The 49,625-nt window shown below is 69.0% G+C and carries 40 protein-coding genes and 2 pseudogenes (1 of these 42 only partly in view); 15 read left to right on the forward strand and 27 right to left on the reverse strand.

Features of this window, described 5'->3' with window-relative positions; translation table 11 throughout:
• A protein-coding gene (locus QNO09_RS31325) for an alpha/beta fold hydrolase (RefSeq protein ID WP_283973622.1) crosses the window boundary here: on the forward strand, positions 1 to 460 show its 3' end. 1,397 nt of this gene lie to the left of the window's left edge; 460 of the gene's 1,857 nt are visible here — the last part of the coding sequence; its start codon lies beyond the left edge, outside the window; it ends in the stop codon at positions 458 to 460.
• A gap of 86 nt (positions 461 to 546) precedes the next feature.
• Here QNO09_RS31325 and QNO09_RS31330 read toward each other — a convergent pair whose 3' ends face one another.
• From QNO09_RS31330 to QNO09_RS39770, 7 genes and pseudogenes are all read right to left on the reverse strand, one after another.
• Entirely contained in the window at positions 547 to 948 is a 402-nt protein-coding gene (locus QNO09_RS31330) for a hypothetical protein (protein ID WP_283973623.1), read from the reverse strand.
• Positions 949 to 1,082: 134 nt separating this feature from the next.
• Positions 1,083 to 1,958 carry an urease accessory protein UreD gene (locus QNO09_RS31335; protein WP_283973624.1) on the reverse strand — a complete coding sequence of 292 codons (876 nt, stop codon included), beginning with the start codon at positions 1,956 to 1,958 and terminating at the stop codon, positions 1,083 to 1,085.
• The gene (ureG, locus tag QNO09_RS31340; RefSeq protein WP_283973625.1) at positions 1,955 to 2,644 is read right to left on the reverse strand and encodes an urease accessory protein UreG; all 690 of its coding nucleotides are present in this window, start codon (positions 2,642 to 2,644) and stop codon (positions 1,955 to 1,957) included. Before ureG ends, QNO09_RS31335 begins: the two co-directional genes overlap by 4 nt.
• 38 nt (positions 2,645 to 2,682) lie before the next feature.
• A complete protein-coding gene (locus QNO09_RS31345) occupies positions 2,683 to 3,357 on the reverse strand; it encodes an urease accessory protein UreF (RefSeq protein WP_283973626.1) in 675 nt (224 codons plus the stop codon).
• 103 nt (positions 3,358 to 3,460) lie between these two features.
• The gene (locus QNO09_RS31350; protein WP_283973627.1) at positions 3,461 to 5,458 is read right to left on the reverse strand and encodes an urease subunit alpha; all 1,998 of its coding nucleotides are present in this window, start codon (positions 5,456 to 5,458) and stop codon (positions 3,461 to 3,463) included.
• The gene (locus QNO09_RS39765) at positions 5,455 to 5,958 is read right to left on the reverse strand and encodes an urease subunit beta (RefSeq protein ID WP_349637001.1); all 504 of its coding nucleotides are present in this window, start codon (positions 5,956 to 5,958) and stop codon (positions 5,455 to 5,457) included. The genes QNO09_RS31350 and QNO09_RS39765 overlap by 4 nt, the downstream gene beginning before the upstream one ends.
• Positions 5,935 to 6,231 (reverse strand): annotated as a pseudogene (locus tag QNO09_RS39770) (urease subunit gamma); the annotation flags it as partial. The pseudogene QNO09_RS39770 and the gene QNO09_RS39765, both read right to left, overlap by 24 nt.
• A 565-nt stretch (positions 6,232 to 6,796) precedes the next feature.
• Between QNO09_RS39770 and QNO09_RS31360 the strand changes: the two are divergent.
• From QNO09_RS31360 to QNO09_RS31375, 4 genes are all read left to right on the forward strand, one after another.
• Complete coding sequence (locus QNO09_RS31360) at positions 6,797 to 7,387, forward strand: isochorismatase family protein (RefSeq protein WP_283973629.1); 591 nt, start codon at positions 6,797 to 6,799, stop codon at positions 7,385 to 7,387.
• A 233-nt stretch (positions 7,388 to 7,620) separates the two neighbouring features.
• Positions 7,621 to 9,078, forward strand: a complete 1,458-nt coding sequence (locus tag QNO09_RS31365; protein WP_283973630.1) for an NF041680 family putative transposase — start codon at positions 7,621 to 7,623, stop codon at positions 9,076 to 9,078.
• A gap of 574 nt (positions 9,079 to 9,652) precedes the next feature.
• Entirely contained in the window at positions 9,653 to 11,173 is a 1,521-nt protein-coding gene (locus tag QNO09_RS31370; RefSeq protein ID WP_283973631.1) for a potassium/proton antiporter, read from the forward strand.
• Positions 11,174 to 11,413: 240 nt separating this feature from the next.
• A complete protein-coding gene (locus QNO09_RS31375) occupies positions 11,414 to 11,566 on the forward strand; it encodes a hypothetical protein (RefSeq protein ID WP_283973632.1) in 153 nt (50 codons plus the stop codon).
• A 406-nt stretch (positions 11,567 to 11,972) separates the two neighbouring features.
• Here the strand turns inward: QNO09_RS31375 and QNO09_RS31380 are convergent, their stop codons facing one another.
• The 14 genes and pseudogenes from QNO09_RS31380 to QNO09_RS31445 all read right to left on the reverse strand — a co-directional run bounded on the left by QNO09_RS31380 (position 11,973) and on the right by QNO09_RS31445 (position 23,134).
• Entirely contained in the window at positions 11,973 to 12,875 is a 903-nt protein-coding gene (locus tag QNO09_RS31380; RefSeq protein WP_283973633.1) for a RibD family protein, read from the reverse strand.
• Complete coding sequence (folE, locus tag QNO09_RS31385) at positions 12,868 to 13,437, reverse strand: GTP cyclohydrolase I (protein ID WP_283973634.1); 570 nt, start codon at positions 13,435 to 13,437, stop codon at positions 12,868 to 12,870. Before folE ends, QNO09_RS31380 begins: the two co-directional genes overlap by 8 nt.
• Before the next feature lie 279 nt (positions 13,438 to 13,716).
• A complete protein-coding gene (locus QNO09_RS31390; protein ID WP_283973635.1) occupies positions 13,717 to 14,079 on the reverse strand; it encodes a DUF488 domain-containing protein in 363 nt (120 codons plus the stop codon).
• Positions 14,080 to 14,099: 20 nt separating this feature from the next.
• The gene (locus tag QNO09_RS31395) at positions 14,100 to 14,597 is read right to left on the reverse strand and encodes a VOC family protein (RefSeq protein ID WP_349636999.1); all 498 of its coding nucleotides are present in this window, start codon (positions 14,595 to 14,597) and stop codon (positions 14,100 to 14,102) included.
• Between the two features lie 133 nt (positions 14,598 to 14,730).
• Positions 14,731 to 15,213: a hypothetical protein gene (locus QNO09_RS31400; protein ID WP_283973637.1), complete on the reverse strand. Its 483-nt coding sequence runs from the start codon at positions 15,211 to 15,213 to the stop codon at positions 14,731 to 14,733.
• Positions 15,210 to 15,761: a glycoside hydrolase family 15 protein gene (locus QNO09_RS39775; protein ID WP_349637000.1), complete on the reverse strand. Its 552-nt coding sequence runs from the start codon at positions 15,759 to 15,761 to the stop codon at positions 15,210 to 15,212. Before QNO09_RS39775 ends, QNO09_RS31400 begins: the two co-directional genes overlap by 4 nt.
• A 100-nt stretch (positions 15,762 to 15,861) precedes the next feature.
• Entirely contained in the window at positions 15,862 to 16,341 is a 480-nt protein-coding gene (locus QNO09_RS31410; protein ID WP_283973639.1) for a universal stress protein, read from the reverse strand.
• Between the two features lie 58 nt (positions 16,342 to 16,399).
• A complete protein-coding gene (locus QNO09_RS31415) occupies positions 16,400 to 17,527 on the reverse strand; it encodes a PP2C family protein-serine/threonine phosphatase (protein ID WP_283973640.1) in 1,128 nt (375 codons plus the stop codon).
• 452 nt (positions 17,528 to 17,979) lie between these two features.
• Positions 17,980 to 19,207: pseudogene (locus QNO09_RS31420) on the reverse strand (NAD(P)/FAD-dependent oxidoreductase).
• Positions 19,208 to 19,430: 223 nt separating this feature from the next.
• Positions 19,431 to 20,546, reverse strand: coding sequence for a transaldolase (tal, locus tag QNO09_RS31425; RefSeq protein ID WP_283973641.1), 1,116 nt, complete (start codon positions 20,544 to 20,546; stop codon positions 19,431 to 19,433).
• Between the two features lie 39 nt (positions 20,547 to 20,585).
• Complete coding sequence (locus QNO09_RS31430) at positions 20,586 to 21,395, reverse strand: helix-turn-helix transcriptional regulator (protein ID WP_283973642.1); 810 nt, start codon at positions 21,393 to 21,395, stop codon at positions 20,586 to 20,588.
• A 186-nt stretch (positions 21,396 to 21,581) separates the two neighbouring features.
• The gene (locus QNO09_RS31435; RefSeq protein WP_283973643.1) at positions 21,582 to 22,370 is read right to left on the reverse strand and encodes a rod shape-determining protein; all 789 of its coding nucleotides are present in this window, start codon (positions 22,368 to 22,370) and stop codon (positions 21,582 to 21,584) included.
• A 4-nt stretch (positions 22,371 to 22,374) separates the two neighbouring features.
• Positions 22,375 to 22,746, reverse strand: a complete 372-nt coding sequence (locus tag QNO09_RS31440) for a TraR/DksA family transcriptional regulator (RefSeq protein ID WP_283973644.1) — start codon at positions 22,744 to 22,746, stop codon at positions 22,375 to 22,377.
• A gap of 61 nt (positions 22,747 to 22,807) precedes the next feature.
• Complete coding sequence (locus tag QNO09_RS31445; protein WP_283973645.1) at positions 22,808 to 23,134, reverse strand: TraR/DksA family transcriptional regulator; 327 nt, start codon at positions 23,132 to 23,134, stop codon at positions 22,808 to 22,810.
• Between the two features lie 361 nt (positions 23,135 to 23,495).
• Between QNO09_RS31445 and QNO09_RS31450 the strand changes: the two genes are divergently transcribed.
• The 4 genes from QNO09_RS31450 (at position 23,496) to QNO09_RS31465 (ending at position 28,670) form a co-directional block, all read left to right on the forward strand.
• Positions 23,496 to 24,482 (forward strand): HAMP domain-containing sensor histidine kinase, encoded by a 987-nt coding sequence (locus tag QNO09_RS31450; RefSeq protein ID WP_283973646.1) that lies wholly within the window; start codon positions 23,496 to 23,498, stop codon positions 24,480 to 24,482.
• On the forward strand, positions 24,475 to 25,134 hold the full coding sequence (locus tag QNO09_RS31455) for a response regulator (protein ID WP_283973647.1): 660 nt from the start codon (positions 24,475 to 24,477) through the stop codon (positions 25,132 to 25,134). Before QNO09_RS31450 ends, QNO09_RS31455 begins: the two co-directional genes overlap by 8 nt.
• A 586-nt stretch (positions 25,135 to 25,720) precedes the next feature.
• Positions 25,721 to 27,991, forward strand: coding sequence for a protein translocase subunit SecD (secD, locus tag QNO09_RS31460; RefSeq protein ID WP_283973661.1), 2,271 nt, complete (start codon positions 25,721 to 25,723; stop codon positions 27,989 to 27,991).
• 157 nt (positions 27,992 to 28,148) lie between these two features.
• Positions 28,149 to 28,670 (forward strand): DUF421 domain-containing protein, encoded by a 522-nt coding sequence (locus tag QNO09_RS31465; protein ID WP_283973648.1) that lies wholly within the window; start codon positions 28,149 to 28,151, stop codon positions 28,668 to 28,670.
• Between the two features lie 131 nt (positions 28,671 to 28,801).
• Here the strand turns inward: QNO09_RS31465 and gap are convergent, their stop codons facing one another.
• The gene (gene gap / locus QNO09_RS31470) at positions 28,802 to 29,809 is read right to left on the reverse strand and encodes a type I glyceraldehyde-3-phosphate dehydrogenase (protein ID WP_283973649.1); all 1,008 of its coding nucleotides are present in this window, start codon (positions 29,807 to 29,809) and stop codon (positions 28,802 to 28,804) included.
• A gap of 277 nt (positions 29,810 to 30,086) precedes the next feature.
• Between gap and QNO09_RS31475 the strand changes: the two genes are divergently transcribed.
• Complete coding sequence (locus QNO09_RS31475; protein WP_283973650.1) at positions 30,087 to 32,861, forward strand: aconitate hydratase; 2,775 nt, start codon at positions 30,087 to 30,089, stop codon at positions 32,859 to 32,861.
• 297 nt (positions 32,862 to 33,158) lie between these two features.
• Here QNO09_RS31475 and QNO09_RS31480 read toward each other — a convergent pair whose 3' ends face one another.
• From QNO09_RS31480 to QNO09_RS31495, 4 genes are all read right to left on the reverse strand, one after another.
• Positions 33,159 to 33,629, reverse strand: a complete 471-nt coding sequence (locus tag QNO09_RS31480; protein ID WP_283973651.1) for a universal stress protein — start codon at positions 33,627 to 33,629, stop codon at positions 33,159 to 33,161.
• A gap of 256 nt (positions 33,630 to 33,885) precedes the next feature.
• Complete coding sequence (locus QNO09_RS31485; RefSeq protein ID WP_283973652.1) at positions 33,886 to 36,054, reverse strand: cation-translocating P-type ATPase; 2,169 nt, start codon at positions 36,052 to 36,054, stop codon at positions 33,886 to 33,888.
• Positions 36,051 to 36,194 (reverse strand): P-type ATPase actuator domain-containing protein, encoded by a 144-nt coding sequence (locus tag QNO09_RS31490; RefSeq protein WP_283973653.1) that lies wholly within the window; start codon positions 36,192 to 36,194, stop codon positions 36,051 to 36,053. The genes QNO09_RS31485 and QNO09_RS31490 overlap by 4 nt, the downstream gene beginning before the upstream one ends.
• Positions 36,134 to 36,661, reverse strand: coding sequence for a cation-transporting P-type ATPase (locus QNO09_RS31495; protein ID WP_283973654.1), 528 nt, complete (start codon positions 36,659 to 36,661; stop codon positions 36,134 to 36,136). Before QNO09_RS31495 ends, QNO09_RS31490 begins: the two co-directional genes overlap by 61 nt.
• 314 nt (positions 36,662 to 36,975) lie before the next feature.
• On the opposite strand from QNO09_RS31495, the gene QNO09_RS31500 reads away from it, so the two are divergent.
• The 5 genes from QNO09_RS31500 (at position 36,976) to QNO09_RS31520 (ending at position 48,420) form a co-directional block, all read left to right on the forward strand.
• Complete coding sequence (locus QNO09_RS31500; RefSeq protein WP_283973662.1) at positions 36,976 to 37,806, forward strand: universal stress protein; 831 nt, start codon at positions 36,976 to 36,978, stop codon at positions 37,804 to 37,806.
• A gap of 649 nt (positions 37,807 to 38,455) precedes the next feature.
• Positions 38,456 to 40,951, forward strand: a complete 2,496-nt coding sequence (locus QNO09_RS31505; protein WP_283973655.1) for a DUF6603 domain-containing protein — start codon at positions 38,456 to 38,458, stop codon at positions 40,949 to 40,951.
• Between the two features lie 138 nt (positions 40,952 to 41,089).
• On the forward strand, positions 41,090 to 43,321 hold the full coding sequence (locus tag QNO09_RS31510) for a hypothetical protein (protein ID WP_283973656.1): 2,232 nt from the start codon (positions 41,090 to 41,092) through the stop codon (positions 43,319 to 43,321).
• 43 nt (positions 43,322 to 43,364) lie between these two features.
• Complete coding sequence (locus QNO09_RS31515; protein WP_283973657.1) at positions 43,365 to 46,805, forward strand: hypothetical protein; 3,441 nt, start codon at positions 43,365 to 43,367, stop codon at positions 46,803 to 46,805.
• Between the two features lie 85 nt (positions 46,806 to 46,890).
• Positions 46,891 to 48,420 carry a hypothetical protein gene (locus QNO09_RS31520; RefSeq protein ID WP_283973658.1) on the forward strand — a complete coding sequence of 510 codons (1,530 nt, stop codon included), beginning with the start codon at positions 46,891 to 46,893 and terminating at the stop codon, positions 48,418 to 48,420.
• 819 nt (positions 48,421 to 49,239) lie between these two features.
• Here QNO09_RS31520 and QNO09_RS31525 read toward each other — a convergent pair.
• Positions 49,240 to 49,443 carry a cold-shock protein gene (locus tag QNO09_RS31525; RefSeq protein WP_010982331.1) on the reverse strand — a complete coding sequence of 68 codons (204 nt, stop codon included), beginning with the start codon at positions 49,441 to 49,443 and terminating at the stop codon, positions 49,240 to 49,242.
• Between the last annotated feature and the right edge of the window lie 182 nt (positions 49,444 to 49,625).

Genomic DNA, 49,625 nt, shown 5'->3' on the forward strand with positions numbered 1-49,625 from the left:
GACGAGCGGCCAGGCCGAATGGAACGGCACCCCGAAGATCTACGTCACGGAGAAGTTCGACCGACAGAACCTCGCGGTCTGGACGAGCGATCCGATCCCGGCCGGCAGTCAGGGTGGCGTGGCCCGCCGGATCCGCGGCATCTGTGAGCTCACGCTGTCCGTGCGCAGCACGGCCCCCTCCACGACCCTGGTGGCCTACCTGTTCGACGTCGGCCCGGACAGCATGGCCCGCATCATCACCCACGAGCCCCTCACCCTCACCGGCCTGGCACCCGACCAGGACCGCAATGCCACCTGGAAGCTGCAGGCCGCCGGCTACGACCTGCCCCCGGACCACCGGCTGATGCTGGTCGTCACCAGCAGGGACGACCTCTACTCGTTCGCGAGCGTCGACGGCAGCACCACAACGATCACCTCCCCCCACGGCAGCGCCGCAAGCCTGGCGTTGCCCCTGGGCTGACCTGGTCCCCCGGGAAGGGGCGGCCCTCGCGCCCGCCCCCTTCCAGGCCCAGCACCCAGGGCACCGTCACGTAGTCTCCCGGGCGATTACCTCAGGGTGGCGCATGTCCATACCCGCCCAGGCTGCTGATCGGGCCCCGTACCGGTGGTCGGGGGAGTCGCCTCTGCCGCCACGTCCGTCCTCGGCCCCGCCACCGCATCGTTGTCGGTGACGTTCACCGCAGCTCGCTCCGACCAGGCCCGGGAAGTCATGTCCGGTTTGGGGTCGTTGGTGATCCTGTGGGTGGCGGTGTTGTAGCGGAGGTACCGGCTGCTGCGGAAGATGTACAGGTCCGTGCTGCTGCCGGGGATCGCCGGTTCCAGACCGTCCTCGCCATCGACGAACACCAGCATCAGCTCGGCGGGTGTCAGCAACCCCAACGCGCTCTCGCCCAACCGGCCGCCCCGGCCCGTCCACCGCACCTGCCCTGCGCGGGTGACCTCCCGCATGACCCGCAGCTCATGACCACTGCTTGCGGAACCGAAGTCGACCTGTTGCCTCCGTCTTTCTGGAGGAGAGCGAACTCTGTCCCGGCCGCGCTGAGCGGCCGAAGCGACCAACGGCTGGTGGGGGAGGGCGGTGATCATGCCCCGGACCAACCACGCTGCCTTCCGAGGGCATGCGCGTGCGCCTCGTCGAGGAGCTGGCGCAGTACGGAGGAGGTCGGTGCCACGGCTGTAGCGAGCAGAGCCGGCCCCTCGGCCAGCGGCGCGAGGAGGGCGCACCCGCCCTTGGAGTGCTCTCGGAGCAGGACGGGCTCCGGGCGGGCGTCCAGGCCGGGGCCGACGAGCAGAAGCTGGCCGACGGCGCGGTTGCCGTTCAGGACGGCCGGGCCGTCCCAGCCGGGTTCCGGGCTGCCGTAAGCCGTGTGCTGGTCGAGCAGCGTGCGTCCAGCACGGCGGACCAGAATCCGGCTGACGAGGTGTCCTGGTTCCTCGTCGGCCCTGCCCAGGAGCTGCTCTTCCCGCAGGACCAGCTGTGCGGTGGCGTCGAGTTCAACGGTGTAGCTCTGGCGCAGGTTGCTGCCCGCGGCGCTGATCAGCGGCTGCGGCAGCCAGCGCAGGATGGCGTGCTCTGCGACGGAGAGCCGTACGTCGTAGGTGGCCGGGGCGGTGGTGGGGCCGCGCAGGGCGAGCGTGGCGGCGGCCGTGGTGACCTCCAGTTCGGCCCGGTCCTCGGCGGTGATGTCGAGGGACAGCCGGTCGCCGCCGAGCGGGGCGCTCATCGCGCCGATGATCCCCACCGTGGCCGCGTTGCCGTCGCTGCGCAGGCGCCGCAGGTGGAAAGGACCGTCGCTGCGCAACTGCGGGAGGGTGGTGACGCGTCCGTTGTGCGCGGCGCGGATCCGGGCCGTGGCACGTACACCGTCTGGGTGGCCGGCCGGCTCCTGCGCGCCGGGTGGGGGATTGCTGACGTCGGACGTGGCTCGGGTGGAGGCAAGTCGGGTGGCGGGGCTCATACGGTTGCCCCGGCGCGCCACCGGGTGAGGTGGCCGGTCACCCAGTCGGCGACTTCGTGGATGCCGTCGTCGGAGGTGAGGCTGGTGAAGATGACGGGAAGGTCGCCGCGTTGTCGTTTCGCGTCGGCGGCCATGGCGTCCAGGTCGGCGCCGACGTACGGGGCGAGGTCGGTCTTGTTGACGAGGAGGAGGTCGGCGGTGGTGATGCCGGGGCCGCCCTTGCGGGGGATGTCGTCGCCGCTGGCCACGTCAATGACGAAAATCTGTACGTCGACGAGGCCCTTGGAGAAGGTGGCGGTCAGGTTGTCACCACCGGACTCGACGAGCACCAGGTCGAGGGGGTGGAGGGTCTCTTCCAGGTGCTCGACGGCTTCCAGGTTGGCGGAGATGTCGTCGCGGATCGCGGTGTGCGGGCAGGCGCCGGTCTCGACGGCGGTGATCCGCTCGGGCGGCAGGACGGCTTCGCGCAGCAGGTACTCGGCGTCCTCGCGGGTGTAGATGTCATTGGTGACAGCGGCGATGCACCAGCGGTCGCGCAGCGTGCGGCAGAGCGCGGCGACGGTCGCGGTCTTGCCGGAGCCGACAGGCCCGCCCAGGCCGACGCGCAGGGCGCGACGGCTGCCGTCGGGCCGGGTCGCCGAAGCGCCGGGAATGTGCTGGTGAGGCAGCGAGTGGTCGAGGTGCATGGCAACTCCGTTGCGAAGCGCAGTCGATCGGGTGGTGGTCAGGAGGCGAAGAGCCGGACGGTCCAGGCGGCATGCTGCTCCGCGGTGATGTCCAGCAGGGGGGAGGAGGCCGACGGCAGGGCGTCGATGCCCTCGGTCAGGGCGAGGGTCGCAGCGTCGGCCGCGGCTGACGCGACGTCGTCGGTTTCCGGGCCGAGGCGGGCCAGCAGCCCCGAGGCGTCGAGCGGGTTGAGGCTCAGCAGGCGCACGGCTGCGGTGGCCGGGCCACCGATGTTCTCGTACGCGGCCGCATAGGCGGCATCCACCGGGTCGAGCCCGGCGGCGCGTGCGGCGAGCCCCAGGACGATGGGCTGGTGAGCGCCCTGGGGTCGCGCGGCGGCCAGGTGCTCGAGTTCGGCCGAGGGAAAGGTGGCACGAGCCGCCCGCATCATCTGCCGGCCGAGCTTGCGGGCGACGGCACGCAGTGCGGGGACGGGGGTGCGGGCGTCGGCGGCCTCATCAAGCAGCAGCGGATCGTGTCCGCCGGCGGCGGCCGCGGCCAGCCCGGCCGTCGTCAGACCGGTGGTGTGCAGACGCCCGCGGCAGAACGCCTCCAGGCCGGCGATGTCGTGGACGGCTCCGTGGGCGACCGCGGCCTCGACGCCGCCGGAGTGGGCATGCCCACCGGCGGGAAAACGGCCGTCGGCCAGAAGGAGCAGGGCTGCGCGACTCATCGGCGAGCGGCTGCCTTTCGCAGGAGAGGGGGTGACGAGGTGGCCGGGACTGACAACCGGGCCCGGCCGCCAAGGCGGCGCGGCGGCCGGGCCCGGTGGTGGGTCAGAAGAGGAAGTACCGCTGTGCCAGCGGAACTTCGCTGACGTAGGAGCGCGGCACGGTCACACCGTTGAGTTCGGTGCGGGCGTCGCTCGTCGTCGCACCGCCGATGGTGACCTCGAAGCTGTTGTGGTCGACTTCGAGGCTTTCGGGCACCGTGTCGTTCAGCTTCATGTCGGTCTTCTTGACGCTCCGGGTGTCGGAGATCTCGACGAACTTCTTGCGGAGTCCGAGCCCCTCCGTCTTCGCGTCCGTGACCTTCTTGCTGCTGTCCTGGGTGATGACGAACCGGGTGTTCAGCCTGTCGGCCACGCCCGGGGCGGCGAAGTTCACCGAGTTGCTCCCCGGGGCGCGCCCGGTGGACCCCCAGACGGGGCGCGGCAGGTAGGGCTGCGGCGTCGTGATGGAAGCGTTGGCGTCGCCGACCTGGGCGTAGGCGAGCTGGCCGCCCTTGAGGACCATGTGCGTCTTGACGCCGAAGAACTTCGGCTCCCACAGCACCAGGTCCGCCAGCCTCCCCGGCTCCACGGAACCGACGTGACCGGCGATGCCGTGCGTGATCGACGGGTTGACCGTGTACTTGGCGACGTACCGGCGCGCCCGGTAGTTGTCGTTGGGCGTCCGCCTGTCCTCGCTGAAGGAGTGCTTTTTGTCCTTGTTGTCCTTGTGGATCGTTCGGACTTTCGCGCTCCGCAGGTCTTCGGGCAGTGGGCCGTAGCGGCACTTCATGACGTGCGCGGTCTGCCAGGTGCGCATGATCATCTCGCCGATGCGGCCCATCGCCTGGGCGTCCGAGGACATCATCGAGATGGCACCCATGTCGTGCAGGAGGTCCTCCGCCGCCATGGTGGAGGGCCGGATGCGGGAATCCGCGAAGGCCATGTCCGCCGGGATGTCCGGGTTGAGGTGGTGGCAGACGACCATCATGTCGACGTGCTCCTTGACGGTGTTCACCGTGAAGGGCCGGGTGGGGTTGGTCGATGCGGGCAGGACGTTCGGCTCTTTGACCAGCTCGATCATGTCCGGGGCGTGGCCTCCTCCGGCGCCCTCGACATGAAAGATGTGGATGGATCGCTTCTTGAAAGCGGCCTTGGTGCTTTCCAGGAAGCCGGACTCGTTGAGGGAGTCGGCGTGCAGGGCGAGCTGGATCTTGCGCTTCTCACAGACTGCCAGCGCCTTGTCGATCACCGCGGGCGTGGCACCCCAGTCCTCGTGAATCTTGAAGCCGATGACACCCGCGTCCACCTGCTCGTTCAGGGCTTCTACGTTCATCGTGCTGCCCTTGCCGAGCAGACCGATGTTGACCGGGTACTCGTCCAGAGCCTCGAAGAGCCGGGTGATGTGCCACTCGCCCGGGGTCACGGTGGTGGCGGTGCTGCCCTCGGCGGGGCCGGTGCCGCCGCCGATGAGCGTGGTCACGCCCGAAGCCAGGGCTTCGTGGATCTCCCCGGGGCAGATGAAGTGAACGTGGGTGTCCACACCACCCGCCGTGAGGATCCGGCCGTTGCCGGAGATGACCTCGGTGCTCGGGCCGACCACGAAGTTCGTCGCCGTCACCGGCAGCCGCTCGCCGGCCTGTTCACGAGCGGATTTCTCGAACGCCGAGACCGGGTCCATCGTCTCGGGGTTGTACGCCTTGCCGATGGCATGAACTTTGCCGTCTCTGATGCCGACGTCGGCCTTGACCACACCCCACCAGTCGAGGATCAGCGCCCCCGTGATGACCGTGTCCACGGGAACGCGATCCTTTTTGCCGCCCCCGTCCCTCGGGATGTGGGACATGCCCATCGACTCCCGGATCACCTTCCCGCCACCGAAGATCATCTCGTTGCCGCTGTTCTCCGGTCCGCCGCTCCAGTCGGCTTCGATCTCGACGGTGAGATCGGTGTCGGCGAGGCGGACTCGGTCTCTGGTGGTGGGCCCGTACAGAGTGGCGTAGTCCGCCCGCTTCAGCACATTGCTCTGCCTCTGCTGGCCCGTCTGCCCCGGCTGGCTACTCATCGGACGATCCCCTTGCGCAGTCCCTGGATCTTGCGGGTGTCGTTCTTGGCGTCGCCCTCGATCTTCACCAGTTCAACGCAGCACACATCTCCTGGTTCGAATCTCACGGATGTGCCTGCGGCGATGTTGAGCCGGCGCCCCTTCGCCTCAGGGCAGTCCTTGAGCGGCTGGTTGGTCACGGACGTGCCAACGGGGTTCTCGACCACCTCAAGGCCGGGGTTGGCTTCGGCGAAGTGGTAGTGGGAGCCGACCTGGACGGGACGGTCGGACGTGTTCCTGACTTTGATCGTCTTCTTGTCGCCCTGCAGGTGCTCGTTGAACGCGATGGCCTCATGCCAGGACGCGGCGTCCTCGCATGCATCGCAACAGGCGGACGAGTCGGTGCCGTCGCAGTCGACCGGGCACTTCGGGCTGCGCGCCGGCTGAGGGTGTTCGACCTTGCCCGGGTAGACCTTGGGCTCCTTGGTTGCCTCGGGGATGGGGTCGTGGATCGTGACCAGCTTGGTGCCGTCCGGGAAGGTGGCCTCCACCTGGACGTTTTTGATCATCTCCGGGACGCCGTCCATCACGTCGTCTCGGGTGAGGACCCGTCGGCCCGAGTCCATGATGTCGCTGACCGTCTTACCGTCGCGAGCCGCCTCGAAGACGTGAACGGTCAGCAGGGCCATGGTCTCGGGGTAGTTGAGAGGCAGCCCCCGGTCGCGGCGCTTGCCTGCCACGTCGGCCGCGACGTGAATCAGCAAGCGCTCCTGCTCATGCGGAGTCAAATGCACGATGAGCCAATCCTGTTGATCGGACGGTGGTGCGTGCGACCGGGCATGCCGAGGGGCGCGGACCACGCTCTCTGGACGCGGCGACGGGCGCTCTCCGATCATCAGCGGGACGAGAATGGCGAGACGGCCGAACAGCGGATGACCCACACCATCCGGTGAATCCGTGCACCACGCCGTTTTCAACGCGCCGGACAGGGAGACGCGGTGCCGGAGAGTGGGCGAATCCCGCAAGTCGAGTAGCTCCTGGCTCTCTGCCGATGAGGCATCGCCTACCGGCTTCCGCACCGACCACCCCCACCCAACTGATCCACGCCTGAGTCCCCGCTCTCGACCAGATGCGACGTCTTCGCAAGCGGGCTGGAGAGGCCGCCGCACTCCGGTGCGGTGACATCGGCCGACGTCCGGGGAGATCCTCCCGCGCACGGCATGGCCTTCCCGGGCGCGAATCGTTCCTGCGGTGAAGGCGTTGGGCCGTACGGGTGAAGTGCGGCCACTCGTCTCTCCGCAGGGCGTGCGAGGACCGGTAGAACCCGGAGGTGTTCCGTCGTGCTGAAGGGTGGTCGTGATGAGCCGAGGCTTGATCGTCGTGGATGTGCAGAACGACTTCTGTGAAGGAGGCAGTATTCCCGTCGCGGGCGGTGCGCGGATCGCGACCAAGATCGCCGAACTGGTCGAGCAGAGCGCGGGTGGTGAGTACCAGTACATCGTTGCCACCCGCGACCACCACATCGATCCGGGAGGCCACTTCTCCGAGACCCCCGATTTCCAGGACAGCTTCCCCGTCCACTGCGTGGCCGGAGACCAGGGCGGCGAATTCCACCCCAATTTCGTACCCGCCGTCGCCGGTGGCAAGGTCGACGCCGTCTTCTTCAAGGGCGCGCACAGCGCATCCAAGAGCGGCTTCGAAGGTGCCGATGAACAGGGCACCCCTCTGGCCGACTGGCTGCGTGCCCGCGGGGTCGAGGACGTCGACGTGGTGGGCATCGCCACGGACCACTGTGTCCGCGCGACCGCGCTGGACGCCGTCGCGGCGGGGTTCCGGGCTCGGGTTCGCCTGGACTACGCGGTCGGGGTCGCACCCGACACCATTGCCGCGGCCGTCGAGGACTTCCGCCAGACAGGCGTCGCCGTATCCGGAGACGTACCCGCGCAGTAATTCCCGTCACCGGCGCGGGCCGGCGCCATCACGTCATGCGCTCTTCGATCACCCGAGGTACAAGGGGGCGCGACGAGGCCCTGTTCGACCTAGCTTGATCTTTAACCTCGGGGTCCGAACGACTGCTCGTACTTGATCACTCGGAATGGTAACTGCCGTACATGCAGGCGGCCTTCGGCTGAGCATGTGATCCGACCAAGGAACACACAACGCCCAGCACGAAGGCCGTGGGGATGAGTCTGCTGCATCACGCCGTCCGGCAGGATCCGTTTGCGGAACTGTCACGCTTCCGGGGTGAGTTCTACTCCTGTCTGACCAGGCGTGCGGATGCGTTGTTCGAACTCGCGGATGCGGTGCTGTGTGCGGATGGTCCGGTCCGGTCGCTGGTGGAGCTGTCGCTGGTTGGTGAGCACCGGCGCGGGCACGGCGGGCTCTACGACGCCCTGTCCGCAGGCCGGGTCGAGGTGGCCCGGCTTCGGCGGGCCCTGGCGGCGGTGCCGCTGCCGCGGGCAGCGGACGGCCGGCTGGTGCTGGCCGCCGACTTGACCTGCTGGCTGCGGCCCGACGCGCACACCTCACCGCAGCGGATCCTGTGTCACACCTACGGGCGGGGCAAGGACCAGCACATTCCCGTTCCCGGTTGGCCGTACTCGGTGATCTGCGCGCTGGAGACCGGACGCACTTCCTGGACCGCACCGCTGGACGCGCTGCGTCTGGCACCAGGAGACGACGCCGCCACGGTCACGGCCGGGCAGATGCGGGAACTGGTCGAGCGGCTGATCTCAGCCGGGCAGTGGAAGGACGGCGACCCGGAGATCCTGATCGTGGTGGATGCCGGATACGACGTGCCTCGCCTGGCCTTCCTGCTGAAGGATCTGCCGGTGCAGGTGCTGGGCCGGATGCGTTCGGACCGTGTCCTGCGCCGCGCGGTCCCACCTCGCGAGCCCGGTGTCCGGGGGCGCCCGCCCCGCCATGGCGGCGAGTTCGTCTTCGGTGACCCTGCCACCTGGGGCGCACCCGACGCGCAGACGGTGACCGCAACCCGTCTCTACGGGACCGCCACCGCACGGGCCTGGGATCGCCTCCATCCGCGACTGACCCACCGCTCTGCCTGGACTTCCCAGCTGGGTGCCCTGCCGGTGATCGAGGGCACCGTGATCCGTCTGCAGGTCGAGCATCTGCCCAGCGGTGCGACACCGAAGCCGGTCTGGCTGTGGTGGTCGGGCACCGACGCCACCACCGCCGACGTCGACCGTCTGTGGCAGGCGTTTCTGCGGCGCTTCGATATCGAGCACACCTTCCGGCTGTTCAAGCAGACACTGGGCTGGACCTGCCCGAAAATCCGCACCCCTCAGGCAGCTGACCGGTGGACCTGGCTGATCTTCGCCGCCTTCACCCAGCTCCGGCTTGCCCGCCCACTGGCGGCAGATCTCCGGCGGCCGTGGGAGAAGCCGACCCCGCCCGACAGGCTCACCCCCGCACGAGTCCGCCGCGACTTTCGGCACCTCCGCCCGAAGACCGCCTGCCCAGCCGGAGCACCGAAAACGTCCCGCCCTGGCCCAGGCCGGCCAGCCGGGAGCAAAAACACCCGACCGACCCCACGCCACGACGTGCACACGGTCGGCAAACCAGGCTCCTCGAAGCCACGCACGAAGAAGTCAGCGACCCCACGCCCCCGCCGCACAGGTTAAAGATCAAGCTAGGGCGTGTCCGCAAATCGCAATTGCACCGGTACAAAGGCCGGGTACCGCTTCGGTGGTCCGCCCGACGGCACCGGTCATCGCGCGTTCTCGGCCGGGCGTGCGTGGCTGTGCTGCTTCCCCCTGGTGTGATCGTAACGACCACAGAAGAGGAGAAGCCGATGGCCTTGACAGCCGACAGCCGCGCGGGTCGGCCTTCCCGATGCCTGGCGGTGACGCATACCGGAAGGCCGGCGATGTCGATCTGCCTGGCAGTCTGGCAGCCTGGCCGGGATGCAGAAATCCCTGTTCTGACGGCGCCGCAGGCAGGGGCAACCCTCGCCGACCGGGCGCATATCGGTACGGCCGTGCCGTACTGTGGCCGGTTGTCGCGATGGCCGAGCCGCTGGCGAACTTCGCCCTGGGACGGGCTCCGCTCACCGCGCCGGATCTGGTCCTGGCCGGGTCCGCCGGGTACTTCCCTGGTCTCCTGCCGACCCCCGTGCGCACAGCAGCTCGTGCTCGAGCGTCCCGGCCACGGCCGCGGCGCCCACCAGGCAGCCGCCGTCACCGCGAGGACGTGCGGATGACGTTGCAGGAGCTGTACCTCATGTTGCTGGTCGGCGGCACGGTGCTGCTGGCCAGCATCGCCGCCGCACGCGCTGCTCACCGGCTGGGGCTGCCCAGTCTGCTGCTGTTCCTCGCGGTCGGTGTCATCGCCGGTGAGGACGTCATCGGTCTGGACTTCGACGATGCCCAGCTCGCCCAGTCGCTGGGCAACGCCGCCCTTGCCGTCATCCTCATCGAAGGCGGCCTGTCCACCCAGTGGGCGGACGTGAAGCGCCTGGTAGCACCCGCCGGAGTGCTCGCCACCGCGGGCGTGGCCGTCTCGGTCGCGGTCACCGCCGCAGGAGCCCACTGGCTGCTGGGCATGGACTGGAACCTGGCTCTGCTTTTGGGGGCGATCGTCTCCTCCACCGACGCCGCCGCCGTCTTCGCCGTCCTGCGCACGCTGCCGCTGCCGCAGAAGGTCACCGGCCTGGTCGAGGCCGAGTCCGGCTTCAACGACGCCCCCACCATCATCCTGGTGCTGGTCTTCTCCACCGCCGGCGACCTGCCCGACCCGGCGCACATCCTCGGCAACGTGCTCTTCCAGCTGGCCGCCGGCGCCGCAATCGGCCTGCTGACCGGCCGGGTAGGCGCCGCCGCCCTGCGGCACATCGCCCTGCCCGCCACCGGGCTGTATCCACTGGCGACCGTCGGCTTCGGCATCATCGCCTTCGCCGCCGCCGGAGCAGTGGGCGCCAGCGGCATCATCGCCGCCTACCTTGCCGGACTCGTCCTGGGAAACACCCAGCTGCCGCACCGCGCCGCCACCCGCTCCTTCGCCGAAGGCGCGGGCTGGCTCGCCCAGATCGGCCTGTTTGTCATGCTGGGTCTGCTGGTCACCCCCAGCGAACTGCCCGCCGCCGTTCTTCCGGCTCTCGCGGCCGGCCTGATCCTGCTGCTGGCCGCTCGGCCCATCTCCGTGCTGGCCTGCTTGCTGCCCTTCCGCATCCCCTGGCGCGAACAGGCGTTCATCTCCTGGGCCGGGCTGCGCGGCGCCGTCCCGATTGTGCTCGCCACCTACCCCATCGTCTCGGGCATCGCCGGTGCGCGCGACCTGCTCAACATCGTGTTCGTCCTGGTGGTCCTCTTCACCCTCATCCAGGGCCCCGCCCTGCCTGCCGCCGCCCGATGGCTGGGCCTGACCCGCCTCGGCGCGCTGCGCGAGATCGAGGTGGAGACCGCACCACTGGACATCCTGGACGCCGACCTGCTCACCGTCACCGTCCCACAAGGCTCCCGCCTGGCCGGGGTGGCCGTCTTCGAATTGCGCCTGCCCCCGCCCACCGCCCTGACACTGATCGTCCGGGAAGGCACCACCATCGTCCCCACCCAGGACACCATGCTGCGAACCGGGGACGAACTGCTCCTGATCACAACCCCCCAGGTACGCGAGGCCGCCGAACGGCGGCTGCGCGCGATCGGCCGGCGCGGCAAACTCGCCCGCTGGCTCGGCGAGCACGGCCACCCCGGCCCGGCAGGCCCCGCCCGCCATGGCTAGAGGGCCCCTCCAAGGTGCCACGAGCTGGGCCAATGGTGTGACGCCCTCGGCGCTGACGTTGTCATGGGCGTTGATCGCGCGTTGTGCGGGATGGCCGTCAGCTCGGCGACGACGGCCCTCGCCGCCCTGGCACTGGCGGAAGACGTTCAGGCCGGGCCCTGTCCCGGGCGCCCGATGGGGGTGAGGATGATCGGTTCGGAGAGACCGGCGTGGACTCCCGCCGCGGGGAGCGGCTGCCAAGTGCTGCGTGACCAGCTGGTCGAGGCGATCAATGTGATCCGCTGTCAGGCGGCAGGGATATCGCAGCTGGGCCAGGCCATCGGTCCCGTGGAAGAGGGGCCAGTGACCGCGGTGACAGGTTCAGAGCAGTCGGTGGCGGCCGTGGAGCGGTAGAGCGACAGCAGCGGACAGCACAAGGCCGGACGACAGCGCTGGCAATGAACGCGAACACGCTCACCGACGTTGCATGCAGCACACGGTGCGCACGAAGCCCTGGAACGCTATGGCAGGGCCCCGGGGGTTCTCGCGCTGGCAGCATTGTAACACACGGTGCGCCACCGCGCATGACATGCGCACTACGCCATTCGGCCCCATCCTGAAAAGCGGCACCATCGGCTCCACAGGCCGACCATCCCACGGGAGGTCCTGTGATACTGCTCGTTCTGCTTGTGCCCGCCCTGATGATGGCGCTTCTCTTTGCCATGGACGCTCTCGAGGAGTTCCTCTTCCCCCGTTTGACAGCGGCAGGTGACGTGCGACCTCCGGCCGACGGCATACATGTGCGCTCCCCTGACAGCGTCTACGTCGAGGAACCACGGGTTAACCGTGAGGCTGGGCCGCCGCCTGAGGTAGGAAGTCGGTAGCGCAAGAAGAGATATGAGTCCCGTCGGCGGGCGCTGATCAGGTCCGTCCACGTCGGCTGGTTCGGTAGCAGTTCGAGTCCGGAGATCACCCCGGGTCGGGATGTGCCAGCCCGGCCGGCGAGCACTGGGGAGGTCGTGAGGAACAGCTCGTCCAGCAGGCCCTCGCCGAGGAGGTGGCCGATGAGCTGCGGTCCGCCTTCGGTGAGCACCGCGGTGTGTCCCTGGGCGTGGAGAGCCGCGAGGACGTCGGCCATACGGAGAGCGGATCCTTCGACCGCGGTCAGTATCGCGCAGGTTGGCGGCAGGCGTACCTCCAGTCGGCGGGCGCCGTCCGCGGTGGTGGCCACAAGCGCGCCCGACTGCAGCGCTGGGTGCTCGGTGGGCACATCGCCACTCGCGGTGACCACAACCAGTTGCGGTCTTGTGGCGCGTTTCAGGCTGTGCCGTAGCTCGCGGAAGTCGGGTGCAGCTTGCGGACAGACGTGGTCGGGGGTCCACAGGTGGCGGGATGTGGCTCGGAGTGTGCCGGCCCCGATGAGTACCGCGTCGGCGCATGCGCGCAGCAGTCCCATGACGAAGCGGTCCGCGGGTTCACGCCCGCTGATCGCCGAGCCGGAGGAGGGGTATTCGGGACCGAGGGCTACCACTCCGTCAAGGGAGGCGACGAAGTTCGCGTACACGCACGGCGTCGTGAAGCCCAGGTCGCCGCCGTACGCCGTGGCGAGCGTTGCAGGCAGACCGAAGCTGGGCTGTCCGGCCTCCTCGTACAGCAACTCCAGTGGCTCCAGCGAGCCGGTCTGTGTTCCGGCGACGGGGGGTGCGGTGCTGCGCTCAGCCATGTCCGGCCAGGCCCCGTTGGCCGCACAACGTGAAGAATTCTCCCCGCAGTTGTGGATCCTCGTCGTAGGTGCCACGCCAGTGGGTGGTACGGGTGCTGGACTCGATCTCCCGTACGCCGCGCATCTGCGTGCACAGATGCACCGCTTCCAAATGGACTGCGACGCCGTGTGGCAGCAGGATCTGCTGCAGCGATCCGGCGAGTTGGCGGCCGATGCGCTCTTGCACGGAGAAGCGGCGGGCGAACAGCCGCACCAGCCTGGTCAGTTTGGACAGGCCGAGGATGTGCTCGTGTGCGATGTACCCGACGTACGCCTTACCGAAGAACGGCAGAGCGTGGTGCTCACAGAGGGCGAAGAACGGGATCGGCCCCTCGACGATCTGGCTGATCCGGCAGTCCGACCCGCCGTGGCATTCGGTCTCGAAGGCGGTGACCAGCTTTTCGTCGTGGCGTCGAAGAGGGCGCGCAGGAAGCGACGAGGTGTGTCGGCCGTGGCCGCTGACCCGACGGCCAAGCCCAGTGCCTCGAAGATCTCCTTGAGGTGGTCCTCGAACCGCTGCCACTCCTCGGGGGTGATCTGCCGCGGAGACACGGCAGCCCACTCGATCTCATCCGTAACGGGCACGAGGCTCTCGCCGACCAGCCCAGCGACGGGCGGCGGACCGTTCATCTGCGGCAGCTGATCGTTCATAAGCAGCCTCAAGACGCGACGACATCTCATGAGAGTCGGTCACAGCCATTATCGACCGGTTTCTGCATGGGCGCTGACCGAGAGCGCGATGCCCCCGCGCCAGCGACGTGAGGCGACGAGCGCATCCCGGGGCCGTGTGTGCTTCCCGCTGTCAGCTCCGCAGCAACTCGGCGAGTACCTCGGCTTCGCTGATCTCGGGATGCTTGGTTGCGGTGAGTAGCGTCAACGGCCGGTCCTGGGCGAGGTCGCGCAGGTGCGCCAGAGCGTCTACGTGTTCGGGATCGTTGAGCTCCGTCCGGTAGCGACGGCTGAATTCCGCGAAATGGTCGGGGTCGTGGCTGTACCACTTGCGTAGTTCCGTGGAGGGGGCGACCTGTTTGCACAACTCGTCGAGGTGGGCCTTGTCCTTGGTCATCCCTCGGGGCCAGACCCGGTCGACCAGCACTCTCACGCCGTCAGTCTGCGCCGGAGCCTCGTAGACGCGGCGCACCTGTACCGTCCCGCGCCCAGCCATGGGAGGACCTCCCTCCCGTGTCACACGTAGTAACGAGAGATAATCTCAAGTCGCGCCACTTCGTCCGGCCCCGGATAGGCCACCAGCACCGGCAGACCGCTGGGATCCCGGCCCTCGAGGAGGGTGAAGCCGTCACCGTGCCGGGTGTCCACACGGTTGGACCGGGCTCTGAGCACGCGTTCGCACCGCTGGAAGTCGTCGGCACCCTCCGCTGTCCAGATGACGTACTGGGCGCCGGCGTGGCCCACCGGGTGCTGGGCTTTCGGGCCCACGGCGCGAAGGTACACCTGGAAGCCGCTATGGCCCACGAGCAGCGCGGCAGTGGCCGTGCGGACCGTGACCTCCATGTTCAGCAGCTCTCGGTAGAAGTCAGCCGATGCGTCGTGGTCGTGGACGAACACCACTACCGAGGCAAGCCGCGGCCCGCGTGCATCCGGTCCGCTGCTGGTCGGTTCGGAATCCGCCGGAAGCGGCGCAGGATGCGGGCCGCTGGGAGCCGCGTCATGTGAATGTGCCATGGGGACCTTTCCGCCTTCTCCCGCGATGGCAGGCTTTTTTGTGCGGGTTCTTGGTCCTGGTTCCACGCTACCCGGCCCGCGCAGGACCTGCCGGGATCACGTAGCAGGCCCTGAGCGGCTGCCGGCCGGGATGTCAGCCCGGCCAGGTGAGAAAACCTCCCACGATGGTTCCGTAGGCGAGGTGTGCGGCGAGGGTCACGGTGGGTGTGCCGCGTCCGTAGTTGAGCATGAGGAAGCCGGGTGGTTCGAGCAGCGCGACGCCGGGGGCACTGGTCTGGGATGTGCCCATGCGTGGGTGGACGAGAGGCAGCAAGATGTTGACCAGGGCGGTGGCGGCGAACAGGCCGTGGACGAGGCCGAAGACGGTGCCCAGCCACCAGCTGCTGTAGCCGATGGCGGCGAAGACCGCATAGTAGAGCAGGGCGAAGACCAGGCCGTTGACGAAGTGCACGCCGTAGCCGAGGGCCTTGGCCCGGGTCCGGTCGCTGGTGAAGGCGGTGCCGAGCAGAAACGGCAGATCGATGCGGGTGAGATTGAAGGTATTGGCCGCCCGCAGGCCGGTGGTCAGGACCAGCGTGCCGACGAAGCCACCCGCCATCGCCTCCCAGATGCTCATCGTGTGGCCTCCCCGATCGCGCAGGCGGCGCTGATCAGGGCGAGGTGGGACAGGCCCTGAGGCAGGTTGCCGAGAAAGGCGCCGGTGGTGCGGTCGGCTTCTTCGCTGTAGAGGCCGACATCGATTCCGAGGGCCACCAGCTGGTCCATGAGGGACACGGCTTCGTCGATGCGGCCGCATCGCGCGAGGGCCTCGGCGAGCCAGAAGGAGCAGGCGAGGAAGGCACCCTCACCGCCGGGGACACCGTCGGTGCCCAGGTAGCGGTTGACGTAGGGGCCCTCTCGGAGGGTCCGCTGGACGGCGGATACGGTGCCGCGCAGGCGCGGGTCGTCAGGCGGGCGGTAGCCGTGCAGCAGGCCGGCAGGAGGCTTGCGTCCAGGTCGTCGCCGGCGGCGGAGCGCACGTAGCTGTTCAGCCGCTCGCTGAAGCAGCGAGTGTCGACGAAGTCGGCGATGGCCTGTCGTTCGTGCCGCCAGTGGGCGGCGTGCCGGTTCGGGATCAGCTGCCGCCTGGCCAGGTCGAGGGCGCGGTCGAGGGTGATCCAGCACTGAGCGACGAGCGCGACACAGCGGCCGTCCCCGATCACCGCGTAGTCCCGCAGCTCCACGTAGCCGTCCACCCGTGCCGGCGCGACGGCAATGGAGTCATTCACGATGGCCTGCCCGGTTGCCCGCCGGGCACGACGACGACCGGGAGATGGGCGTGGTGGACGACTTCGGTGCTGGTGGAGCCCAGGGTCAGGCGCCCCCATGCGCCTGACCCCCGGCTGCCGACCACCAGGAGGCAGGCGTCTTGGCTCGCGTCCAGCAGGACCTGCGAGGGGCGGCCTTTCTCGACGCTGATCTCTACCTCCACCGGCGCGCCGCCGACCTGCTCCCGGGCCTCCTCCAGCGCCTTGGTAACCGCCTCCACGGTGGCGTCGCGCAGCTGCGTGTCCAGATCGACGAAACCGGAAGCGGCAGGCCACTCGAAACCGCTGTACCTGGTGGTGAAGTCGTACGCGCATACGGCTCGGAGCCCGCTCCCGCGTAGTTGGGACTCCTGAAGGGCGAAGCGCACGGCCGGCCCGGAGGCGGAAGAGCCGTCGGTGCCGACCACGATCGGTGCGGGAGGGGTGTTGTTCGTCATTGCAGATGCCTCCAAACCGTGGCGTGTGGTGTGTGCTGCCCTTACGGGGGACGCCGGGTCAGTCAGTCCTGCGGACCACGAGCGCGGTGATGTCGTCCCGGTGTTCCCCAGCGGTGTGACGGCCGAGGTCTTCGGTCAGGTGCTCGGCGACTTCCCAGGGGGAGATGTCCGCCCAGGCACCCAGGCGCTCTTCGAGGGGATAGAAGGCGCCGGTGATGCCACGGGCCTCGGTGACACCGTCGCTGCAGCTGACGAGGGTCGCGCCCGGCGGGAAGGGGAACCATGCGACCGTCCTGGGTGCGGGCGAGAGGTCGGCAAGACCAAGTGGTACGCCCGGGTCGCCGAGCTGCACGGCGGTGACCGGTCCGGCCTTCAGCAGGTAGGGCGGAGGATGGCCGCAGTTGACGGCCTGCGTTTCGGTCGAGGAGTCGATCCCCAGGATGAGAGCGGTGACGAATCGCTCGGGTTCGCCGGTCTGCTGTGCAAAGGCGTTGTGCCGGACCACGGCCTGTTCCAGGTCATCCACGAGGGCGGTGAGGGTCGGCTCGCGCGAGGCAGCCTCGCGGAAAGCGCCGAGCATGGCGAAGGCGGCTCCGATCGCTGGCAGGCCCTTGCCCTGGACATCGCCGAAGAGCAGCCGTGTCCCGTACGGCGAAGCCACCACCTCGTAGACATCTCCGCCCACCAGCCTGTCCGCCTCCACCGGCCGGTACACACCGTCGACGATCACCCGGTCGGTGAGAATCGGCAGGGGCCGCAGCATCTGCCGTTGCAGAGCGACAGCCGTGGACCGGACCCGCAGCAGCTCCCGCTCCCGTCGGATCCGCCATTGGCAAGTCACGACGCACAGCACACCGAGCACGAAGGCCAGCACCATGACGATCGCGAAGTTGTACGACGACGGGAGCGGCCGGTAGACCAGAACTGCGGTGATGACGATCAGCACCCAGCCCACCGCGCAGGCAGTCTGCCGCACCGAGCCGACCACCGCCGGGAACGCGGGAAGCAAAATCAGCAGGGGGACGAGCCGCACCGTGCGGTCGTCGATCATCAACTCCAGCAGCACAATCGGTACGGTTGCTGCGACCACGTAGGCCATCGGCGCCTTGACCGCACCGATGGGAGATGACGCGACACCGCTCTCGGCGCCCGACTTCAGAGGCGCGCCGGGCGCACGGGCCGCCACACGCCGACGAATCACTCCTTCAGGCTCCCGCGGTCCATACTCCGCCGCAAAACGACGGGCTTCTTGTCTCCGCACCACGGGACCGCTGCTGCTGCGCACTGGTGCACGGCGTGCGGCACGCTTGGCGGCTATCGGATGGACGAACGACCAGGCATCGACGCTGCTGATGAGCCCCTCGGCAATGCAGTAGCTGCCAGGATGGTCGAGCTGTGGCGCTACGCCAGGCAGGCGTCTCGCGATCGCTGGCGGTGAGCCAGCAGTTGCTGGGAACGAACGAGATCATCCTCATCCATCACACCGATTGCCGGATGCTGACCTACCTCGGCTACTCGCTCAAGAAGCCGATCCGCAGCGAGCAGGGTCTCCGGCCCCTCTGGCCGGAGGAATCCTTCCACTTCGTGAGGGTCGATGTACAACGGTCCATCAGCCGCATCAAGGCGAGTCCCTGCCGATCAGCTGGCCCTGTCGGGGTGTCCGAGAAGGTATGTCAGGGGAACGTGTGTATCGGCGAGTTCGTTCGCGTCGATCGCTCGGCCGGAGGTGACGAGGTCGCGGATCGGGTCGGTGACGTCCCAGACGTTGACGTTCATCCCGGCCAGTACCCGGCCCTCGGCGAGCCAGAACGCGATGAATTCCCGGGTGTCGGTCCGGCCGCGGAAGATGACCTGGTCGTAGCCGCCGGGCTCGACATAGCCGGTGTACTCCATGCCCAGGTCGTACTGGTCGGTGAAGAAGTACGGAACGCGGTCGTACGCCACGTCCTCGCCGAGCATCGCCTTGGCCGCGACCTGGGGCTGGTTGAGTGCGTTGGCCCAGTGCTCGACACGGATGTGCTTGCTGAGCAGGGGGTGGAAGGCACTCGCGACGTCCCCGGCGGCGTAGATGTCCGGGTGGGACGTGCGCAGGTGGGCGTCGACGCGGATGCCGTTGCCGATGTCCAGGCCGGCGGCTGTGGCGAGCTGGCTGTTGGGCGTGATGCCGACCCCGACGATGACCGCGTCGGCGTCGATGCGGCTGCCATCGGCCAGCAGCACGCTGTTCGCCCGGCCGCTTGCGCCGGTGATCTCCGCGACCTGGACGCCGCAGCGCAGGTCGACCCCGTGATCAGTGTGCAGGTCGGCGAAGATCTGGGAAACTTCGCGGCCCAGCACGCGCAGCAGCGGGAGCTCCGCCGTCTCCAGGACCGTGACCTCGAGACCGGCTGACCGGGCGGCGGCAGCAGTCTCCAGCCCGATCCAGCCGGCACCGATCACCGCGATACGGGCTGCGGACGCGAAGGCTTCCTTGATGCGGTCGCTGTCGGAGAGCCGGCGCAGGTAGAGCACCCCGTCGAGGTCGGCTCCGGGAAGCGGAAGCCGGCGAGGTGAAGAACCGGTCGTAAGGAGCAGCTTCGCGTAGCCGATACGGCTGTCGTCGGCGAGCGTCACCTCGTGGGCGGCCGGGTCGATCGCGGTAACGGTGGCGCCCAGGCGGAGGTCGACGTCGTGTTCGGCGTACCACTCGCGGGGATGGACGTAGACCGTGTCACGTTCGTCCTTGCCCAGCAGGTAGCCCTTGGAGAGCGGCGGCCGTTCGTAGGGGCGCTCGCTCTCCGCTCCGAGCAGCGAGATCGGGCCGAAGCCCCTCCTCTCTCAGGGTCTGTGCCGCCTTGGCGCCGGCAAGGCCGGCCCCGACGATCACGAATGTCGTGTTCGCGGCCGTGGTCTCTCCTCTGCTGCCGTGACTCTGCCCGCAGGCCGTTGGCGGTCCGCTCGGTGAGCGGGTCCCTTCCGGCGTCGCATGCGGCCGGGCCGTCATCGTCCGTGACGGTGCACTGCCGCCTGTTGCTTCGTTCTGCGGTGTGTCTGCGGTCGTGGTCATGAAAGGGTCGGCCGCCGGGGCGTCCGGTCGACGGCCGACGACATCAGGTGGCCTGGCGCTTGGCCCGCAGTTCCGCGTCCAACTGCTCGAACAGCTCGTTGCCGGATGCGGTGAACTTGGCGATGCCGTCGTCCTCCAGCACGCGCACCACGTCGTCGTAGGACAACCCGACAGCCTGGAGGTCATCCAGTACCCGCTGGGATGCCTCATAGGTGCCGTGGATGGTGTCGCCCTGGATGCGGCCGTGGTCGGCAACCGCGCGCAGGGTCTGCTCGGGCATGGTGTTGACCACCCCGGGCGCCACCAGTTCGTCGACGTAGCGGGTGTCGTCGTAGGAGGGGTCCTTCACCCCGGTGGAGGCCCACAGCGGGCGCTGCGGACGCATTCCCGCCGCGGCCAGCGTCTGCCACTGCGTGGATGCGCTCGCCTGCTCGAAGTGCTGGTAGGCCAGGCGTGCGTTGGCGATCGCGGCCCGCCCGCGCAGGGCCAGCGCCTCCGGTGTGCCGATCTTGTCCAGCCGGCTGTCGATTTCGGTGTCCACCCGGCTGACGAAGAAGGAGGCCACCGACGCGATGGACGCCAGGTCACGCTCCGCCGCGTGCGCTTGGGCCATACCGTCAAGGAAGGCGCCAAGGACCTGGTCGTAGCGGTCCAGGGAGAAGATCAGCGTCACGTTGATGCTGATGCCCTCCGCGAGCGCGGTGCTGATCGCCTCCAGGCCATTCTGGGTGGCGGGGATCTTCACGAACAGGTTCGGCCGGTCCACCAGCCACCACAGGGCCCGTGCCTCGGCGATCGTCGCCTGCGTGTCGTGGGCGACGCGCGGGTCCACCTCGATGGAAACCCGTCCGTTCACCCCGTCACTGGCCTCGTACACCGGGCGCAGGACGTCGCAGGCCCAGCGCACGTCGAACGCCGTCAGCAGCCTGACGGCTTCCTCGACCCGCACCCCGCGCCGGGTCAGATCGACGACCTGCTCGTCGTAGCGGGCACCCGAGCGGATAGCTTTGGCGAAGATCGTCGGGTTGCTGGTGATGCCCACCACCTGCTGGTCACGTACCAAGTCGGCCAGCCCGCCACCGGCGAGCCGCTCACGGCTCAGATCATCGAGCCAGACCGCTACGCCTTCGGTGGCCAGCCGGTCCAGGTTCTCACTCATGATCTTCTCCCTTGCGTCGTTTCGCGGGATGCCGCCCGTCTACGTGCCGCCCGGATCCTCTGCGGACCGGGCACAGACCTCCTTCGCGCACGCCCCAGTGGCAGGGCCGGGCACGTTCGCACTGCTGGCCGCGGCGCGCAGTTCCACACAGCACCGTCCCGGGTGAGGGGCGAGGACCGCGTCGATCCCGGCTGTCTGCAGCCCGGTGAGGAAGCCGCCGAGGAAGGCGTGGTTGATTCCGCACACCAACTCGGGCGATCGGGCGGCCAGTGGACGGAAGGGGCAGTTCATCAGCCGCACCTCGGTCGGGGCTTGCCGGTCGGGCTCGAAGCCGTACTCCTCCAACACTGACTCGGAAAGCGTGAGAGAGCGCTCGGGCCCCAGACGGCCGGGACGGGTGCTGGCGCGTGTCGCGGCTCCGAGTTCCTCACCCCGGTGGCGGGCCGTGCGCAGTGCGGCCAACTGCGCGTCCTCGCCCTGCTGCTGGTCGAGGACCGCGTCGATGAGGATTTCGGCGAGGACGTCGGGGCGGCGCTCGGGGATGGAGATGCGGATGTCGGTGTCGGCCGGCTCGTAGAGCTTGGGCTTGCGGCCAACCCTGCGGACGCCGCCCGGGTTGTCGTAATGGGAGCTCAGCAACCCGGCCGCGACCAGCTTGTCCAGGTGGAAGGCGGCCAGCTTGGCCGAGATCCCGGCATCGGCGGCTGCCTCCTCCCGCGTCACCGGCCTGTGGGCGCGCCGTATGAAGCCGTACAGCCTGCGGCGCACCTCGTCCGCGAGTACCGAGACCGTTTCTACCCCCGAAGCGGCGGGGACCTGAGGCGAAGCCGAGGTCGAGTCAGTGGTCATACATCCACGATACTCCAATCCATGTATGCGTAATCGGAGCACTCCACGCTCTGTGCCTGGCAGATTGACCTCTTTCATAAATAAGTCCAAAACTCATTGTCGAAACTCCGCTGGCGAGGAGCATGTCATGCCCAGCGAACCGCGCCAGCACGCGAAACAGCCGGTCAGCGCCGCCCACGCCGGCCCCTACGGGCACCCGTTCCGCCGCAGTGATGTGCAGCGCAGGATCTTCGCGGCGCCGCGAAGGGCGGCGGTGTGCGGGGCGGGCAGTGGCCGCACGGGCACGTGAAGGTCGAGCGAGAGCCGGCGTGCGAACTCGGGGTGCCGGGCGCCGCCGCCGGCCAGGAGGACGCCGCTTTGGACGGCGTCGAGGGTCTGCGTGGTGTGGTCCTGTCGGAGCATGTCGGTCACCGTGCCGGTCACCGCGTCGGCGATGGTGCGGTGGGTGGTGGTCTGGTCCAGGTCGTCGGTGCCCAGGGCGGTGCGGTGAGCATCGGCGACCGAACCGTCGGTGAGCAGGAAGACTTCGGTGAGATGGGCGCCGATGTCCACGATGAGCAGGGGGCGGCTCATGTCCGCGTCGGCGCCCAGTGCCACGGCTGTGGCGGTGGGGATGGTCAACACGGTGCGTGGTCGGAGAACTTCCAGTGCGGTCCGCGCTGCCTTGCGGTAGGCGATGCCGCCCAGCACCGGCGTAGTCAAGGCGATCAGGGGCCGGGTGTGGCGGGGAATACGGTGGCCCAGAAGACGCTGCAGCATCCGTGCGGTGCCCTCGGGGTCGACGATGGTGCCGCGCTGGATGGGGTGGGAGCCTGCGACGCCCTCGACGGTGATGGTGGGGACGTCGAGGATGATCCCGCGGCCGGGCAACCAGGCGCGGGTGCGGGAGCTGCCCAGGTCGAGGGCGATCCCGGGACACCGCCGGCACACCGGCCAGGTGGTGGAGCCATCAGCGGGTGCGAAGTACACGGACATACGGTCACCGTCCTGCTGCTCGGAGCTGGTGGCAGCGGCCGCAGCAGCGGGCTTGCGGCACGATCTTCAGGCGGGCCAGGGCGACGGGCTGCGCGCACAGGTGGCACCCGCCGTAGCGGCACTGGTCCATCCGCTCAAGCGCCGCTTCCACGTCGGAGAGGACCATACGGGCGGAGGCGGCGAGCTTGACGTGGACCTCGATCTGCGAGGCCGCCTGCCGCCCGCGTACCCCCTCGGCCCGCGTCTGGGAGGGCGATGCGATCTGCCGCAGCTGCTCCTCGCGGAACAGACGCTGCTCACGCAGGCTCTCGCGCAGCCCGGCGAGATCCCGGGGGCGCAGGCCCGCGTTGTCGGCGCCGACGACCTGGTTGTTCACTTCCTCATGCCTCCACACGGGGGAAAAGGAACTCGCTCCACATACCGCCGGCCAGCTGCGATCAGGTAATTCGGCGCTGGCATCCGACGCAGCAGCGCGCGTACGGCAGGATCTCCAGTCGTTCGACGGGGATGGGCTGGGCACAGTCCTGGCACGTTCCGTACGTGCCGTCCTCGATGCGACGGAAGGCGGCGTCGATCTCCCTCAGCACGCGCTGCAAGGCGTCAATCTGTACGGCCATGACATGGTCGTTCGTTTCAGGTCCGGCCTCGTCGATCGCGGTGAGCTGGACGAGCCGCGAGTCGCGCTCGTGCTCAAGACGCTGCCGGGCCTCATGCGCCGTGAGACGTTCAGAGCCCAACTCACGGCGGGCGGCGTCGAGCGGCATGGAAAGCAGTCCCTTCACATCGGGGCGGGCGGTGGCCCGTGGCGCACCTCCGCGGCATCGCGGAGGGCTCGGTGGGCTACGTGCCACAGGTACCTGCGGCCGTGTTGGTGGGGCGGCCGTCTGGTTCATGGCTTCCACCCTGGTCGGCCCGGTCAGGGGAAGCCATCGGCCTCGATACCCATCTGCAGGGAGCTCGGTGATGCAGGCGCCAGGGGAGATGGGTATCGCACCCCATCGACGCGCACACCGCGCCCCGGACAGGCTGATACAAAGCCGGCGCGGGATGCAAGCGAGGTGAGCCCGGACCCACCTGACGGATAGTGGTGTTAGGGGCGTATGCCACAAGGAGGCTCGACAGGCGGTGTCGTTGTTCTGGCGGATCTTCGGGCTCAACGCCGTGGTGCTCGGTACGGCCACAGCGCTGCTGTTGTGGGCACCGGTGACCGTCTCGGTGCCGGTGCTGCTGACCGAGGCGGTGATCCTGGTCGGCGGACTGATCGTCATGCTGGTGGCCAACGCCGCCCTGCTGCGTATCGGGTTGGCCCCGCTGGACCGTCTCACCCGGCTGATGACCAGGGTGGACCTGCTGCGCCCGGGCCAGCGACTGCCTGTGGCCGGACACGGCGGGGTGGCCGAGCTGATCCGCACCTTCAACGCCATGCTCGACCGGCTGGAGGCCGAACGCGCCGCGAGCAGCGCTCGCGCCCTGTCCGCCCAGGAATCCGAGCGGCAGCGCATCGCCCAGGAACTCCACGACGAGGTCGGGCAGAGCCTCACCGCGGTCCTGCTGGGACTGAAGCGAGCAGCCGACCAGGCACCCGAGCCCCTGCGCGCCGAACTGCAGCAGGTGCAGGAGACCACCCGCGAAAGCCTCGACGAAGTACGCCGGCTCGCGCGCCGGCTGCGCCCCGGCGTCCTGGAGGACCTCGGTCTGATCAGCGCGCTGACGGCACTGACCAACGACTTCGCCACCCACACCGGACTGAAGATCACCCGCCACTTCACCGCTGACCTGCCGCCTCTGGACCCGCAGACCGAACTGGTGCTCTACCGGGTCGCGCAGGAGGCGCTGACCAACGTCGCCCGCCACGCCGAAGCCGAACGCGTCGAGCTGAGGCTGCGGCGAACCGACGGTGCCGTGGTGCTGGGCATCAGTGACGACGGCCGAGGCATCGGTATCGCCCGGGAAGGTGCCGGGATCCGCGGCATGCGCGAACGCGCCCTGCTCATCGGCGCCACGCTCGAGATCGATACCGGCACCACCGATGGCACCCATGTGGTCCTGTCCGCACCCACCGTCAAGAAACCCGTGCCCACCGCAGAGGAAGAGGACGTCGATCATGGCTGACCAGGCCCCGATCCGGATCTTGCTCGCCGATGACCATGCCCTGGTCCGCCGCGGGGTGCGGCTCATCCTCGATGGCGAACCCGACCTTGAGGTCGTAGCCGAGGCCGGTGACGGCGCGGAGGCCATCGCCCTGGCCCGCACGCACGAAGTGGATCTGGCTGTCCTGGATGTCGCCATGCCGCGCATGACGGGGCTGCAGGCCGCGCGGGAACTGTCGTCCCGCCAACCGCAGCTGCGGATCCTGATGCTGACGATGTACGACAACGAGCAGTACTTCTTCGAGGCACTCAAAGCCGGAGCCTGCGGCTACGTCCTGAAGTCGGTGGCCGACCGTGATCTGGTCGCGGCCTGCCGGGCGGCGATGCGGGGCGAGTCGTTTCTCTACCCCGGAGCGGTCACCGCGCTCATCCGCAACTACCTCGACCGCGTCCGGCGTGGCGAGGAGGTTGCGGACCGCGTGCTGACCGCCCGGGAGGAGGAGGTCCTCAAACTCGTCGCCGAGGGCCATTCCTCCAAGGAGATCGCGGAGACGTTGTTCATCAGTGTCAAGACCGTGCAGCGCCATCGGGCGAACCTGCTGCAGAAGCTGGGACTGCGCGACCGTCTGGAGCTGACTCGTTATGCCATTCGGGCGGGTTTGATCGAACCCTGAAACCGCCTGCACCTCGCGAAACCTGCCCCCGGTTCCACGTGCCGGATCGGGGTATGACGACCAGAGCCTGAGAAGGAGGCGGCGTATGGCCCAGCCCCGTCGCGCCGCCACCCCATGCGGCTGTCCACGCCGCGCGGACACCGTCGGCAGGCTGCTGCCCGCACTGGTCGCCTTCCTCGGCCTTCTGAGCATTCTCGGCACCGCAGCTCCCGCCTCTTCCAGCGGCGTAACGACTTCGATCCCCCTGGTGGCTCAGGGAAGCGGCGGCGGTATCGCCCCGCACACCGACGACACATGCACCACGAGCTGGGGTGTCCCGGCGCGAGTACTCCGCGACACCACCGCTGAGCGGCACGCTCCGCCGACCGGGGGCCCGCCCGTCCCACGATGCCCCGTGCCGCCGCGCCCCGAGCCGGGGGCACTGTCGGCGCACGAGCCCGAGGCGGCCGGGCCTCCTGAGTACAGCGTGCGGCACAGCGGGCGGGCGCCACCGTCTCCAGCCGGCCCCTGACATCTCCCCTTGTCCTCTTCCGCGCCGCCCGGGGCGGCTGCGGTATGCCTGCTGGAGGCACTCTTGACGCGCGCCATGCGTGTACGGGCGTTCTTCGCCCTCGCTGTTGTTGCCCTGTCGCTCTACATCGCCGCGGCCGTACCGGTCCGCCTCGGCCTCGACCTGCGCGGCGGGACCCAGATCGTGCTGGAAACCCGTGACTCGCCGACCGCCGAGGCAGATTCGGCGGCAACCGATCGCACCCTGGAGGTGCTGCGCCGCCGCGTCGACGCACTCGGCGTCGCCGAGCCGGCCATCGCCCGTTCCGGGGACAACCGGATCATCGTCGAACTGCCCGGTGTGCAGGACCCGCGTGAGGCCGCCGACGTCCTGGGCCGTACCGCCCAGCTCACCTTCCACCCCGTGCTCGGCACGGCCGAACCCGGACAGGCACCGACCGAGCGGCCAAAGGAACGCACGCTGCCCGACGAATCCGGACAGCGGCTGCGCCTAGGACCCCCCGCGCTGACGGGAGCCGACGTCGACGGCGCCGAAGCGCGGATCGACCAGCAGGGCGTGGGCGGCTGGTTCGTCAGCGTCGACTTCAAAGACGCGGGCGGCTGGGCGGATCTGACCGGTGCGGCAGCCTGCGCCCCGGCAGGCGATCCCACGCGCCGCGTCGCCATCGTGCTGGACGACAAGGTCATCTCCTCCCCGCAGGTCGACCCCTCGGTCGCCTGCCGCACCGGCATCACCGGCGGCAGCACCCAGATCACCGGATCCTTCGGCCAGTCAGAGGCCCGGGAACTGGCCCTGCTCATCAACGGCGGCGCCCTGCCGGTGCCGGTGGAGACTGTCGAACAGCGCACCGTCGGCCCCACGCTGGGCGCTCAGGCCATCCGGGCCAGCGCGCAGGCCGCCGTCATCGGTACCGTGCTGACCTCCCTGTTCCTGATTGCCGTCTACCGGCTCATGGGCGCGCTGGCCGTCCTGGCACTGGCCTGCTACGGACTGATCTCCTACGCCGCTCTCGCCGCCCTGGGTGCCACGTTGACCCTGCCGGGGCTCGCCGGGTTCGTTCTCGCCATCGGCATGGCGGTCGACGCCAACGTCCTCGTCTTCGAACGCGCCCGCGAGGAATACACCACGCGCCGCCGCAAGGGCCTGCGCTCCGCTCTGACGGCCGGATTCCGCAACGCCTTCAGCGCTATCGCCGACTCCAACATCACCACGCTCATCGCCGCCGGACTGCTGTTCTTCCTCGCCTCCGGTCCCGTGCGCGGTTTCGGCGTCACCCTGGGCATCGGCGTCCTCGCCTCCATGCTCAGCGCCCTGGTGATCACCCGCGTCCTCGCCGACTTCGCCGTCGCCCGCCGCGCGGTACGACGACGTCCCCGCCTCACCGGTATCGCCGGCACCGGCACGGTCCGCGACTGGCTCTCCCGCCGCAACCCGGACCTGATGCGCCACAGGCGCCGCTGGCTGGCCCTGTCCGCCGCGGCCCTCGTCCTGGCCTCCTCCGGGATCGTGGCGCGCGGGCTGAACTTCGGAGTGGAGTTCACCGGCGGCCGGCTCATCGAGTACTCCACCAGCGCACCGGTGTCTGTCGACCGGGCCCGGGATGCCCTGGCCGACGCGGGCTTCCCCCGCGCCGTCGTCCAGACCTCCGGGGAAGACGCCCTGACCGTGCGCACCGACGAGCTCTCGAACGACGAGGAGGCCCGGATCACCGAGACGATCGGCGACCTCGCCGGCACCGCGGAGAAAACACGGGACGAACTGATCGGGCCGAGTCTGGGCGCAGAGCTGCGCCGCGGCGCCGTCATCGCCCTCGCCACGGCTCTCGCCGCCCAGCTGCTCTACCTCGCCGTCCGCTTCCGCTGGACGTTCGGCACCGCGGCGGCCGCCGCCATGGCACACGACGCGCTCATCCTCATCGGCGTGTTCGCCTGGCTGGGCAAGCCCATCGACGGGGTGTTCCTGGCCGCCCTGCTCACCGTCATCGGCTACTCGGTCAACGACTCCGTCGTCGTCTTCGACCGCATCCGGGAACTGTGGGCGGGCAGGAAGACCGCGGCCGCGCCGCGTAAGACACCTTTCGCACGCATCACCAACACCGCGATCCTGCAGACGGTTCCGCGCACCATCAACACCGGCATGGGCGCGGCGTTCATCCTGTCCGCGCTCGCCCTGCTGGGCGGGGACTCCCTGACCGACTTCGCCCTCGCCCTGCTCATCGGCATCGTCGTCGGCACCTATTCCTCGATGTTCACCGCAGCACCGCTGGCCGTCGAACTCCACTCCCGCGGCACCCCGCCACCGGGAACCACCCGCGGAGCGGGCACTCAGAGCACGGAAACTCCCTGACGCGGTAGGCGCGAGGCGTCATGCTCTGCCCCGGAGCATGGCGCCTCCGGGGACGCCCCGACCTCCTGGCGGCGGGCCGGGCGGGTTTGCGATCAGTGCGGCAAAGCGCCTCGCGCGTCGCCGAGGGGGCGCCACCGTGAGGTGGTTATCTCGGTGCATGCCTGACTGGAACGCGGTCTTCGTCCCGAGCACCCCGGTCCTGGAGATTTTCCTGCGGGGCACGATCACCTTCCTGGTGCTGATGGCGATGATGCGGGCCGCCGGACAGCGCGAGGCCGGTGGCCTGGGGCTCACCGATGTCTTCCTTGTGGTACTGGTCGCGCAGGCGGTCGCCCCCGGTCTGGTGGGCGAAAACCACTCCATCACAGACGGCGTCATCCTGGCTGCCGCGGTCATTCTCTGGAGCTTGGTGCTGGACGCTGTGGCCTACCGGTGGCCCCGCTTGAGCCGCGTCATCAAGGCCCGCCCCCGGCTGTTGATCGAAGACGGCCGACTCAATCACAAGGTCATGCGGCGGGAACTGATGACCCGGAGCGAGGTCACGGTCCAGCTGCGACTGCACGGGATCGAGGACATCTCTCAGGTCCGGCGCGCCTACCTCGAACCGAACGGGATGATCAGCCTCCTCCGCCAGAACGGTACAGAGACCGACGAGCCGACCCGACCCGAAATGCCGTAAGGCAGCAAACCACAGCCAGTCCCGGCTGGGCGGCGCGGCCCAGGCTGCGCCATAGCGCGGCGAGTCCGGAACGGCACTGATCCGGTGCCCGGTGCCTTCACCGTGTTCCCGCTCGGGCGCGGAATGTGGTCTCACCGTGGTCGAGCGACGCCGAGCACGGAGAGCGCCTCGCGAACCATCTGGTGGGTGAAGCCCCACTCGTTGTCGTACCAGCTCATGATTTTGACCAGGGTGCCGTCCACGACCCGGGTCATCGCCGCGTCGACGATCGAGGCACGGGAATCACCGATGATGTCACTGGAGACGATCGGCTCGTCCGACACGCCGAGGATGCCGCGGTAGCGGTCGGTGGTGGCCTCCGCACGGAAGAGGTCGTTCACTTCCTCGGGGGAAGTCGAGCGGGCGGTGACGAGCACGATGTCGGCGATCGATCCAACGGGGATCGGAACCCGAAGGGCCACGCCGTCGAAGCGGCCCGCCAGATCCGTGAGTGCCTTGGTGGTCGCGAGCGCGGCACCAGTGGAGGCGGGAAGCATGTTGGCGGCCCCGGCCCGGCCGCGCCGGAAGTCCTTGTTGGGCCCGTCGATGAGCTGCTGGGTAGAGGTGTAGGCGTGGACCGTGGTCATCACGGCCCGCTCCACGCCGATTCTGCGGTCCATCACCTCCACCACCGGAGTGATGCAGTTGGTCGTGCAGCTCGCGCAGGAGACGATCTGCCGACCGGCCGGCGAGGCGTTCACGCCGTGGACCACGGTGGCCATCGTCTCGGTTCGGGCGGGCGCCGAGAGGATCACGAACCGTGCACCCGCGGACAAGTGCCCGGCCAGATCCTCCTCGCGCCGGCAAGCACCCGTGCACTCCAGGACGAGGTCGATTCCCATTTCACGCCACGGCAGCTCGGCCGGGTCGCGGCGACTGTACAGCGGGACGGTGTGTCCGTCGACGACCAGCGCGTCACCGGCTGCGGTGACGGACTTCCCGTAGCGTCCGTAGACCGTGTCGTGAGTGAGCAAGTAGGCCAGGTTCTCGGCGGGGACCAGGTCGTTGACCGCAGCCACCTCGACCCCGTCGAGGTCGTGGAGAATCTTGAACGCGGCCCGTCCGATGCGTCCGAGCCCGTTGATCGCGATCTTCGCCATCCGGCATCTCCTTCACCGTTTCCCAGGCAATGCGGACGAGGCCCCCGATCCGTCCTATCACCCCTCCTCTCGGCGCGCAGACGGGGCGCACAAGCTGGCGGCGCCTCGCACCCCCTGCGCTGAAGTCCGGATTCGCAGCATTTGCGGGCCGGGTACGCGCGGTCGAAACTGACCGTGGTTCGTTCCGCCCGTCTGGGGGCGCGCGGGTCCGACAGGGACGCCCAGTAGTCCCCGTCCTGCGCCGGTCGCCGCCGATCCGTGCTGAGGAGGCACACGCATGTCTCTGGACAGCTTCGCCGCCCGCGGCACACTCAATGTCGACGGCACCTCCTACTCGCTCCACCGGCTCGACGCCCTGTCCGAGTTTCAACGGCTGCCGTACAGCCTGAAGGTGCTGCTGGAAAACCTGCTGCGCCATGAGGACGGCCGCACCGCCACCGCCGACCAGATCACGGCGCTGGCCGGGTGGGACCCGACCGCGGAGCCGGCGACCGAGGTGCAGTTCACCCCCGCGCGGGTGCTCATGCAGGACTTCACCGGGGTGCCGTGCATCGTGGACCTGGTGGCGATGCGCGAGGCGATGGCGTTGCTCGGCGGCGATCCGGCGCTGATCGACGCCCGGCGGCCTGTGGAGCTGGTGATCGACCACTCGGTGATCGCCGACCACTTCGGTTCCCCGGCGGCCTTCGGCCGCAACGTGGAGCTCGAGTACCGGCGCAATCGGGAGCGCTATCAGTTCCTGCGCTGGGGGCAGAGCGCCCTGCGGAACCTGCGCGTCGTGCCCCCGGGCACCGGAATCTGCCACCAGGTCAACCTGGAGCACCTGGCGCGGGTGGTGTTCGCGGAGGACGGCACGGCCTTCCCCGACACGTTGGTCGGGACCGATTCCCACACCCCCATGGTCAACGGGCTCGGCGTTCTCGGCTGGGGGGTGGGAGGCATCGAAGCAGAGGCAGCGATGCTCGGCCGTCCGGTGAGCATGCTCATCCCCAAGGTCGTCGGCGTGCGGCTCACCGGCGTGCTGCCCGAAGGGAGCACCGCCACCGATCTGGTGCTGACCATCGCCGAGCGGCTGCGCCAGCACGGTGTCGTGGGCACCTTCGTGGAGTTCTACGGACCGGGCGTGGCCGAGGTGCCGCTGGCCAATCGGGCCACCATCGGCAATATGAGCCCGGAGTACGGCGCCACCTGCGCGATCTTCCCGATCGACGCCGAGACCCTTTCCTACCTGCGGCTCACCGGCCGAGACCCTGGTCAGGTAGCGCTGGTGGAGGCGTACGCCAAAGAGCAGGGACTGTGGCACGACCCCAGCCACACCCCTGACTACTCACAGACCATCGAAGTGGACCTGTCGGCCATCATCCCGTCGATCGCCGGGCCCAAACGACCCCAGGACCGCATCGCCCTGGCGGACGCCTCGCGGGTCCTGCGCGCCGTATTGGACGGTGAGGTTACCTGCGACGCGGCCCCGGTCGGGCTGGACCAGAGCGGCGTGGAGTCCTTCCCGGCGTCCGATCCGGTGGCCGTTACCGGCAGCCACCCCGGCGACCAGCCAGGGTGCCTCGATGTGACCGGACCGGGCCCGACACAGACGCCTGCGCGCGTCCCGGTGACGCTGGAGGACGGCAGCAGCTTCGAGATCGGGCACGGCGCTGTGGCGATCGCCGCGATCACCTCGTGCACCAACACCTCCAACCCCCAGGTGATGGTCGCCGCCGCGCTGCTGGCCAAGAAGGCCGTCGAGCGCGGCCTGCGGTCCAAGCCCTGGGTAAAGACCAGCCTCGCGCCGGGGTCGAGGATCGTGATGGACTACTTCGAACGCGCGGGTCTGATTCCGTACTTGGACACGCTCGGCTTCGACCTGGTCGGCTACGGCTGCACCACGTGCATCGGCAACTCCGGCCCGTTGATCAGTGAAGTCTCCCGGGCGGCCGCCGACGCCGACGTCGTCGTGGCGTCCGTGCTTTCCGGCAACCGCAACTTCGAAGGCCGTATCCACCCCGAGACGAAACTCAACTATCTGGCCTCACCGCCGCTCGTGGTCGCCTACGCGCTGGCCGGATCCATGGCCGTCGACCTCACCCGCGATCCGCTGGGTACCGGCAGCGACGGCCACCCCGTCCACCTGCGCGACATCTGGCCCACCCAGGACGAAATCCAGCATGTGATCTCCACCAGCCTGCGGCCGAGCATGTTCACCGACGGCTACGCGGACCTGTTCACCGGCGACGAGCAGTGGCGGGCCCTACCCACCCCCGAAGGTGACCTCTTCGCCTGGGATCCCGCCTCGACCTACGTGCGCAAGCCGCCCTACTTCGAGAACATGCCCCGCAGGCCACAGCCACCGGACGACATCACCGGTGCCCGGGTACTGGCCCTGCTCGGCGACTCGGTTACCACCGACCACATCTCCCCGGCCGGCACCATCAAGCGGGACTCACCGGCGGGCGAGTACCTGCAAGCCCATAGCATCGCACCCGAAGACTTCAACTCCTACGGCTCTCGCCGGGGCAACCACGAGGTGATGATCCGCGGCACCTTCGCCAACATTCGGCTGCGCAACCTGCTGGCTCCCGGAACCGAGGGCGGCTACACCCGGCACCTGCCGGACGGCGAACGGACCACGATCTACCAGGCGGCGATGCGGTACGCCGCCGAGGGCGTCCCCTTGCTCGTCATCGCCGGCAAGGAATACGGCTCCGGATCGTCCCGGGACTGGGCCGCCAAGGGAACCGCGCTGCTCGGCGTCAGGGCCGTCCTGGCTGAGTCGTTCGAGCGTATCCACCGCTCCAACCTCATCGGGATGGGCGTCCTGCCGCTGCAGTTCGCCCCCGGCGACAACGCCCGCTCCCTGGGCCTGACCGGTGAGGAGACCTACACCATCCACGGCCTGGCCGAGCTGCCCCGCGAGGTCATCACCGTCGAAGCGACAGGGGCTGGCGGCACCACGCGGTTCACCACACGTGTACGCCTGGACACGCCCACGGAAGCCGACTACTACCGGCACGGCGGCATCCTGCCCTACGCCCTGCGCGCACTGCTCCCCACATGACACCGCGCCGAGAACGGCACCGCGGGTCTTCCCGAAACATTGACACCACAAAGCCGTCCATGAGCGGCAACCGGCCGCCTCCTGGCCGGTCGGCAGCGATGTCGTCGCCCGCCTCCGCGACCGGTGCAGGGGTGCGAAGCACCCGTCATGCTCAGCCCGAGCCTGGAGTACGGTGCATCTACGGCTCACCAGCCGCGCCCCTGGCCAGGTAACCCTCGTGGAGACGTACGCCAAGAGCAGGGACTGTGCACCGTGGGAATGGGCCGCCAAGGGGCCTGTCCGCTGACGAGCCCTGCCTCACTCGGCCAGTGCGCCGGAGTCCGTCATCTCGACGGTCCCACGAACGATGACGACCGGACACGTGGCGTGCAGCGCACACTGCTGACTCACGGAGCCCAGTAGCGTTCGACGGAATCCGCCCATCCCCCGGCTGCCCACCACGAGGGCCTTGGCCCCCTCCGCCTCACTGAGCAACACCTCGACGGGATTGCCCTTCACCAGACGTTTTCGCACCTTGGCGGCACCGGACTCGCCAAGAACCTGGTGCACCTGGTTGACGAGGCCCTGCTCGGCGATGGTTCTGTCGAAAGTGGGGTCCACCGCGGGTGCGGACCACCCGTACGCCCAGGGCAACTCCCAGGCAGCCACTGCCACCACATCGCCGCCGACCAACTCGGCATACTGGACCGCCCACCGAAGCGCGGCATGCGACGAAGGCGACCCGTCGACACCCACCACGACATGCAAGGCCGCATCCTGCTTCCCCATGACATCTGCCCCTTCTCTTCTCATATGCGTCCACACTGTGCGACATGGGGGCGATTCGCCATACAAACGCAGCCGACAGGTACACCCCCGCCGATCCGGCGAGTGGGTAGGAGTCGGTTCCGGTCGGCGCGTCCAGCCGGTCGCCGGTCGTGACGCGCAGCCTGAGCAGATCGACACGCCGCGAATCCCGTGACCGCATCGCGACGCCTGCGCGCCCACGTTGGCCAGTGGTTGAGCAGTCAAAGAAACCGACAGATCACTGTGTTCCGGCGGGCGGTGGCTGCATGGTCTGTGAGCGTGTGCTACGGCGGGCACGGGACCGGAGCACAATCTTGACCAGCTCGCCGACCCACAGGATGGTCGAGCCGACGGCTGCGCACACGAGCCACTGGCTGGAGGTCAGGTTGGTCGTAGTGAAGAAGCCGTGCAGGGCGTCCATCTCGACAATGAGGACGAGCAGTACGATCACAGCGGCACCGGCGACGAACATCGAGGGGTTCTCCAGCGTCCGCCTGCTGAACACGCTGAGTGTGTCGTGCCGGACGTTGAGCAGGTTGTAGACCTGGAAGAAGACGAAGGTGACGAAGGCCATGGTGCCCGCGACGGTGGCCTGTCCCGGTTCCGCCTCCGGGCCTGGCGCCCAGGTCAGCACCGCGAGGGTGCCTGCCGCCATGACCGTACTGGTCAGCAGGATCCGGGCAAGTCGCTTTCTGCTGAGGATGGGTTCGCCGGTCGGGCATGGGGGTCGGCTCATCGCATCCGGGCTGACCGGGTCGACTCCGAGGGACATCGCCGGCGGGCCGTCCATCACCAGGTTGACGAAGAGGATCTGCAGCGCCGTGAACGGGGCGCCGCCTGCCAGGCCGGTCAGCGAGCTGACCAGGAACGTGGTCACGAAGCCCAAGGCCGTTGAGACCTGGAATCGGACGAACTTCACGATGTTGTCGTAGATACCCCGGCCCTCTCGGACGGCGGCCACGATGGTTGCGAAGTTGTCGTCGGTCAGGACCATCGTCGAGGCTTCCTTGGTCACCTCCGTGCCCGTGACGCCCATCGCTACGCCGATGTCGGCCCGGCGCAGTGCTGGTGCGTCGTTGACTCCGTCGCCGGTCATGGCGACCACGTCCCCGCGTGCCTGCAGTGCCCGTACGATCCGGATCTTGTGCTCCGGCGATACGCGGGCGACCACCCCCACTTCGTCGAGCCGGCCGGGCAGGGCGTCGTCGTCGATCTGGTCCAGTTCGGCGCCGGTGATGGCCTGCCCCGGGATCCCGAGTTCACCGGCGATGGCCCCGGCAGTCATCGCATGGTCACCGGTGATCATCCGGACCCGGATCCCGGCGTCGCGGCACTCGGCGATCGCCGTACGCGCCTCCGCGCGCGGTGGGTCAACGATGCCGACCAGGGCCAGCAGCACCACCCGGTCCAGCAGCTCCTTCGGGGCGGCGGGAGCCTGGAATTCCTCGGCCGGGAAGTCTTCCGCCCCCAGGGCCAGCACCCGCATGCCCTGCCCGGCCAGGGCGCTATTGGCCTGGTCGTACCGCTGCCGGGCTTCCTGGTCGAACGGTAGGACCTTCTCGCCGCCGAGGTAGCGGTCCGCACGGTCGGCCAGCACATCGGGGGCACCCTTGACGAAGCACCGGATCACCTCGCGGCCGGTGCCATCGGTCCAGCCGTGGAACGTCGCCATGAACTTGTAAGCGGAGTCGAAAGGGATCTCCAGTTGCCGGGTCCGCTCCTGGCGCAGCCGGGCCACATCGATGCCGGCCTTCTCGGCCAGCACCACCAGCGCGCCCTCGGTCGGATCCCCCACTACCTGCCCGTCCCGGATCACGGCATCGGAGCACAGGGCCATCGCGGGCAACACATCGTCCATGGTGGGCGGCACTGGAGAGCCGTCGGTGGTACGGATACGGCCGTCGAAGGAGTAGCCCCGCCCCGAGACCGTGAACCGGCGCCCGGCCAGAAGCAGCTCGCCTGCGGTCATCTGGTTCAAGGTCAGTGTGCCGGTCTTGTCGGTACAGATCTGCGAGGTGCTGCCCAAGGTCTCCACCGATGCCAGCCGTTTGACGATCGCCCCTCGCTTGGCCATCCGGCCCGTGCCCATGGCCAGCGTGAACGCCACGACGGCCGGCAGTCCTTCAGGGATGGCCGCAACCGCCAAGGACACGGCGCTGACGAACAGATCACCGAAATCCTGCCCGCGCACCAGCCCCAGGACGAAGACCGCGACGATGACCACCCCGGAGACCCAAGCCAGGGTGCGGCTCAGGGCGTCGATCTGCCGCTGCAGCGGTGTCGGACCCGGCTGGGCCTGGTGGAGCATGTCGGCGATGCGGCCGGTCTCGCCGGCCATGCTGGTGTCGGTGACCAGGGCCTCGCCGCGACCGCGGGTGACCGCCGTGTTCATGTACACCGCGGTCACCCGGTCACCCGGTCTGCCAGTGGCACCTCGGCCCCGACGGTGGCATCCGCTGACTTCGCCACGGCCAGAGCCTCACCCGTCAGGACGGATTCCTGCACTTCCAGCGAGCTCGACGAGGACAGCCGGCCGTCCGCAGGCACTCGGTCACCGGCCGCCAGGACGACCACTTCCCGGGTACCAGTACCTCGGCGTCCAACCGCACCAGTCGGCCGCCACGTCGGACGGTGGCGGTGGTCACGGTCATCTGCCGCAGGGCATCCAGCGCGGCCTCGGCGCGAGACTCCTGCACAAACCCGATCGTCGCGTTGAGCAACACCACGACCACGATCGCCACCGGTGTCTCCCACTCCCGGGACACCACCAGGCTGACCGCCGCCGCAACCAGGAGGATGACGATCAGCAAGTCCTGAAACTGCCGTAAGAACGTCCGCCACCCGGGCTCTCGCGGAGCCTCGGCGAGCCGGTTCGGCCCATACTCCGCAAGCCGCCGGGCCGCCTCAGCCGACGACAGCCCAGAGGAAGGATCCACATCGAGTCCGGCGGCCACTTCACGGGCAGGCAAAGCGTGCCAGGAGGGCGGCAGTCCCGCGCTCGTCGACGGAGCCATGCCCTCATTGTTTCTGCGACCGGCCGCTGACGCAGTACGGGCCCAGCGTTGCGGGACTGCTTTCTACAGCAGCCGCTGGCCGTCGAAACCCACCACTCGATCCGTCCAACCCCCTTCGAAGCCGGTCACCCTCGATCACAACGCACCGTCCGGACCGTTTCGATGGCCTCGCGTCTGAACCGCTATCTGGTTGATAGGCGCCCCTGCGCCTGGGTGCGGGGCGGAGGCCCCCGGGCCAAGGCGTTGGTCTCTTGATCCTCTGGCAGCGGGCAGTCGCCGGAGTCAACCTAGAAGGTACGGATACGGGAGGCATGATGAGCGGTCTGGTCGTGGCGGGCGTGGACGGTTCAGCCTCGAGTTTGGCCGCTGTGGAGGCGGCAGCACGGGAGGCACGGTGGCGCGGCGCAGGGTTGCGACTGGTGCATGCGTTCATCTGGCCCGCCATGCACATACCGCTGGGCCGATCTTTCCCAGGCCCGCCTGAGAGCGGCTTGCGCAACATGGTTGAACGCCTGATGGCCGAGGCGCATGAGCGCGCCAGGACGGTGGCACCTGAGGTCGATGTCTCCCGCGCTGTGGTGACCGGTGAACCGTTCACGGTCCTGGAGGCGCAATCCCGTGCCGCGGAACTCGTGGTTGTCGGGACGCGAGGGATGGGGGGCTTCGTCGGCCTGATGGTGGGATCGACGGCCGTGCACCTGGCAGCTCACGGCCGGTGCCCCGTCCTGGTCGCCCGCGAGCAAGGTGAGGAAGCCGGGCCGATCGTGGTGGGTGTCGATGGCTCGTCGGCCGGTGCGGGGGCGGTTGATTTCGCTTTCGCTGAGGCGGCACTGCGCGGGGTCGGCATCGTTGCTTTGCACGCTTGGACCACCTGGAACGCACCGATGCCGGCGCCGCAAGATGAGGCGATGCCGTACGCGAACGAGCCGGGAGCGCTCGCCGCGGGGGAGGAGCGTCTACTCTCCGAGGCGCTCGCCGGCCGCCAGGACACTTACCCGGGCGTGAACGTGAAGCGCGAGGTTGTCCACGCCGGGACGCGGGAGGCGCTGATTGTCAATCCCCTCGCAGCGTGGAGACGATCTATGCGGCCAGTCCCTCGGCGAGGGTGGCCCGGTACTCGCGTTCATAGTCGATCGGGCTTTTGAACCCGCACACGCTGTGTAGCCGCCTGGTGTTGTAGAAGTCGGTGATCCAGGTGGCGATCTTGATGCGTGCCTCGGTGCGGGTGCGGAAGGTGTGCCGGTGGACGTGATCTCACCATCTTTGACCTAACGATTGACCGTGGCTGAAAAAGAGGCCAGGCGTCACCCCGTTCACCCCACAGCCCCCAGCAGCCCCTTCGCCAGGGCTGCTGAGCTTGGGGCACATCCCTCGCCTGCCGGAGGAGCACTGACCCGAGCCGTCGGAGTGGAGGGCGCCCGTTCGCTTCCACCGTCGTCGCTCTCTGGCTTCAGCAGCCGACGGCGCCACGGCACTGCGGCGCCCGGGCGCTGAGTGGCTGCAGTCCGAGCCTCTCCCGGCCAATGGGCCTTGGGCTCATTTGAACCTGGTGTCTGGCTCTGATTGATGGGTGCTGCCTTTCAGCCAATGCTAGCTACTCTTCGTAATCGCATAGACACCCAACGTATCCGACTGACAGTCTCGCCGTAGCGGACAATTCGTGCCCAATGACCGGGGCCGGTGCCTGTTCGTGCTTCCTTTTGCCGTGAAGATTCGGGGGCTGGTTCTGTGACAGCACGTGTGAATGAGATCCGAGAACTCTTCGACCAGGCGACTGCGGGGAGCGCGGTCGAAGTGCCGGCATCCTTCCTCGGTGACGCCGCGGGCCTGGTGTTCCCCGGCGGGGTCCTGCGCATGGACGGCGCGGTGTGCGATCCGACGGCGTGGTCGATCCTCGGCAAGGCCGTTACAACCGCATCCCCGGTCCCGGTGCCGGTACGGGTCGCCTTCACCGCCGACGGCGAGCTGGTGACCGGGATGTTGGCCACTGCCGAGGTCGGCGAGGGCCGCAGGCTGGTGCTGGTCGACGGCTCCCCGGCCGACAACGGGTTGCCCCCGGGGGCCTGGGCGGTGGTGGAGGGCCGTGTCCTGAAGCTGACCGGACGCGCCCCCGCACCGCAGACCGATCCGGGGCGCCTGGACGGCCTGGGCCGGGCGCTGCCCCCGGTCCGCCGCCGGACCGCTGCCGAACGCGAGGAGGACCGCACCCCGCGGGCGCTGGTCACCGAGACCGGCATCCTCACCCCCCGCCCGGGCGTGCGGCGCCGTATGGGGGTTCGGCTCCTTGGGTCCCCGGCGGTGCGCGGCTGGTCACCGATCGAAGCGCCGGACGGTGACAACGGGATCAGCGTCGACTACGTGAACCCTCCGCTGCGGATCGCCGGGGCGCTGACCGCGCTGCCGGAGGACACCGACGGGTACTCGACGGTGGTCGGCGGGGTGCTGCTGGTGGACACCGGTGCGTTCAACGGTTCCGCGATGGGTGCCTACGTCATCCCCGACGGCAGCGGCACCGAGCCGTCGCTGTTCGCGTACGGGTCGCTGGGCAGCAAGGTCGGGTTCGGCCCGCCGCTTTTCCAGGTGCGCGGTATCTCTGCGGGCTTCGGCTGGAACAGCCGGGTGCGGGTGCCTACAGCCGACGCGCTGGACGACTTCCCATTCCTGCTCGCGCTCGACCACCCGGGCGAGATCGGCGCCGACGGCGACGAGGTCGATCCGCTGGAGGTGCTGCGAGGGCTGATCGGCGGCTCCAAACCGTGGGTGCGGCCGCAGGAGGGCGACCTGTGGTTCGCCGCCGGTCTGGCCTTCGACTGCTTCCAGACCTTCAGCGGCCGCGCGATGGCGCTGGTCCAGACCGGTTCGGACCTGACGATCAGCCTCCTCGGCGTGGCCGGTATGCAGCTGCCCACCAAGAGCGACTGGAAGATCGCCCGGGTGGAGATCGGCATCGAGGCGACCCTGCGGCCGGCGGCCGGGGAACTGAGCATCGGCGCGGCCTTCACCGACAAAACCTTCCTCATCGACCCCAACTGCAAGCTGCGCGGCGGCGTCGGCATGAAGTTCTGGTTCGGCAACCACGCCCATGCCGGTGACTTCGCGTTCATGCTCGGCGCGATCCCGGCCGGCCGTGAGCTGCCCGCCCGCTACCCCAAGCAGCAGCCCGCCGGACTGACCTGGGGCCTCGGCTCGACGGTCAACATCACCGGCAGCGCCTACGCGGCGTTCACCCCCAAGTCCCTGATGGCCGGTGGCGCCCTGGACGTCAGCTTCCACTCGGGGATGCTGCGGGCCTGGCTGACCGCGAAAGTCGACGCGCTGCTGGAGTGGAACCCCTTCTACTTCGATGTGGGCATCGGGATCCGGGTCGGGGTCTCGGCGACCATCAAGGTGTGGTTCGTCAGGATCAAGATCTCAATCGAGGTCGGGGTCAGTGTGCGGGTGTGGGGCCCTGCGGTGGGCGGTGAGGCCACCGTCGAGCTGTGGTTCATCTCCTTCACCATCGGCTTCGGTGCCGACCGCCGCAGCCAGGCGCCCGCGCTGGACTGGGGCGGCTTCCAGGGCATGCTGCCGCCGCCGGAGAACATGGTCCGCACCACCCCCGTCGCCGGGTATGCGGGCGAGGGGGCCCCGGCCACCCGCGGCGCGGTCAAGCCGTGGTTGGTCAGTAACGGCGGTTTCACCTTCACCGCCGACACCCAGGCGCCGGTCAGCGCGGTGTACCTGGACCAGGGCAGCACCACTGCGGTCGAAACCGACGACAGCCTGGTGAACATCCTGCCCATGCAGGCCAGGGGCAAGGGCAGCGAGCTGCGCGTGTGGCTCACCTACAACGGCGACGAGGACAGCCTGACGGACTGGGCCCACACCGTGATCCGCGGCAGTGTCCCCAACGGCCTGTGGGGCACCGAGGCCGACGCATCGGGCGAAGGACTGATCCCCGGGCGGATCATCGGCGTGCGACTGGTCTCGCCACCGGAGGAGCACGGCACCTCCACCGGGTTCATCGACGAGAAGGGCATCTCCTTCGACCCGATCGCCCCCGACGGCAACCAGCCCCTGTTCGCCTATGACCCCGCCACTGGCCCTGCGCCGCTGCGGCCCGGCGGGGTCATCGCGGCGATCCAGGACGGCATCGACACCCCCGCCACGCACGACAACCGCACCGCCCTGGCCCGGGCCCTCACGGACCTCGGCGCCAACCCCGGCGCGCCCGACACCGACCTGAGCCGCTACGCGCACGCCGCGGGCACCGCGTTCACCGCCGAACCGATGCTGGGCCCGGCCGGCTGACCCCGGCCGCCGGCCTGCGGGAGACCGCGGGCCGGCTCTGGCTGAACCACTCTGCCCGCGGCACCGGTATGCCACGCCGTGCTCGGCCCGCGCCCCCCTTCCTGCCGACGTGTCCTGTCCTGTCGAGAGGCATGCCCTGTGACCACTACGCCCGATTCCGGCACCCGACCGCGCACCAGCGCGCCGACGGCCCAGCACCGCACCCGGTTCTTCGACCACCGCATCCCCTCCCTGTATGCCGGCCGCTACATCATCGACAACCAGCAGGTCCTCAAGGACGTCGACGGCGACGACCGCATCATCAACGCCACGCCACAGCCCTTCGACGTCGTGCAGCCGCGCTTCAGCATCAACCCGATCGGCATCAACGCCTGCTTCCCGGTCCCGGACGCCGTCGGCACCTACCACCAGACCCTCCCGCACATCAACCTCGACTCACCCGCCCTGCCATGGAGCCGCCAGCTCGGCAACCATCCGGGCGAAGTCCCGTGGATGGCCCTGCTCCTGTTCCGGGAAGGCGAGCTGTGCGAGGAGGACCCCCACGCCGTCGGCAACGTCAAGACCGGCACCGTGGACCAGCTCCTTGACGGCGAACTGGGCGAGGGCAAGGTGCCCGACATCGACAGGGACTGCATGCGGCAGGATGAGCGCGAGGAGCAGTGCGCCACAATCCTGGTCCCGGCGGCCCTGTTCGACGCGGTCAAACCACAGCCTGTGGAGATGGGCTACCTCGCACATGTGCGTGAGGGCGGACGCCCCGACGCCACCCGGGCGGGCGAGGACCCGCCGCCGGACGAGGCAGAACTCAATGCCGTCCTGGTCGCCAACCGCTTCCCCGCCGCTGAGGGCGGGCGGTACGTCGCCCACCTGGTCTCCCTGGAAGGCTTCGACGACTACCTGACCGACCCCGCGCCCCCCGAAGGCGTGCGCCTGGTCTCCCTCACCTGCTGGTCCTTCACCACCGAAGCGGACTCCGGCATCGGCTTCGGCGACCTGTGCCAGCACCTGGCCACCACCGACGGCACCACGACGCGCCCCGCCCCCGAACTGCTCCTGCGCGTCCCAACGCAGGCGCCGGCCAACCCGTCCGGCCCGCAGGCCGAAGCCCTGGGCCAGATGCAAAGGGGCGCCGTCGCCCTGCCACAGCGCCTGGAGACCGGTGAGCGCACGTTCGCCTTCTACCGCGGACCGCTCACCGCCCAGCCGGCCCAAGACCTTCCCGCACCCGGCTCCACCCGGCTGGAATCGGCGGGCGAGGCGCTGATCTACCTTCAGCAGTACGGCGTCTTCGACACCGCCTACGCCGCGGCCTTCACCGCCGGGCGCACCCTGGCCCTCGCTGACGCCGAGTTCCGTACCGCGCTGCTGGAGTTCCGCTCCGCCGCCCGCACCGCGGCGCGCCGCCTGGCCTCCCACCCGGAACTGGCCTCACAGTCCGTGACGGCGGTCACAGGCCGCCAGCTCACCGCGCCACTGGCCTTCGAAGCGTTCGACCGGATGCTCCTGGACGGCGACGGCACCCGCTTCACCCGGGCCGTGGACCAAGCCGGCCCGCAGCTACGCGCCGGCCGGCGCCGAACGAACGCCACCGGGACCCGCCGCACCATCGCCGACGCGCGCGCCGTTGTGTCCCAGCCGGGCGTGGCCGCCCTCCTCACCCAAGCCGCCCCCAGCCAGTTCGAGAAGATCACCGGCTGGCTCGACGCCCTGCGCCGGCTTGAAATGCTGGGCCTGTCGCACCTGGTCCCCGACGAGCGGATGCGCCCGAGCGAGAGCATCCGCTTCGCCTACGTCGACCCCGGCTGGGTGCGGGCGGCCGTGGACGGCGCTCTCAGTGTCGGTGTCGGCCACGCCCTGGACGCCGACCTCAACGCCCTGGCAACCGGCGGAGGCCCGGTGCCAGCCTGTGCGGTGCTGCTGAACTCCACCCTGGTCCCGAACTGGCCCAAGGCCGTCATCACCGCCTACGCGGGGCAGAACGCCGTCGAGCCGCTGCGCTCGGCCCTCTACGGTACCGAGATCCAGCTCCTGCTCTACCCGCAGCTCATCGACCGCTTCGAGCTCGCGGAGCCGCCGCGCGGCCTGTGCTTCGGCATCGGCGACGTCGGCACCATTCAGCTGCGCGAGATCAGCGGTGACCGGATCGGCTACCCCAAGGAAGACGGCGAGTTCCCGCCGCCGTCACGCGGCGACAGTCGCTTCGACCGCTTCCTGCGCCCCGGCGGCCACGATGTCCTCAACGTCTACGGCAGCGGCGACGCGCTGGTCCCCGCCCTGTCCGATGCGCATGATGTCGAGCAGATCTCCTCCGCCCAGTTCGCCCTGCAGATGATCAACGCCCCGCAGGCGCAGAGCTTCTCGCGGCCCTGAGCCCCACATCCCGTTCCCGCGCTGAACGAAAGGACCCCGGGCCATGTCCGTGGACAACACCCTGGTCGTGCCCGTCGAGGTGACGGCCCTGGCCGTCAACCGGCAGACCCGCGACACCGCCACCCCCCACGTCTTCAACCGCTGGATCACCAACTTCAAGGACGTCGGCCAAGGTGTCCCCCCAGAGCCGGAGCCCTTCTCCGGCTCCGAGGACTGGAATGGCGATGAGAACCGCCTGGGTCTCTACCTCCAGTGGGAGCTGCCCGCAGCCCTCACCCGCGGCCGACACGACGACGAGGAAGGCGTCGGCGACTTCCCACTCGTCCCCAACCGGTGGCTCGTCGTCCGCCACCGCCAAAGCGACCATGCGCTCAAAGCCTGGATCGTCGAGAGCGACTACCTCGACCCGATGGACGGCAGCGTCTCCTTCCAGGACCCGGACAGCACCGAGGCGGCCGCCACCCTCATCGGCAAGTGCCACGAACTGAACGGCCCCTGGCAGGAACCGGCCAGCCCGCACGCGCCGTTCCTCACCGCGATCGGCCCCGGCCTGCTGACCTTCTCCGTCTTCCAGCCCTACAACAAGAACGTCTTCTCCATGCACGACACATTGCAGGACGTGCCCGGGCAGGAGCGGCCGGAACGGGAACGACTGAGCTACTTCGTCGCCGGCTGGTACGCGGATCCGGCCAGCGACATCCTCGCGCACGCCGACGACCTCACCGCCCTCCTGGGCCGCCTGGGGTGGACCCGGCCCGCCGGGTCCGGCAGCGGCATCCGTTCTTCCGTCTACACCGGGACCGTCCTCGGCGTGGACTGGGATCTGACCGGCCCGGTCCCCGACTCCGACTGCCCCACCCCGGACAAGGTCACCGCCGTCGTCTCCAACAGCATCGCCGAGGCCATCGCAGAACTCGGCGCCCAAGCCGATGGCGAAGGCGCCTTCACCACCGACGACGCGGAACTTTTCCGGGCCTTCCTCCTCGGCGGCATCGACGCCCTGGAAGAACGCGACCGCCCCGAAGCCGGCATCCTCACCGACCGCCGCGCCCACGACACCGCCTTCGGCCCCGTCCCGGGCGGCTACCGCTGGTTCATCGGCGAACGCGGCGAGGAGACCGGCCGCAGCGTCTCCCGCACAACCCGCGCGGCGGAGGCCGAGACCGTCGCCGACCTCAACCGCAAGCAGGCCGAGCACGACGCCACCGAAGCCGACCTGGACGCCGCCCGCGAAAACCTCTACCACCTGTGGTGGCTCAGCCGCCTCGACGACCAGCCCAACGACTTCCCCGACCGCGTCAACACCGAGCTCGACCCCGCCAACCCCGACGGCGCCGCCGGCCGTGTTGCCGCTCTCGCCCGCCGCCTGGCCGAACAGCGCAACGCCCTGCCCTGGGGAAAGACCGAAGCGGACCTGGCAGCGAGCATCGACGCCCTGCACCCCGCCTACGGCACGCGCGCCGCCCGCCGGCTGATCCGCGTCCCCGCCCAGGACTACGAGTACAGCGCGGACCCAGTCCTCACCCTGCAGGGCGCCAACCTCCACGCCCCGCTCACCCGCCCCACCGCCCTGCCCTGCCGCACCCCCGAACGCCTGGTCACCGCAGCGTCCGGCATCACCACCACCGACGTGGCCGCCGTCGCCGCGCAGATCGACCTCACCAACCAGCCGCCCTGCTTCCCCGCGCTGCTCACCGAGTTCCTCATCCTGGACCGCGCCCTTGAAAACGGCCCGATCAACGATGTCACCGGCACCCTGCCCGAATACGGCACCACCGCGTGGCGCATGCCCTGGCAGCCGCTGTACCTGCTGTGGAAGGCCCAATACTTCCCGATCCCGTTCCGCGACGGCGAAAGCGCGCACTGGGACTTCGTCGAACGCTCCCGCTACCAGTGGAACGGCACCGGCGAACCCGGCGAACCCCTGGTCGTCTCCGGCCGCCAGATCCTCGCCCCCACCGCCGGACACATCATCGAGGGCACCCTGCGCAGCTACGCCCGCGTGCGCGACCAGCTGCCCGCCGACACCGTGCGCCAGATCCGCTCCGACGCCGCCGCGAGCGACATGCTGTCCCAGGCCCTCGACGGCTTCGGCGCCGCCATCGCCCAGCGCCAGGCCCTCGCCGGCCTCCAGCCCACCGGCACTGTCGCCGACCTCGTCGGCAACGGCGACTACCCCCCGCCCAACCCCGGCGGCATCCCCGCCAGCGACTGGGACCCCTGGCCCGCCTCCACCTTCCAGGAACTGCGCGCCGGCCAGCTCGCCTTCCTCGATCTGGCCGTCGTCGACCGCTTCGGACGCTCCGTCAACCTCATCGGCGAACCCGAGCACTTCCGGCCGGAGATGCCCGCCACCATGCGCCCGGCCCACCAGGTCAGCGGTTACGACAGTGCCCGCCTGGTCGAACTCGGCCCCCGCCTCCTCCAGCCCGCCCGCCTGCGCTTCGACTTCCTGTCCGCCACCACCGACGACGACACCGACCTGACCCCCGGCGCCAACCCCATCTGCGCCTGGCTGCTGCACAACCGCCTCGACCAGTCCCTCGTCGTCTACACGCCCGACGGCGCAGCACTCGGCGAACTCCGGGTCACCCTCAACGAGCAGGGACAGCACGAGGTGTCCTGGTCGGCGCTGCCCGGCTCCGACGTGACCGGGGTCGGCCAGCTTGATACGCACACCAGCCGGTTGCTGAACGCCGTCATGACCAGCCCGCAAACCTTCGACGCCTTCCGCGCCACCCTCGACCGCACCCTGCAGACCATCGACCCCGACGGCCCCGCCGACCCCGGCCTCGGCTTCCTCCTCGGCCGTCCCCTCGCCCTGGTCCGCACCCGCCTCACCATGGAACTACGCGGCCCGCTGCGCACCGACGTCTCCTGGCAGAGCCTGTTCGACCCGCCGCAACCGCAGCTTCCGCACTACCCCTGGGCGATCCGCCTCGGCGAGGCCGAGCAGAGCGACGACGGCCTCATCGGCTACGTCCTCAACGACAACTACCAGCACTTCGAGACCGTCATCGAACCGGCCGACGGCAGCGACGGCTACCTGCGGCCCATCGGGGACAATCCCAGCCTGGACCTGGACTTCGGCGACCACGCCACCGCTGTCGCCACCGTGCTGATGGACCCACGCGCCGCCGTGCACGCCACCACCGACATCCTCTCCACCAAACGGGTCTTCGTTCCCCAGGAGTTCACCGACCAGGCCATCGCCCGCATGGCGGTGCACTTCCGCACCGGGCCGCTGCTGGCCGCCACCACCACACTGCGCGGCCCCGCGGACGAGGTCGAGGAGACCGTTCTCATGCCCACCCCGGCCGGCGTCACCGGCGCCTGGACCTGGTCCGAGACCCGGGCCGGCACCTGGGAGAAGCTGCCGATCCTCACCCAGGACCAGTACGACCTGCCGCTCGCCGAACCCGAGATCCGCTCCGGCTTCCTCACTCTCGACGACGCCGTCACGCACAGCCGCACCGACCACTGAGAACACACCAGCGTCCCCGGCCGCGCCGACCCCCTTTCCCGCCCGTGGGCGGCGCGGCACCCGACAGCCGAAGGAACACCCCCTCATGGCCCTGGTCTCACCGACCCGCAGCACAGGCGACACCGCCAAGGAACCGCTGCTGTCGTACACCATCACCACCACACCCGACCCGCTCAAGGCGTCACCCGAGAACACCGAGGCACCCGAGGAGACCGGGGAGCTCCTCATCGTCGCCTCACGGCAGGACCGCACAGCGGCGGACGTCCGGTCCATCACAGTGCACGTGCCGGCCGGTGAGATGTCACCGGACCTGGCCACAAACCTGGACGAGGTCGTCCCCAGGATCAGCCTGCCCGACTGGACGGTAGAGCTGAACGACAAGGATGAGTTCGTGTTCACCCCCACGGCGAGCCACGCCACCATCGGCCCGCAGGAAGGGCTCACGATCCAGCTCGCCCAGATCCCCATCAACCGCAAGGTCGGCACAGCGCCGATCACCGTCACCGAGGACTCCCGCGAAACTGGCTCCTCCGATTTCGATAACCGCAAGACCGCCTTCGACGTGGGCAAGTTCCCGGCCGACTTCTACATGCGGAACTTCATCTGCCAGCCGCTGGTCATCGACAACGGCGGTGAGGCCGAACTGACCTGGGAACGCTCGACAAACGCCACCTACGAACTGCTGTACGGCGAAGTCCACATCCCCGACGTCACCAACGAAACCACCCGAACCATCACCAACATCAAAACCGACACCACGTTCTACCTACGAGGCACCGCCGGCGACCCGTCGAACCCCGTCGTACGGATCCTCTCCGCACACGTCACCGTCATCAGGCCCGACCTCGACCTCGGCAACCTCACCGTCAACGGCACCACCACCCTCAACGGTGAGGTCACCGCAAACGCCAACGTGACAATCGCCGAAGAGCAGACACTCAAGGTTGAAAGCCTATCGGGCCATTGGGGCGGGGAGGCGCTTTGGCTGATTTCGGGAATGCTGCAGGCACGTGTCCCTACGGCCGTGTTCAGCGAATTGATCGTCGGAAAGGACCACCATCTAACCGTCAAGGAAATCCGCTCGAATGATGGACTCAAGGTGACCTTCGCTGACAATCTCAGCGTCGCTGGACATCTCAGCGTTTTCGACGGCCTCGGCGTCGTCGGCCAACTCAACGCCGAAGACCTCTACACCGGCGGTACGCTCCAGCCCGCCGGCCCCGTAAGCCTGGGCAGTCCCATGAGCCTGCTGCACGAGTCCGGGTTGGGAGGTGATTCCCGGACGTTCACCGCTGGCACCTCAGGACTCGTCGTCGGGGCGGTCGAGGTGTACAACAACGGGGGGAGCGGTTATGCCACGATCACAAGCAGCACTTTTGGTGAGGCGAAGGCCTGGTGGGAAGACTGCGGCACAGCGACCGTCACCGCTCTCGTCCGGAAGGACGACACCTTCACCGTCGATTTCTATGGATCCCACTCCGACCCACATTGCCGCTGCCGCTTCTACTGGCTGCCGTTCGGCAACGGCAGCGCCACTCCCGCTGCGGTAAAAGATGCCGAACAACCTGCGGAACACGCCGACGGCACCAAGCCCGTGCAAGCGGACACGGACTGAGCTTCGACATGCGCGCCCTGCCGGCACTCCACGCCAACTGAGCGTTCATGCAATTCCCCATCGGAGGCACCTTCAGCTCAACGTAATTCCCCAGCTGGTTGCGGCCGGTGACGGGCCGCCCGACTGCTGAGTGTGGGGCTAGACAGTGCCCTCAAGGGCGCCTTCGGCGGCGCTTCGCGTTGGGCATTCGCCCACCCTTGATCGCCCTGACCAGCCCTAATGATCGGCGGCTATCAGGCGGCCCGGAATCCCTGGCGACCGTGGGGAACGAAGAGCAGCTCCGGCGTCCGCCTGGGGACGAAGGTGTCGGCGCCGCGATGTCCCTGGCCATTCCGTGAAGTTCCGGCTGGGGAATTACGCGACGATCCACAGCCAGCACCGCGAGGGCCCGTTGATCGGCGCTTCGCGACCTCTTCGGGTGGTACTTCGGTCGCCGCCCGACCCACACAGTGACGTCGACAAGAGACCGCACTGACGGTGCCTAACGTGCCTGCACAGCTTTCATAGCTGCTACCAGCAGCGGAGCTTGACAGGTGCAGATAAGGCCCGGGCGGGGAATGTAGTGGTCGAGGCCCTCGAACGCGTCAATCATGCCGTGACGCTCGGCCCGGCCTGCCTGTGGGGCCTCCGCAATCCCACGCAGCACGGCGAGGGCCTGGGCGAGCGTTTCACCCCGCCGCGAGAGCGGCAGCATGACCGTGCCCTCCGCCTCACCGACGTCCGCCGCGTACTCGATTCGCGGAGGATCACCACGTAATCCACATCGCAACGGCACCCGCCCAGCGAGCGCCGCGGGGCGGGTGCCGTTCAGGTGCAAGGTCAGGCTGGGGTGATGTTCTCCGCCTGAGGGCCCTTCTGCCCCTGAGTGACGTCGAAGTTCACTTTTTGGCCTTCCTGGAGCTCACGGAAGCCGGAGCTGGCGATGTTGGAGTAGTGGGCGAAGACGTCGGGGCCTCCGCCGTCCTGCTCGATGAAGCCGAAGCCCTTTTCCGAGTTGAACCACTTGACGGTTCCGCTGGCCATTTTGCCCTCCAAGGGGACTCGAAGTCAGTTCCCGCACCGTGCGGGAACGGAGGTGATCGCCCTGGTCCTCAGAGACTCTGAACAACAGAATCGCCCGTGTACACGCTCACGGGCGACCGCAGGGTCATTGCATGATTGGGATCTGTCCGGGTTCGTCACGTGAGGCCGAGGGCTCGTAGGGG

Source organism: Streptomyces sp. 378, assembly GCF_030124145.1.
Classification (GTDB): domain Bacteria; phylum Actinomycetota; class Actinomycetes; order Streptomycetales; family Streptomycetaceae; genus Streptomyces.

Coding starts and splice junctions, on each gene's coding strand:
- QNO09_RS31330 (WP_283973623.1), bottom strand. CDS start 948: ATGCGGGAGGTCACCCGCGCAGGGCAGGTGCGGTGGACGGGCCGGGGC.
- QNO09_RS31335 (WP_283973624.1), bottom strand. CDS start 1,958: ATGAGCCCCGCCACCCGACTTGCCTCCACCCGAGCCACGTCCGACGTC.
- ureG (WP_283973625.1), bottom strand. CDS start 2,644: ATGCACCTCGACCACTCGCTGCCTCACCAGCACATTCCCGGCGCTTCG.
- QNO09_RS31345 (WP_283973626.1), bottom strand. CDS start 3,357: ATGAGTCGCGCAGCCCTGCTCCTTCTGGCCGACGGCCGTTTTCCCGCC.
- QNO09_RS31350 (WP_283973627.1), bottom strand. CDS start 5,458: ATGAGTAGCCAGCCGGGGCAGACGGGCCAGCAGAGGCAGAGCAATGTG.
- QNO09_RS31360 (WP_283973629.1), top strand. CDS start 6,797: ATGAGCCGAGGCTTGATCGTCGTGGATGTGCAGAACGACTTCTGTGAA.
- QNO09_RS31365 (WP_283973630.1), top strand. CDS start 7,621: ATGAGTCTGCTGCATCACGCCGTCCGGCAGGATCCGTTTGCGGAACTG.
- QNO09_RS31370 (WP_283973631.1), top strand. CDS start 9,653: ATGACGTTGCAGGAGCTGTACCTCATGTTGCTGGTCGGCGGCACGGTG.
- QNO09_RS31380 (WP_283973633.1), bottom strand. CDS start 12,875: ATGGCTGAGCGCAGCACCGCACCCCCCGTCGCCGGAACACAGACCGGC.
- QNO09_RS31390 (WP_283973635.1), bottom strand. CDS start 14,079: ATGGCTGGGCGCGGGACGGTACAGGTGCGCCGCGTCTACGAGGCTCCG.
- QNO09_RS31395 (WP_349636999.1), bottom strand. CDS start 14,597: ATGGCACATTCACATGACGCGGCTCCCAGCGGCCCGCATCCTGCGCCG.
- QNO09_RS31400 (WP_283973637.1), bottom strand. CDS start 15,213: ATGAGCATCTGGGAGGCGATGGCGGGTGGCTTCGTCGGCACGCTGGTC.
- QNO09_RS31410 (WP_283973639.1), bottom strand. CDS start 16,341: ATGACGAACAACACCCCTCCCGCACCGATCGTGGTCGGCACCGACGGC.
- tal (WP_283973641.1), bottom strand. CDS start 20,546: ATGAGTGAGAACCTGGACCGGCTGGCCACCGAAGGCGTAGCGGTCTGG.
- QNO09_RS31430 (WP_283973642.1), bottom strand. CDS start 21,395: ATGACCACTGACTCGACCTCGGCTTCGCCTCAGGTCCCCGCCGCTTCG.
- QNO09_RS31435 (WP_283973643.1), bottom strand. CDS start 22,370: ATGTCCGTGTACTTCGCACCCGCTGATGGCTCCACCACCTGGCCGGTG.
- QNO09_RS31445 (WP_283973645.1), bottom strand. CDS start 23,134: ATGCCGCTCGACGCCGCCCGCCGTGAGTTGGGCTCTGAACGTCTCACG.
- QNO09_RS31455 (WP_283973647.1), top strand. CDS start 24,475: ATGGCTGACCAGGCCCCGATCCGGATCTTGCTCGCCGATGACCATGCC.
- secD (WP_283973661.1), top strand. CDS start 25,721: ATGCGTGTACGGGCGTTCTTCGCCCTCGCTGTTGTTGCCCTGTCGCTC.
- QNO09_RS31465 (WP_283973648.1), top strand. CDS start 28,149: ATGCCTGACTGGAACGCGGTCTTCGTCCCGAGCACCCCGGTCCTGGAG.
- gap (WP_283973649.1), bottom strand. CDS start 29,809: ATGGCGAAGATCGCGATCAACGGGCTCGGACGCATCGGACGGGCCGCG.
- QNO09_RS31475 (WP_283973650.1), top strand. CDS start 30,087: ATGTCTCTGGACAGCTTCGCCGCCCGCGGCACACTCAATGTCGACGGC.
- QNO09_RS31480 (WP_283973651.1), bottom strand. CDS start 33,629: ATGGGGAAGCAGGATGCGGCCTTGCATGTCGTGGTGGGTGTCGACGGG.
- QNO09_RS31495 (WP_283973654.1), bottom strand. CDS start 36,661: ATGGCTCCGTCGACGAGCGCGGGACTGCCGCCCTCCTGGCACGCTTTG.
- QNO09_RS31500 (WP_283973662.1), top strand. CDS start 36,976: ATGAGCGGTCTGGTCGTGGCGGGCGTGGACGGTTCAGCCTCGAGTTTG.
- QNO09_RS31515 (WP_283973657.1), top strand. CDS start 43,365: ATGTCCGTGGACAACACCCTGGTCGTGCCCGTCGAGGTGACGGCCCTG.
- QNO09_RS31520 (WP_283973658.1), top strand. CDS start 46,891: ATGGCCCTGGTCTCACCGACCCGCAGCACAGGCGACACCGCCAAGGAA.
- QNO09_RS31525 (WP_010982331.1), bottom strand. CDS start 49,443: ATGGCCAGCGGAACCGTCAAGTGGTTCAACTCGGAAAAGGGCTTCGGC.